The 56574-nt window shown below is 65.5% G+C and carries 52 protein-coding genes and 1 tRNA gene (1 of these 53 only partly in view); 23 read left to right on the top strand and 30 right to left on the bottom strand.

The genetic code is table 11. From position 1 onward, the window contains the following. A protein-coding gene (locus FDW84_RS17855) for a Gfo/Idh/MocA family protein (protein WP_138610832.1) crosses the window boundary here: on the bottom strand, positions 1 to 191 show its start. It extends 1264 nt beyond the left edge of the window; only the first 191 of its 1455 coding nucleotides appear in the window; the start codon lies at positions 189 to 191; its stop codon lies beyond the left edge, outside the window. Positions 192 to 590: 399 nt separating this feature from the next. Between FDW84_RS17855 and FDW84_RS17850 the strand changes: the two genes are divergently transcribed. Then, the gene (locus FDW84_RS17850; protein WP_138610831.1) at positions 591 to 1628 is read left to right on the top strand and encodes a LacI family DNA-binding transcriptional regulator; all 1038 of its coding nucleotides are present in this window, start codon (positions 591 to 593) and stop codon (positions 1626 to 1628) included. A gap of 12 nt (positions 1629 to 1640) precedes the next feature. On the opposite strand, the gene FDW84_RS17845 is transcribed toward FDW84_RS17850, so the two are convergent. Then, positions 1641 to 2351 carry a FadR/GntR family transcriptional regulator gene (locus FDW84_RS17845; protein WP_138610830.1) on the bottom strand — a complete coding sequence of 237 codons (711 nt, stop codon included), beginning with the start codon at positions 2349 to 2351 and terminating at the stop codon, positions 1641 to 1643. A 108-nt stretch (positions 2352 to 2459) separates the two neighbouring features. On the opposite strand from FDW84_RS17845, the gene FDW84_RS17840 reads away from it, so the two are divergent. Further along, complete coding sequence (locus FDW84_RS17840) at positions 2460 to 3800, top strand: alpha-hydroxy acid oxidase (RefSeq protein ID WP_138610829.1); 1341 nt, start codon at positions 2460 to 2462, stop codon at positions 3798 to 3800. 11 nt (positions 3801 to 3811) lie between these two features. Here FDW84_RS17840 and FDW84_RS17835 read toward each other — a convergent pair whose 3' ends face one another. Next, complete coding sequence (locus tag FDW84_RS17835; RefSeq protein ID WP_138610828.1) at positions 3812 to 4411, bottom strand: ArsR/SmtB family transcription factor; 600 nt, start codon at positions 4409 to 4411, stop codon at positions 3812 to 3814. An 87-nt stretch (positions 4412 to 4498) separates the two neighbouring features. Continuing rightward, a complete protein-coding gene (locus FDW84_RS17830; RefSeq protein WP_138610827.1) occupies positions 4499 to 5710 on the bottom strand; it encodes an acetoin utilization protein AcuC in 1212 nt (403 codons plus the stop codon). Between the two features lie 104 nt (positions 5711 to 5814). Here FDW84_RS17830 and FDW84_RS17825 point away from each other — a divergent pair, with 104 nt between their 5' ends. Together FDW84_RS17825 and FDW84_RS17820 are read left to right on the top strand one after the other, a co-directional pair. Then, entirely contained in the window at positions 5815 to 7248 is a 1434-nt protein-coding gene (locus FDW84_RS17825; protein WP_138610826.1) for a TrkH family potassium uptake protein, read from the top strand. Continuing rightward, positions 7241 to 7927: a potassium channel family protein gene (locus tag FDW84_RS17820; protein WP_138610825.1), complete on the top strand. Its 687-nt coding sequence runs from the start codon at positions 7241 to 7243 to the stop codon at positions 7925 to 7927. Before FDW84_RS17825 ends, FDW84_RS17820 begins: the two co-directional genes overlap by 8 nt. Here FDW84_RS17820 and proC read toward each other — a convergent pair. The 5 genes from proC to FDW84_RS17795 form a co-directional block, all read right to left on the bottom strand. Beyond that, entirely contained in the window at positions 7924 to 8760 is an 837-nt protein-coding gene (gene proC / locus FDW84_RS17815) for a pyrroline-5-carboxylate reductase (protein ID WP_138610824.1), read from the bottom strand. The genes FDW84_RS17820 and proC overlap by 4 nt on opposite strands. Before the next feature lie 279 nt (positions 8761 to 9039). Continuing rightward, the gene (locus FDW84_RS17810; protein WP_138610823.1) at positions 9040 to 10038 is read right to left on the bottom strand and encodes a Ppx/GppA phosphatase family protein; all 999 of its coding nucleotides are present in this window, start codon (positions 10036 to 10038) and stop codon (positions 9040 to 9042) included. A gap of 63 nt (positions 10039 to 10101) precedes the next feature. Then, complete coding sequence (locus FDW84_RS17805; RefSeq protein ID WP_138610822.1) at positions 10102 to 10554, bottom strand: SseB family protein; 453 nt, start codon at positions 10552 to 10554, stop codon at positions 10102 to 10104. Between the two features lie 66 nt (positions 10555 to 10620). Then, a complete protein-coding gene (gene topA / locus FDW84_RS17800; RefSeq protein WP_138610821.1) occupies positions 10621 to 13347 on the bottom strand; it encodes a type I DNA topoisomerase in 2727 nt (908 codons plus the stop codon). Between the two features lie 124 nt (positions 13348 to 13471). Next, positions 13472 to 15121, bottom strand: a complete 1650-nt coding sequence (locus tag FDW84_RS17795) for a DUF7059 domain-containing protein (RefSeq protein ID WP_138610820.1) — start codon at positions 15119 to 15121, stop codon at positions 13472 to 13474. 224 nt (positions 15122 to 15345) lie between these two features. Here FDW84_RS17795 and FDW84_RS17790 point away from each other — a divergent pair, with 224 nt between their 5' ends. Next, a complete protein-coding gene (locus tag FDW84_RS17790) occupies positions 15346 to 15867 on the top strand; it encodes a hypothetical protein (RefSeq protein WP_240721583.1) in 522 nt (173 codons plus the stop codon). Between the two features lie 12 nt (positions 15868 to 15879). Here the strand turns inward: FDW84_RS17790 and FDW84_RS17785 are convergent, their stop codons facing one another. Continuing rightward, positions 15880 to 16773 (bottom strand): oxygen-dependent tRNA uridine(34) hydroxylase TrhO, encoded by an 894-nt coding sequence (locus FDW84_RS17785; protein WP_138610818.1) that lies wholly within the window; start codon positions 16771 to 16773, stop codon positions 15880 to 15882. 116 nt (positions 16774 to 16889) lie between these two features. Here FDW84_RS17785 and FDW84_RS17780 point away from each other — a divergent pair, with 116 nt between their 5' ends. After that, positions 16890 to 17582, top strand: a complete 693-nt coding sequence (locus tag FDW84_RS17780; RefSeq protein ID WP_138610817.1) for a GNAT family N-acetyltransferase — start codon at positions 16890 to 16892, stop codon at positions 17580 to 17582. A gap of 78 nt (positions 17583 to 17660) precedes the next feature. Next, positions 17661 to 20042, top strand: coding sequence for a DEAD/DEAH box helicase (locus tag FDW84_RS17775; RefSeq protein ID WP_138610816.1), 2382 nt, complete (start codon positions 17661 to 17663; stop codon positions 20040 to 20042). A 26-nt stretch (positions 20043 to 20068) separates the two neighbouring features. On the opposite strand, the gene FDW84_RS19925 is transcribed toward FDW84_RS17775, so the two are convergent. The 7 genes from FDW84_RS19925 to ssd form a co-directional block, all read right to left on the bottom strand. After that, a complete protein-coding gene (locus FDW84_RS19925) occupies positions 20069 to 20509 on the bottom strand; it encodes an Rv3654c family TadE-like protein (RefSeq protein ID WP_138610815.1) in 441 nt (146 codons plus the stop codon). Beyond that, positions 20506 to 20880, bottom strand: coding sequence for a TadE family type IV pilus minor pilin (locus FDW84_RS17765; protein ID WP_240721581.1), 375 nt, complete (start codon positions 20878 to 20880; stop codon positions 20506 to 20508). Before FDW84_RS17765 ends, FDW84_RS19925 begins: the two co-directional genes overlap by 4 nt. A gap of 38 nt (positions 20881 to 20918) precedes the next feature. Beyond that, positions 20919 to 21263 (bottom strand): DUF4244 domain-containing protein, encoded by a 345-nt coding sequence (locus FDW84_RS17760; RefSeq protein WP_138610813.1) that lies wholly within the window; start codon positions 21261 to 21263, stop codon positions 20919 to 20921. Positions 21264 to 21420: 157 nt separating this feature from the next. Next, positions 21421 to 22041: a type II secretion system F family protein gene (locus FDW84_RS17755; RefSeq protein WP_138610812.1), complete on the bottom strand. Its 621-nt coding sequence runs from the start codon at positions 22039 to 22041 to the stop codon at positions 21421 to 21423. Next, the gene (locus tag FDW84_RS17750) at positions 22038 to 22883 is read right to left on the bottom strand and encodes a type II secretion system F family protein (RefSeq protein WP_138610811.1); all 846 of its coding nucleotides are present in this window, start codon (positions 22881 to 22883) and stop codon (positions 22038 to 22040) included. The genes FDW84_RS17755 and FDW84_RS17750 overlap by 4 nt, the downstream gene beginning before the upstream one ends. Then, on the bottom strand, positions 22880 to 24181 hold the full coding sequence (locus FDW84_RS17745; protein WP_138610810.1) for a TadA family conjugal transfer-associated ATPase: 1302 nt from the start codon (positions 24179 to 24181) through the stop codon (positions 22880 to 22882). Before FDW84_RS17745 ends, FDW84_RS17750 begins: the two co-directional genes overlap by 4 nt. After that, positions 24178 to 25242: a septum site-determining protein Ssd gene (gene ssd / locus FDW84_RS17740; protein ID WP_240721585.1), complete on the bottom strand. Its 1065-nt coding sequence runs from the start codon at positions 25240 to 25242 to the stop codon at positions 24178 to 24180. The genes FDW84_RS17745 and ssd overlap by 4 nt, the downstream gene beginning before the upstream one ends. Before the next feature lie 284 nt (positions 25243 to 25526). Here ssd and FDW84_RS17735 point away from each other — a divergent pair, with 284 nt between their 5' ends. Both FDW84_RS17735 and FDW84_RS17730 read left to right on the top strand, forming a co-directional pair. After that, positions 25527 to 27245 carry a bifunctional 3'-5' exonuclease/DNA polymerase gene (locus FDW84_RS17735; RefSeq protein WP_138610808.1) on the top strand — a complete coding sequence of 573 codons (1719 nt, stop codon included), beginning with the start codon at positions 25527 to 25529 and terminating at the stop codon, positions 27243 to 27245. A gap of 176 nt (positions 27246 to 27421) precedes the next feature. Beyond that, positions 27422 to 27613 (top strand): YegP family protein, encoded by a 192-nt coding sequence (locus FDW84_RS17730; protein WP_138610807.1) that lies wholly within the window; start codon positions 27422 to 27424, stop codon positions 27611 to 27613. A 2-nt stretch (positions 27614 to 27615) separates the two neighbouring features. On the opposite strand, the gene FDW84_RS17725 is transcribed toward FDW84_RS17730, so the two are convergent. The 3 genes from FDW84_RS17725 to FDW84_RS17715 all read right to left on the bottom strand — a co-directional run bounded on the left by FDW84_RS17725 (position 27616) and on the right by FDW84_RS17715 (position 30561). Continuing rightward, on the bottom strand, positions 27616 to 28293 hold the full coding sequence (locus tag FDW84_RS17725; RefSeq protein WP_138610806.1) for an NUDIX hydrolase: 678 nt from the start codon (positions 28291 to 28293) through the stop codon (positions 27616 to 27618). Then, a complete protein-coding gene (gene nth / locus FDW84_RS17720; protein WP_138610838.1) occupies positions 28290 to 29084 on the bottom strand; it encodes an endonuclease III in 795 nt (264 codons plus the stop codon). The genes FDW84_RS17725 and nth overlap by 4 nt, the downstream gene beginning before the upstream one ends. A 67-nt stretch (positions 29085 to 29151) precedes the next feature. Continuing rightward, entirely contained in the window at positions 29152 to 30561 is a 1410-nt protein-coding gene (locus FDW84_RS17715) for a hypothetical protein (protein ID WP_138610805.1), read from the bottom strand. 409 nt (positions 30562 to 30970) lie between these two features. On the opposite strand from FDW84_RS17715, the gene acs reads away from it, so the two are divergent. The 3 genes from acs to aroQ all read left to right on the top strand — a co-directional run bounded on the left by acs (position 30971) and on the right by aroQ (position 34506). Then, positions 30971 to 32983 carry an acetate--CoA ligase gene (acs, locus tag FDW84_RS17710; protein WP_138610804.1) on the top strand — a complete coding sequence of 671 codons (2013 nt, stop codon included), beginning with the start codon at positions 30971 to 30973 and terminating at the stop codon, positions 32981 to 32983. 92 nt (positions 32984 to 33075) lie between these two features. Next, positions 33076 to 33861 carry a DeoR/GlpR family DNA-binding transcription regulator gene (locus tag FDW84_RS17705; protein ID WP_138610803.1) on the top strand — a complete coding sequence of 262 codons (786 nt, stop codon included), beginning with the start codon at positions 33076 to 33078 and terminating at the stop codon, positions 33859 to 33861. A gap of 183 nt (positions 33862 to 34044) precedes the next feature. Next, on the top strand, positions 34045 to 34506 hold the full coding sequence (gene aroQ, locus FDW84_RS17700) for a type II 3-dehydroquinate dehydratase (protein WP_138610802.1): 462 nt from the start codon (positions 34045 to 34047) through the stop codon (positions 34504 to 34506). A 12-nt stretch (positions 34507 to 34518) separates the two neighbouring features. On the opposite strand, the gene FDW84_RS17695 is transcribed toward aroQ, so the two are convergent. Then, on the bottom strand, positions 34519 to 35703 hold the full coding sequence (locus tag FDW84_RS17695; RefSeq protein WP_138610801.1) for a MarP family serine protease: 1185 nt from the start codon (positions 35701 to 35703) through the stop codon (positions 34519 to 34521). 185 nt (positions 35704 to 35888) lie between these two features. Between FDW84_RS17695 and FDW84_RS17690 the strand changes: the two genes are divergently transcribed. Then, positions 35889 to 36566, top strand: coding sequence for a Crp/Fnr family transcriptional regulator (locus FDW84_RS17690; protein WP_138134702.1), 678 nt, complete (start codon positions 35889 to 35891; stop codon positions 36564 to 36566). A gap of 279 nt (positions 36567 to 36845) precedes the next feature. Then, positions 36846 to 37022: a hypothetical protein gene (locus FDW84_RS17685; protein ID WP_240721580.1), complete on the top strand. Its 177-nt coding sequence runs from the start codon at positions 36846 to 36848 to the stop codon at positions 37020 to 37022. Here FDW84_RS17685 and FDW84_RS17680 read toward each other — a convergent pair. From FDW84_RS17680 to FDW84_RS17670, 3 genes are read right to left on the bottom strand one after another with little or no spacing between them, the layout of a single operon-like run. Continuing rightward, positions 37019 to 37930, bottom strand: a complete 912-nt coding sequence (locus FDW84_RS17680) for an NUDIX hydrolase (protein ID WP_138610799.1) — start codon at positions 37928 to 37930, stop codon at positions 37019 to 37021. The two genes, FDW84_RS17685 and FDW84_RS17680, sit on opposite strands and share 4 nt — an antisense overlap. 15 nt (positions 37931 to 37945) lie before the next feature. Continuing rightward, complete coding sequence (locus FDW84_RS17675; RefSeq protein WP_138134699.1) at positions 37946 to 38470, bottom strand: RidA family protein; 525 nt, start codon at positions 38468 to 38470, stop codon at positions 37946 to 37948. Position 38471: 1 nt separating this feature from the next. Further along, a complete protein-coding gene (locus FDW84_RS17670) occupies positions 38472 to 38627 on the bottom strand; it encodes a Sp36 family protein (protein ID WP_003797879.1) in 156 nt (51 codons plus the stop codon). 37 nt (positions 38628 to 38664) lie between these two features. Here FDW84_RS17670 and FDW84_RS17665 point away from each other — a divergent pair, with 37 nt between their 5' ends. The 5 genes from FDW84_RS17665 to FDW84_RS17645 all read left to right on the top strand — a co-directional run bounded on the left by FDW84_RS17665 (position 38665) and on the right by FDW84_RS17645 (position 45928). Next, positions 38665 to 41001 (top strand): transglycosylase domain-containing protein, encoded by a 2337-nt coding sequence (locus FDW84_RS17665; protein ID WP_138610798.1) that lies wholly within the window; start codon positions 38665 to 38667, stop codon positions 40999 to 41001. 5 nt (positions 41002 to 41006) lie between these two features. Continuing rightward, positions 41007 to 41951: a metallophosphoesterase gene (locus FDW84_RS17660; RefSeq protein ID WP_171046829.1), complete on the top strand. Its 945-nt coding sequence runs from the start codon at positions 41007 to 41009 to the stop codon at positions 41949 to 41951. Between the two features lie 135 nt (positions 41952 to 42086). Beyond that, on the top strand, positions 42087 to 43913 hold the full coding sequence (locus tag FDW84_RS17655) for an ABC transporter ATP-binding protein (protein ID WP_138610796.1): 1827 nt from the start codon (positions 42087 to 42089) through the stop codon (positions 43911 to 43913). Continuing rightward, on the top strand, positions 43910 to 45736 hold the full coding sequence (locus FDW84_RS17650) for an ABC transporter ATP-binding protein (RefSeq protein ID WP_138610795.1): 1827 nt from the start codon (positions 43910 to 43912) through the stop codon (positions 45734 to 45736). Before FDW84_RS17655 ends, FDW84_RS17650 begins: the two co-directional genes overlap by 4 nt. A 115-nt stretch (positions 45737 to 45851) precedes the next feature. After that, positions 45852 to 45928, top strand: a tRNA-Pro gene (locus tag FDW84_RS17645). Positions 45929 to 46046: 118 nt separating this feature from the next. On the opposite strand, the gene FDW84_RS17640 is transcribed toward FDW84_RS17645, so the two are convergent. Continuing rightward, positions 46047 to 46262 (bottom strand): hypothetical protein, encoded by a 216-nt coding sequence (locus FDW84_RS17640; protein ID WP_138610794.1) that lies wholly within the window; start codon positions 46260 to 46262, stop codon positions 46047 to 46049. Positions 46263 to 46393: 131 nt separating this feature from the next. Here FDW84_RS17640 and FDW84_RS17635 point away from each other — a divergent pair, with 131 nt between their 5' ends. Continuing rightward, positions 46394 to 47656: a helix-turn-helix domain-containing protein gene (locus FDW84_RS17635; protein ID WP_138610793.1), complete on the top strand. Its 1263-nt coding sequence runs from the start codon at positions 46394 to 46396 to the stop codon at positions 47654 to 47656. A gap of 37 nt (positions 47657 to 47693) precedes the next feature. Here FDW84_RS17635 and FDW84_RS17630 read toward each other — a convergent pair whose 3' ends face one another. Continuing rightward, positions 47694 to 48632 (bottom strand): phosphoribosylaminoimidazolesuccinocarboxamide synthase, encoded by a 939-nt coding sequence (locus tag FDW84_RS17630; protein ID WP_138610792.1) that lies wholly within the window; start codon positions 48630 to 48632, stop codon positions 47694 to 47696. 1 nt (position 48633) lies between these two features. Further along, positions 48634 to 49944, bottom strand: coding sequence for a phosphoribosylamine--glycine ligase (purD, locus tag FDW84_RS17625; protein WP_138610837.1), 1311 nt, complete (start codon positions 49942 to 49944; stop codon positions 48634 to 48636). A 98-nt stretch (positions 49945 to 50042) separates the two neighbouring features. Here purD and FDW84_RS17620 point away from each other — a divergent pair, with 98 nt between their 5' ends. From FDW84_RS17620 to FDW84_RS17610, 3 genes are all read left to right on the top strand, one after another. After that, complete coding sequence (locus tag FDW84_RS17620; protein ID WP_138610791.1) at positions 50043 to 51635, top strand: molybdopterin-dependent oxidoreductase; 1593 nt, start codon at positions 50043 to 50045, stop codon at positions 51633 to 51635. Positions 51636 to 51671: 36 nt separating this feature from the next. After that, positions 51672 to 52688, top strand: coding sequence for an asparaginase (locus FDW84_RS17615; protein WP_138610790.1), 1017 nt, complete (start codon positions 51672 to 51674; stop codon positions 52686 to 52688). A gap of 68 nt (positions 52689 to 52756) precedes the next feature. Beyond that, positions 52757 to 53134: a sterol carrier family protein gene (locus tag FDW84_RS17610; protein WP_138610789.1), complete on the top strand. Its 378-nt coding sequence runs from the start codon at positions 52757 to 52759 to the stop codon at positions 53132 to 53134. A 7-nt stretch (positions 53135 to 53141) separates the two neighbouring features. On the opposite strand, the gene FDW84_RS17605 is transcribed toward FDW84_RS17610, so the two are convergent. From FDW84_RS17605 to FDW84_RS17595, 3 genes are read right to left on the bottom strand one after another with little or no spacing between them, the layout of a single operon-like run. After that, a complete protein-coding gene (locus tag FDW84_RS17605; protein ID WP_138610788.1) occupies positions 53142 to 53903 on the bottom strand; it encodes an SDR family oxidoreductase in 762 nt (253 codons plus the stop codon). Between the two features lie 41 nt (positions 53904 to 53944). Next, positions 53945 to 54688: an aspartate/glutamate racemase family protein gene (locus FDW84_RS17600; protein ID WP_138610787.1), complete on the bottom strand. Its 744-nt coding sequence runs from the start codon at positions 54686 to 54688 to the stop codon at positions 53945 to 53947. A gap of 10 nt (positions 54689 to 54698) precedes the next feature. Further along, the gene (locus FDW84_RS17595) at positions 54699 to 56267 is read right to left on the bottom strand and encodes an NCS1 family nucleobase:cation symporter-1 (protein WP_138610786.1); all 1569 of its coding nucleotides are present in this window, start codon (positions 56265 to 56267) and stop codon (positions 54699 to 54701) included. Positions 56268 to 56574: the final 307 nt, after the last annotated feature.

Genomic DNA, 56574 nt, shown 5'->3' with positions numbered 1-56574 from the left:
TCGGCGGTATCAGCATGCTTGCCGAAGATTGCGCGGATGTACATCTCGGAACGTCCGCCGGTTCCGATCAGGGCGATGCGGGCCTTGGCGCCGTTGCTGGCGGCGAGGGCAGCGCCCGGGGCAGCGTGGGTGGTGGCTGCGGTGTCGGACCGGGCCTCTGAAGCAGAAGTCGACTCGGCTGTGTTGACCATGAGGGTCCCTTTCGAAGACTCAAAACCCGGCCCGGGGGCTGCGGGTGTGCGAAGCGGTTGCGGTTGTGCAGTACGGCAGCCTGCGCCGTCTGAGAAAGCGTTTTCTTGAAGTTCTATATGAGTTGTATCAACCATCCCGCCCATCCGTCAACCGTTGGGCAGGGCCTAAGAAAGCGTTTTCCGCGGTGCCGAGTGCATCTCGTCCTGCGGCAGGCAACAGAAAGGGCAGAACCTGGCGGGAAAAATCGGGAAAAGAAGAGAAATCGCTTTCCGGTCCCGTTATATGCTTTTGGCTCAGTACATGATTCAGTACGCCGTCAAACAGTCGGCCGGAACCTGCCACCCGGCAGCGGTACAGCACTGGTGCCGCGGGCAACGGCGTCAAGGAAGGGACCACGCATGGTCAGGAAATCGGCATCAGGCAGGATCGGCATCGCGGACGTTGCCGTGAAGGCAGGGGTCTCCCACGCCACGGTCTCGCGGGTCATGAACGGCAACTTCACGGTGGACCCGGACATTGCCGCCCGCGTCCGGGCGGCAGCTGCTGAGCTGAAGTACCAGCCAAATCCTGTAGGCCGAAGCCTCGCCCTGGGCAAGACCGACACCATTGGCATTGTGGTCCCGGACCTGGCCAACCCCACCTTCCAGGCCATCCTCCGCGGCCTCAGCCGCGCAGCTGCACAGGACGGCTACCGCGTGCTCATTGCCGACTCCTTCGAGGTCTCCAGCGAAGAATCCATCCTTGCCGGTGAGGCGCGCCGGAGGTGCGACGGCCTGGTGCTGTGCGCGCCCCGCATGAGCGACGCCGAGCTGGAGGAGATTGCACCGTCGCTGCGGCCGCTGGTCCTGATCAACCGCACCACGGCAGCAGCCGAAGTTCCCAGCTTGGTGGTGGACTACGGGCAGGGCGTGCAGGACATAGCCGAACACCTGGTGGAACTGGGCCACACCCGCCTTGCCTTCCTTGCAGGCCCTCCCCGCAGCGCCTCGAACGGCATGCGGCTCCAGGGCCTGGAAACATTCAAGGCGGCCCACCCGCAGGTGGAGGTCACCATGCTGGAGGGCGGCTCAGATTTCGATACGGGGCATGAGGCAGTGGACGCGGTCCTGGAAAGCGGAGCTACGGGAATCCTGGCGTTCAACGACCTGGTGGCCATGGGCCTCATGAGCGGGCTGCACGAACGCGGCCTTGATGTCCCCGGCGATATTTCAGTCACCGGCTTCGATGACATTCCCTTTGCGAAGTACACAACCCCGGCCCTCACGACGGCGGCCGTCCCCATCACCGAGCTGGGGGAACAGGCCTGGCACCAGCTGCGTGCCCTGATCCGCAACGAAGAGAGCGCCGCTCCGGGCAGCAGCAGGTACCAGCCCCGGCTGGAAGTACGGGCCAGCACCGGCCCGGCAAAGGCCCCGCGCTCAAAAGTGCACGGCTAGACCACAGGATGGTTAGGGGCGGAGTGGTACCGTGCCTGCGGAAGCCAGCCCCGCCTCCCTGTAGTAGCCCTCGATATGATCGGCTACCAGCCTGGCCGCCCGTTCGCCGTCGTTGTTCTGCACTGCTGCCAGGATCCCGTGGTGCTCGGCCCGCAGCCTCCCCGCCGTGGCGTCCCAGTCCGGCAGGTTGGCGGTGAACCGTGACGCGTAGCCGGTGATGGACTCGCGCAGGGATCCCATCATGGCGCTGACCACCGCGTTGCCGGCGGCGTCCGCCAGCGCAAGGTGGAAACGGACATCCAGCGCCAGGAACGCGTCCACGCCAACGTCGTCGGAATCCATCTCAGCCAGCAGCCGCGAGGCATCAGCCAGCTCCGGGGAACCGGGCTTGGCGTGGGACACCGCCCAGGACTCCAAAAGCACGCGTGTCTCCACGATGTCGGCCACCGGAAGATGCTGGGTGGCAACGTGCAGCCGAAGCGCTGAGCCGAGTGCCGCCGTCGGATCCGAAATCACCACGGTCCCCGCATCCGGACCGGAGCCCACCCCTGCCCGCACCACTCCCATGGCCTCCAGGATGCGGATGGCCTCCCGGACGGAGGTCCGGGACACCTTGAGCTGCTCAGCCAGGGACCGCTCGGCGGGGAGCCGCCCGCCCACAGCCAGCCGTCCCTCGGAAAGCTCATTCTCTATCCATGCCAGGACAAGCTGATGGGTCTTCATGGGGCAATAGTAGTTGATGTGGTTGGACCACATGGCCTACAGTGTGGTTAGACCACAGGAGGGGTCCGTGCGAGCGCCGGACCTGTCGCCGGCCCAATGGAGGACGCCATGACCCACACCATCCAGCCCAACAACCCGGAAACTACGCCCGCACCGGATGCCACGGACATCCCCGTTACCGCTCCCCCCGCGGCCGCTCCCGCGGGCACCGCATCCGCTGCGCCCGCCGCACTGAAGCGCCGCATCCCCAAGTACTCCGACCTCGCTCCCCTGATGCAGTTCAAGAAGCCGGAGTTCAGCAAGGAAGCACGCCTGAAGCGTGCAAGCACCATCTGGGAACTGCGCGACATCGCTAAACGCCGCACGCCGCAGGCACCCTTCGACTACACGGACGGCGCAGCGGAGGAGGAAATCACCCTCCGCCGGGCGCGCCAGGCATTCCTGGACATCGAGTTCCGCCCGGGCATCCTCCGGAATGTTTCCGCGATTGACCTCAGCACCGAAATCCTCGGCAGGCCCTCGCGCCTCCCGGTGGGCATCGCCCCTACCGGCTTCACCCGCATGATGCAGTCCGAGGGCGAGTACGCGGGCTCACAGGCAGCCGAAGCGGCCGGTATCCCCTACACGCTCTCCACCATGGGCACCGCGTCCATTGAGGACGTCGCCGCTGCTGCCCCGAACGGGCGCAACTGGTTCCAGCTGTACCTGTGGACGGACCGCGACCGGTCCCTGGAACTGATTGAGCGTGCTGCAAAGGCAGGCAATGACACCCTGATGGTCACCGTGGACACGGCAGTTGCCGGTGCCCGGCTCCGCGACGTCCGCAACGGCATGACCATTCCGCCGGCATTGACCATCAAGACCGTGCTTGACGCGTCCTACCGGCCCGCCTGGTGGTTCAACTTCCTCACCCACGAGCCGCTTACCTTCGCCTCGCTCTCCCGGTACACCGGCACGGTGGCGGACCTGATCAACTCCATGTTCGATCCCACCCTCACCTTCGAGGACCTGGACTGGCTGCGCGAAACCTGGAAGGGCAAGCTGGTGGTCAAGGGCATTCAGACCGTGGAGGACGCCCGCCGCGTGGTGGACCACGGCGCGGACGCTGTTGTGCTGTCCAACCATGGCGGCCGCCAGCTGGACCGGGCACCCATCCCGTTCCACCTGCTCCCCGAGGTGAAGCAGGCCTTTACCGCGGACAACACGGACGCAGCGATCATGCTGGACACCGGCATCATGAGCGGCGCGGACATTGTGGCGGCCCTGGCCCTGGGCGCCGACTTCACGCTGATCGGGCGGGCCTACCTTTATGGCCTCATGGCCGGCGGCCGGGCAGGCGTGGACCGTACGCTCCAGATCCTCGAGAAGGACATGGCCCGCACAATGGCCCTGCTCGGCGTCAGCAGGATCTCCGAGCTGACCCCGGAGCACGTGCGGCTGCTGAACTAGTAGGAAGGTTCTTACTTCTTGCGGCCAAACTTGGGCAGGTTGGGGAGGTTCGCGAGCAGGTCGGCGGCTTTGGTTGCGGCACGGCCAACAGTCCTGCCGATCTGCTGGGGCACGCTGTCGTCGCTGAGGGGCGCGCTGGCCCCGCCGGGGATGACGACGGCGGGACTGAGCTCTGCGCCGCCCGGCGCGAGGACACCGTCTGACACAGCTTCGGCTGCCACGGCGCCGGCGGCTGCAGTTTCCTTTTGGGCTGCTCCCGCCTTGCGCTCCGCTGCGGAAGCAGGTTCCGGCGGGCCGCTTTCGCTGGCAGCAGACGGGGCTGGCGCCGCCGCGGGCACGGGAGCTGCAGAACCGACGTCAAGGGTTTCGAGCCAGCTGGCGATCCCCTCGAGCGGCTTGCGGTTCAGCGCGTAGTAGCGCTTCTGGCCCTGCGCCCGCATGCTCACCAGCTGGGCTTCGCGCAGGACTTTGAGGTGCTTGGAAATGGTGGGCTGACTGGCTGACAGTTCCTCCACCAGTTCGCCGACGGCTTTGTCCCCGGAGCGGAGGGAAACAAGGATCTCCCGCCGGGTTGATTCCGCTATGACGGCAAATACGTCGTCTGTCACCATGCCTCCCACCCTAACGACATATACGCCGAAAGGCATCAACTATTTCGGCCAGCCGCTCACTATTGCCCAGCCCTGGCCCCTCGGACGCTAATCGAACCAGGGGTCGAGGCCGTGGAGCGGAAAGACGGCTTTCCTGGTGGCCATGACGGCGCGGTCCACAGCATCGTTGGGGTCGAAGCCCACTTCCCACGACCGCCACCACAGCTCCACATCATCGCTCATCAGCTCCGGCACCGAACCTCCGAATTTCTCCTGCACGTAGTCACGCCAGTCCTGTGGGACCGGTGTGCGCAGCGGCACGGGCTTACCGGCGGCGATGGCGATCAGGTGGCTCCAGGACCGGGGCACCACCTGGAGGACGTTGTAGCCGCCGCCGCCTGTGGAGATCCAGCGGTTTTCGCAGTGGCGGGCAGCAAGGGCTGCGACGGCGGATGCAGCCTCCCGCTGCCCGTCGACGCTGAGGTTGAGGTGCGTCAGGGGGTCAGTGCGGTGGGAATCGCAACCGTGCTGGCTGACGATAACCTCCGGCTGGAATGCGCCAACCAGCTGCGGCACCACGGCGTGGAAGGCGCGAAGCCAGCCGGCATCGCCAGTACCCGACGGCAGCGCGACGTTTACCGCCGTCCCCTCAGCCTTTGTACCACCGATCTCGTTGGCAAAACCCGTACCCGGAAAGAGTGTGAGCCCACTCTCGTGCAGGGAGACGGTGAGCACGCGGGGATCGTTCCAGAAGATACTCTCCGTTCCGTCCCCGTGGTGGGCGTCGACGTCGATATACGCCACCCTGCGGATGCCGCCGTCGAGCAGTTTCTGGACGGCGAGTGCGGCGTCGTTATAGATGCAGAATCCGCTGGCCCGTTCGCGGGCCGCGTGATGCATGCCGCCGCCGAAGTTGATGGCGCGTAATGCTGAACCGTCGAGAATTCGGGCGGCAGCCATCAGGGACCCGCCTGCCAGCCTGGCCGCGGCCTCATGCATCCCGGCAAAGGCGGGATCGTCCTCGGTTCCCAGTCCGCGTGCCTCATCGGGTTCACCCGGGTTCCCGCTGACCCTTCGGACCGCCGCAACAAAGTCTGCCGAATGCACCGACTCAAGATCGGCGTCCGCCGCTACACCGGGCGCTTCCACGGCAACGTGTTCCAGTTCGAACAAACCCAAGCTCCGCGCCAGGCGGGCAGTCAGGTCCATTCGTTCCGGAGCCATGGGGTGGCCCGGACCGAAGTTGTAGGCGGTCATGTCAGAACTCCACGCCACCACCGTTGGAAGCGCGGGCTGGCTGAGACCCGGGAGGTATGTCATCAATCACAGGCTACCCGAGGCCGCAGCCCTTCCTGCCCCATCATGACGCGGGCATTAGTGGTTTACTACTGAAGGAAGCAGTTTCTACCAAGGAAAAGCCACACATGACGCAAAGCCAGTCGAGGGCCCGCAAACCGGCCCCCTGGCATCCCGCGGTGCAGGAGCGGGAAGGCCTCTGGATCTTGACGCGGCTGCGGGACTTCATCGACGACATAGCGAACACCTCGCCGGCAAGGCTTGCCCTGACGGTGTTCGCCGCCGTGTGCCTGCTGTTTGCCTTCGTGCTGTCGCTGCCCGTCTCCTCTGCCGCGGGCACCGCCACACCCGTTCACCAGGCACTGTTCACCGCCGTCTCCGCAGTCTGCGTCACCGGGCTGACCGTGGTGTCCACTGCGGTCCACTGGTCCTTCTTCGGCCAGCTCGTGATCCTCATCGGCGTGTTTATCGGAGGTTTGGGGACACTGACGCTGGCGTCACTGCTGGCACTGATGGTAAGCAAGCGGCTCGGGGTCCGCGGCAAGATCATCGCGGCGGAATCCATGAACAATGCCGGACGCCTGGGTGAAGTGGGCACCTTGCTCCGGATCGTCATCACCACGTCCGTGGTCATCGAAGGAATCCTGGCGCTGGCCCTGATCCCAAGGTTCCTGACGCTTGGAGAGCCGTTCTGGCAAGCCGTGTGGCACGGCATCTTCTACGCCATCTCCTCCTTCAACAACGCAGGGTTCACACCGCACTCAGACGGGATCGTGCCCTACGAGACGGATCTGTGGATCCTGGTCCCACTGATGCTGGGCGTGTTCCTGGGCAGCCTTGGCTTCCCCGTAGTGATGGTCCTGCAGCAGAACGGCCTGAACTGGAAGAAGTGGAACCTGCACACCAAGCTCACCATCCAGGTGTCCTTCATCCTCCTGGCAGCGGGCATGTTTCTTTGGGGGCTCATGGAATGGGACAACGCCCGGACCATCGGTGGCATGGACCTCGGCGACAAGATCACCCATTCACTCTTCGCCTCCGTGATGACCCGCTCCGGCGGCTTCAACCTGGTGGACCAGAACCAGATGGAATCCACCACCATGCTCCTGACGGACGCGCTGATGTTCGCCGGCGGCGGCTCGGCGTCCACGGCAGGCGGCATCAAAGTCACCACCATCGCCGTGATGTTCCTGGCCATCGTGGCCGAAGCCCGGGGCGATGCAGACGTAAAGGTCTATGGTCGGACCATCCCCGAGGGAACCATGCGGGTGGCCATCTCGGTCATCGTGGCCGGCGCCACCCTGGTCTCCGTGTCCGCATTCTTCCTGCTGCACATCAGCGGCGCTTCCCTTGACCGCGTGTTGTTCGAGACCATTTCGGCGTTTGCCACCGTGGGTCTGAGCACCAACCTCAGCGCCGAAGTGGCGGAAGAAGGCGTCTACGTGCTCACCGCCCTGATGTTCGCCGGCCGCGTGGGTACCGTGACCCTCGCCGCGGCGCTCGCTCTGCGCCAGCGCAGCCAGTTGTACCACTATCCCGAAGAGAGGCCCATCATTGGCTAGTTCCTCAGACGACGCTCGGCGCCCGGCCCACAATGCTCCGGTATTGGTGATCGGGCTGGGCCGTTTCGGTTCCTCCACCGCCGAACAGCTGGTCAAGCAGGGCCGGGAAGTGCTCGCCATCGAACGCGACCGGGCCCTGGTGCAGAAGTTTGCGCCGCTCCTGACCCACGTGGTGGAGGCCGACGCCACAAACATTGATGCGCTCCGCCAGTTGGGTGCACAGGAGTTCAGCTCCGCCGTCGTAGGCGTGGGCACATCCATCGAGTCCTCGGTGCTGATCACTGTCAACCTGGTGGACCTCGGGATCGAACATCTGTGGGTGAAGGCTATTACCCCCTCACACGGCAAGATCCTGACCCGGATCGGCGCCAACCACGTGATCTACCCCGAGGCAGACGCGGGCGTGCGTGCCGCGCACCTGGTGTCCGGCCGGATGCTTGACTTCATCGAGTTCGACGACGACTTCGCCATCGTAAAGATGTATCCGCCGCGCGAAACAGTGGGCTTCACCTTGGACGAATCCAAGGTGCGCTCCAAGTACGGCGTGACGATCGTCGGAGTGAAGTCACCCGGTGAGGACTTCACCTACGCCCGGCCGGAGACCAAGGTATCCTCCCGGGACATGCTGATCGTGTCCGGCCACGTGGACCTGCTGGAACGGTTCGCCGCCCGCCCCTAGCCCCCAAGCTGCTTGGTGATCTCGGCGGCGCGGTCCGCAGCCGCGCGGGCTCCGGCAGCAATGATCGAGGGAAGGCCCCGCTCGTCGAACGTGGCAATCGCCCTTTCGGTGGTCCCGTTGGGGCTGGTCACTGCTTTGCGCAGTGCGGTGGGATCAGCGCCGGGCTCGGCCAGCATGAAGCCGGCACCTGCCACCGTTTCCCTGGCCAGGAGCAGGGACAACTCGCGGTCCAGGCCCAGCTCCGCCCCTGCTGCCGCCATCGCTTCAGCCAGGTAAAAGGCGTAGGCCGGTCCTGAACCACTGATGGCGGACAGGGCGTCCACCTGCTCCTCGGGCACTTCGACGACGGTCCCCGCACCCTGCAGGACGTCCTTGACCCGCTGCAGCTGCTCCCGGGTGCAGTTGGTGCCCGCCGACACCGAGACAACTCCGCGTCCAAGCTTGGCCGGCGTGTTGGGCATGGACCGGATCACGGGCTGCCCTGCCGGAAGTGCGGCCTCCAGCTGGGCAATGGACACCGCAGCGGCCACGCTGACCACCACTGTGGAGGGCGAAAGGGCCCCGCTGATCTCCCGGGCCAGGTCGGAAATGCCCACCGGCTTGACTCCCAGGATGACGACGCCGGAACCCTTCGTTGCCTGCTTGTTGTTGTCAGGTTCCTCCTCGCCGGCAATTGCGGTCACCCCGTGGTACCGCTCCGCCAGCTCCGCGGCGCGCCCGGCACGCCTGACCGTGGCCACGACGTCCGCCGGATCAGTTCCGGCTTCCAGCAAGCCACTCAGAATTGCTTCGTTCATGGATCCACAGCCAAGGAAGGCGATTCGGTTGCTCATGGTCTCCATCATTACAGTTCCGCCCCGACGACGCAGAAATGCATGACTTCGATTGGACGGCGAAACATGGGAACTTCCAGAAATCCATTCACAGGTTGCTCCCATGAAAGGCGCAGGTGCCTTTCACTTTTGGCCCCTAACGTAGTAACTACCTCATTGAGGGTGCGAGTGATGCGGCAGGGATGGGGATTCCTGCCAGGGCACCGGCGGCGGCACCAGGTTTTCCCCCATTTTCCTGGCGCCGACGCCGGTGCTTCCGCATTTAGCGGTGACAGGGTTTCAGACTGTCGCGTCGACCACGTCGATGACCTCTGCCGGCGCTACATGGGGCGCAGGCTCCAGCGGGCCGGAGAACACCAGCTGGTCGATCCGCCGGAGGATCAGGCCCTCCCGCAGTGCCCAAGGGCAGATGCGGAGCTTCTTGAACTTGAAAAGCTCCAGTGCCGCCTCGGCCACGAGCGCCCCGGCCAGCAGTTGGTGGGCGCGGGCCTCGGAAACGCCGGGGAGGTGCAGCCGGTCTTCGGCCTTCATCGCCGAAATGCGCTGGGCCCATACTCCCAGGTCCAGGGCGTTCAGCTCTCGTTTGACGTAGGGGCCCGCTGCGCTGGGGGCAGCGCCTGCGATCCGGGCAAGGGAACGGAAGGTCTTTGAAGTTCCAGCAACCAGGTTTGCGCGGCCCAGTCCGTCGAATTCGCGGACGGCCGGCTTGAGGGTGGCCCTGATGTAGCGGCGCAGCTCCTTGACGCTCCTGGCGGAGGGTGGGTCCTCTGCGAGCCAGTCCCGGGTGAGGCGGCTGGCGCCCAGCGGCACGGACGTTGCCATCTCCGGAAGCTCGTCCTGGCCGAACGCCATTTCAAAGGAGCCGCCTCCAATGTCCAGGTTCAGGATGGGCCCGGCACCCCAGCCGTACCAGCGCCTGACGGCGAAGAAGGTCATGGATGCTTCTTCGCTGCCGGTGAGCTCCTGCAGCGTGACCGTGGTCTCGTGCTTCACCCGAGCCAGTACCTCGGGGCCGTTGGTGGCCTCGCGGATGGCGGACGTACAGAAAGCCAGCAGGTCCTCCGCCTTGTGCCTGGCCGCAAACTCCCACGCTTCCAGCACGAACTCGGTCAGCTCGTGCTGCCCCGCATCACTGATGCTGCCGTCCGGCTCCAGGTACTGGACCAGGGACAGCGGCCGTTTGTGCGAGGCAAACGGTACCGGCCGCGCGCCGGGGTGGGCATCCACCAGGAGGAGATGGACAGTGTTGGACCCGATATCGAGGACGCCTAGCCGCATGCTGCCATTATTGCCCGGCAGCGCCCTGCGGTTCCAACTGCTACCCGGCGGCGCGGGGTTGTGTCAGTTGCCGGGCTGATCCGGGGAGCCGGCGTCCGGAAGCTCATCCGCCCGCTTGAAATCGCGCTTGATGTTCGCCACGCCCTCGGGATTGATCTCGAAGCCGTAGGCGGCACCGGGGTTGATCACCATGCCCAGCTCCTCGCCGATGTTGGCAATGATGGCGGCGCCCTGGGTGCCCAGGATGTTGGGGGCGGCGTCGAGATACTGCTGGTCGACACGGCTGGGGTGCGAGAAAACGGCAAGGACGGGGTCGCCGTCGGCATTGCCCAGGACCAGGGGCTCCACCTGCGAGTCCTCGCCCTCGATGCTGTCCGAACTGACGATGTAGACCTCACTGTTCAGGAAGGACAGGATGACGTCCACCGGGCTCGCATCAGGCTGGCCACCCTTGGCGAGCTTCTCCTCGAGGTCGTTGAGCGGAGTGGGATCGGCGATGCCGGGCTGTTCAGTCATTCCCCTAGCCGATCACGTTCGGGTGCCCCATGCAAACGGATTCTCCCAAACACGGGGCACCCTCCCCTACTTCTTGGCGGTTGCCTTCTTCTTGGCCGGAGCCTTGCGGGTGGCGGTGCGCTTGACGGGGCCCTTGGCTCGCTTCTCGGCGAGGAGTTCAACGGCCTGTTCCCGCGTCAGCTCCTCCAGGGAGGTGGCACGGGGGACGGTGATGTTGGTGATCCCGTCGGTGATGTAGGGGCCGAAGCGGCCCTCCTTCACCACAATGTTCTTTTCCGATACCGGATCCGGGCCGAACTCGGCCAGCGGCGGGACGGCTGCGCGGGCGCCGCGCTGCTTGGGCTGGGAGTAGACCTCCAGGGCCTGCTCCAGCGTAATGGTGAAGATTTCCTCCTCCGAGCCGATGGACCGGGAGTCGGTTCCCTTCTTGAGGTAGGGGCCGAACCGGCCGTTCTGCACGGTGATGAGGTTGCCCTCGGCGTCCTGGCCCAGTACCCGCGGCAGGCTCATAAGCTGCAGCGCCTCGTCCAGGGTGACGGACTCGACCGTCATCGACTTGAACAGCGAGCCGGTGCGCGGCTTGGCCTTGACCGGCTTCTTGGGCGGCTTGGGCTTGCCGTTCTTGTAGTATTCCACGGGCTGGGCGGCGATCTGTTCCTCGGTCATCTCGGGGATGATCTCGGTGACATAGGCGCCGTAGCGGCCGTTCTTGGCAACGATGGTGTGCCCCGTGTGGGGATCGGTTCCCAGCACGCGCTCCTCGGGAGCGGCGGTCTCCATAAGTTCAACGGCCTTCTCGGCAGTCAGCTCATCAGGAGCGAGGTCTTCCGGCACATTGGCCCGCGCCGACTCCACAATCTCGCCCGTTTTGGGATCAACGGTGGCAGCGGAACTCTCCAGGTACGGTCCGAACTTGCCCACGCGCAGTGTGATTTCGTCCGTGATGGGGATGGAATTGATTTCCCGTGCGTCGATTTCACCGAGGTTGTTGACGATGCTCAGCAGCCCCGGATCTGAGTCCTCGCCGAAGTAGAAGTGCCGGAGCCAGGACGCCCCCACGGCCTGGCCGTTGGCGATCTTGTCCAGGTCACCTTCCATGTCCGCGGTGAACTCGTAGTCCACGTAATCGCTGAAGTGCTGCTCCAGCAGCCGGATCACGGAGAAGGCGATCCAGCTGGGAACCAGCGCCGATCCCTGCTTCCGGACGTAGCCGCGGTCCTGGATGGTGGAAATGGTGGAGGCGTAGGTGGACGGGCGCCCGATGCCCCGTTTTTCCAGCTCCGCTGTCAGCGAGGCTTCTGTGTAGCGCGGCGGCGGCGAAGTCTCGTGACCTACAGCCGCGATGTCGGTAGCCCTGAGCGCGTCGCCCTTGGCCACGTTGGGCAGCCGGCGGCCCTCGTCGGAATCATCATCGCCGCGGGTCTCGTCCTTGCCTTCCTCATAGGCGGCCAGGAAGCCGGGGAAGGTGATCACGGTGCCGGAGGCGGAGAACTCTGCATCCCGCCCATCCGCCGCTACGGCACCCAGGCGGATGGTCGCCGTCGAGCCCTTGGCGTCGGCCATCTGTGAGGCGACGGTGCGCTTCCAGATAAGTTCATACAGGCGGAATTCGTCGCCGGATAGCTGGGAGGCCACCTGGGCGGGCGTCCGGAAGGAGTCACCGGCGGGACGGATGGCCTCGTGCGCTTCCTGGGCGTTCGCGGCCTTGTTCGAGTAGACCCGTGGGGACCCTGGGATGTACTCGGGCCCGTAGAGCTCCGAAGCCTGGCGGCGGGCGGCCGTGATGGCTTCGTCGCTCAAGGCGGACGAGTCGGTTCGCATATAGGTGATGTAGCCGTTTTCGTACAGCCGCTGGGCGATCTGCATGGTGCTCTTGGAGGAGAAGCGGAGCTTGCGGCCCGCCTCCTGCTGCAGGGTGGACGTGGTGAAGGGGGCAGCGGGGCGGCGGGTGTACGGCTTGGTGTCGACGGACCGGACGCGGAACTCGGCGTCCTGGAGCCCGGCGGCCAGGGAGGTTGCCAGTTCCTCGTTCAGGTGGGCGACGTTCCTGGCGGTCAGGACGCCGTCGTCGTTGAAGTCCCGGCCGCTGGCAACCTTGGCGCCGTCCACTGCGGCGAGCTTCGCTTTAAAGGAGCCGGCGTCTGCGCCAAACTGGCCGGTGAGGTCCCAGTAGGAGGCGGCCTTAAACGCCATTCGCTCGCGTTCGCGGTCCACCACCATGCGGGTGACCACTGACTGCACACGGCCGGCGGACAGTCCGCGCGCCACCTTGCGCCACAGCACCGGCGAAATCTCGTAGCCGTACAGGCGGTCCAGGATGCGGCGGGTTTCCTGCGCATCCACCAGGGCGGAGTCCACATCGCGCAGGTTTCCCATGGCGCGCTGGATGGCTTCCTTGGTGATTTCGCCAAAGGTCATCCGGTACACGGGAACCTTGGGCTTGAGCACTTCCAGCAGGTGCCACGCGATGGCTTCGCCCTCGCGGTCCCCATCGGTTGCGAGATAGAGTTCGTCGGCGTCCTTGAGCGCAGCCTTGAGCTCGGTGACCTTTTTCTTCTTGTCCGGCGAGACGACATAGTAGGGCTTGAAGTCGTGCTCGATGTCGACGGCGAACTTGCCCACCGAGGTTTTCTTCAGCTCTGCGGGTAGCTCGGAGGGCTGGGGAAGGTCGCGGATGTGACCGATGGAGGCCTCAACGATGAAGCCCTCGCCCAGGTACTTGGCGATGGTCTTGCTCTTGGCCGGAGACTCCACAATCACGAGTTTCTTGCCGGTTTTGGCCTTGCTTGGCACGGTGCTCCTACAGAAAAAGGTTGCTCGGGCAGATGAGCCCATACTGGCCTAGTTCACCATATTTTGCTGAATTGTGCGCATCCATGTGGAAAAGAAGGGGGTTGTTCCGCAGGCCCAGCGCGCGTCATTTCGCGGCGGGGACCAGGAAACCGTCACGCACCAGATTGGCCACGTCAGCGAGCAGTCCGGTCCGGAACGGGCCGGCGTCGAACCCGTCCTCCCCCGCCATCCCGCCCCCGAGCAGCGCCTCCAGGGCCCCGGCAATCTGCCCGGCCGTCAGGTCGCCGTCGCAGGCTGAGACGAACCCCGCCAGCTCGGTGCTGAGCAGGTTGGTCCGGCGCAATCCGGCGCCCTGGCGCAGCAGGATTACGCCCGGGTGCTCGGCGCCCGGCCGCTGGTGGCGCTCCTCGGTGACGTCGTCCGCCACCAGCAGGTACGCATCTTCGAGGCCGTGCGCGGCCAGCCAGTCCGTGCGTTCGACCGCGGCACCCAGGTGCGGACCGATCGGATGCTCGATGGGGTGGGTGATCTCCTCGAACCGGCTGGTGATGGGCAGCTCCGGAGCCGGCGGGCGCCGCAGCCAGACCATCCCGAAGCCGATGCCGTTCACGTTCCTGGATTCGAAGTCCGCCAGGTAGGCGGCGTAGGCGTCCCGGTAGTGCTGCCGGTCCCGGCCCTCAGAGGCGTCCTGCAGCCAGGTTTCCGCGTACTGTTCCGGCCCCACCTGCTCACGCTGGATGAACCAGGCATCAATGCCCGGGCGGACCCACGCCTGCGGCCGCTCCTGCCATTCGCTGCCGGCAGTTACCTCCCAGTTGCCCAGCATCTGCGCGGTGCCGCCGGGGGCCAGGACATCAGGCAGGGCCGCAACCAGGGAAGCGACGATGTCATCGCCCGGAAGCCCGCCGTCGCGGTAGGTAAAGTGCTCCGACACGTCCTCGCCGGCAGTGCGCGGCGTGATCACAAACGGCGGATTGGACACCACCAGGCCAAACTCTTCGCCCGCCACGGGGTCCAGGAGCGATCCGAGGCGCAGGCTTACCCGGTCCTCGAGGCGCGCAGGATCGACGGACAGCGCCTCGGCATTGAGCAGGATGTTGAAGCGGGTGAAGGCCAGGGCGCGTTCGGAGATGTCGGTGGCCGTGACGTGCTGGCAGTGGTGCAGCAGGTGGAAGGTCTGAATTCCGCATCCGGTGCCCAGGTCCAGCGCGCGTTCGGTATGGCGGCGGATGGTGGTTTGGACCAGGGTGGTGGACGCCTGCCCGATGCCCAGCACATGGTCGTGCCGGAGGACCCCTTCCTGCTGGTGCGCTGCGAGGTCGCTGGCAACCCACAGTTCCGCCCCGCCGCTGCCGTCCTCGTTGGCATCCCAGCCGTAGGGCCGCAGGTCCGCCTTCGCGCGCAGCAGGCCGGAGCCGGGGACGGGCTGCACCAGCCCCAGCGTCAGCAGGCCCTCGGCGCGGATACCCGGCAGGGCGGCGTCGAGTGTTTCCCCCGCCTGGGGTTCGGCGAGAAGCCACAGGCGTACGACGGCGGCGAGCGCCGCGTTCCCTTCGTCCCGCCGCACCGCCCGCTCAGTTTCCAGCAGGGCAGGGATGATTTGGTCCCGGTTGAGGGCAGCGGAGGCCGAGGGGCCGAGGAGCCGGGCGACGCCGTCGAGGGTGTAATCCAGTTGGCGCAGGTCCGCGGCCAATGCCGTCAGCAGATGGGGAAGATCGCTGCGGGGTGCATCCGGGGTGTTGCCGGCGGTGAACTCAGAGGGGGATTTAAGCACCGCTCAAGTTTAGTCCGCTGAAAGGCCCGGCCGGCCTTCAGTTCCTAAATCAGCACGTCCAGCGTTGGCGCTCCCCTGCTCTACGCCTACGGGCCGGCACCCGAAGATGGGGTACTTTCGCTCTGGCCCGTCAGCTGCGGCAGGCATAAAGTCTGACTATGCCGAGTGGGCGGAAAGCCTCCGCGCCCCCTACTGTGCGGGCAGCTCCCGCGCACATACCGCCGGTGCGGACTTTCCCGGCGGCGCGGAAGCCGGGGCCCGCCGTCGTCATTGCTGCCCTGGCCCTGCTGCTGGGCGGCTGCGAATATACGTACGACGACGGCCGGAACCAGCCGGGGCCTGTCGAGGCTGAGGCAACGCGGGTGCCCGGGCCGGTGTTCACCCGCGACCCGCTGCAGAACGATCCCGTCAGCGAGGCTGACGTTGCCGCCTGGGTTGCCCGGACGCTGCCGGACACGGGCGAGCAGGCGCTCCATGCCGGTGCAGGCCTGGTGGCCGCAGGGGAAGTACGGACCGAAACCACCCCTGAGCTGGGGACGGGCACCTATGCCCTTGCCTTGGCCTGCCGCAGCCAGCGGCGGGTCACGTTCACCGTCCGCAGTGAGTCGCTCACGCTGGTGGACCTGGGCCTCCGCTGCGGGGTCAACCGCGAAAACGTCATCTATCTTTCGGCAAAGACTGCCCTCAGCATCAGAGTGGAGGCCAGGACCGGCGCAAACTACGCCTACCGGCTGCGGCGTCTCTAGGCGGCCGTACTATCAGGCCGCGCAGCCCTCGGGGCAGCGCAGGGTTTCCGGGTTGGATGCGCATCCGGCGCAGTACAGGGTGAGGTTTCGGCAGCTGGGGTTGGAGCAGTTCTCGAACTTGCTGGTGGGGGCGGAGCAGCGGGCGCACTGGCCGATGGTCTTGGCCTCGTCGCTGAATTCGAGGTGCATCCGCTTGTCGAACACGTACAGCGACCCCTCCCACAGTCCCTGGTCCCTGAAGGCTTCGCCGTAGCGGACGATGCCGCCGTCCAGCTGGTACACCTCTTTGAAGCCCCGGTTCACCATGAGGCTGGACAGCACCTCACAGCGGATTCCGCCGGTGCAGTAGGTGACCACCGGCTTGTCCTTTAGGTCGTCATACTTGCCGGAGTCCAGCTCCTTGATGAAGTCATGGGTGGTGGCGACGTCCGGGACGATCGCGTCCTTGAACCTGCCGATCTGAGCTTCGAAGGCGTTGCGGCCGTCAAAGAACACCACTTCCTCTCCGGACTCCTTTTTAGCGTCCACGAGGTCGTGCAGTTCCTCGGGCTTTACATGCATGCCGCCGCCCACCACGCCGTTGGCGTCCACCTTGAGCTCACCGGGCGCGCCGAAGGAAACGATCTCGTCCCGGACCTTGACGCTGAGGCGCGGGAAATCCTCCGCGCCGCCGTCGGACCACTTAACGTCAATGCCGCGAAAGCCCTTGTACTCGCGGGTGGTCTTCACATACTGCTTGACATCGCCGATTTCACCACCCACGGTGGCGTTGATGCCGTCCTTGGAGATCAGGATGCGCCCCCGCAGCCCGAGCTTCTCGCACAGCGCTCGCTGCCACAGCCGAACAGCCTCCGGGTCCGTAATGGGCGTAAAGCCGTAAAAAAGCACAATCTTGTTCAAAGCCACGTATTTAAGGGTACCGGCCCGGTTCTCCCTGGCAGCCTGGCCCAGGGTGCATCACAATTGCATAAGCTCTCCGCCGCCCCCTGTTGCTGGCGATCGGGCTGGAATAGTGTTCATCCATGAGTCCGGAAACCATGGTTGAAGACATCACTGGCCTGCTTGAAGTGTGGGTGGCAGGCTGGGCCGGTTGTCGTGGCTACAGCACGGCGAAGGAGGGACGCTTCCCTGCCGCACTCCGGGCCGACACCAGCGGCGAATGGGAATACTTCGCTTCGGAACCCACGGACGACGAGTTCGCCGCCCTGGCGGCGAAAACGGCGGAAGTTCCCCCAAGGGTCCTAACCATCCTGACCAATGACATCGCCCGCTACTCCGCCATGGCTGGCAGGTATGGCCTCAATGTCACGTCTGATTCGCAGACGATGATGATCGTGGACATGGAGACCCAGGATGCCGAGGATCCCTGGCTTTCCGACGACGACCTGAGCGTGTCAACGTGGGAAGAGAACGGCGTCCATTATGCCGAGGTCCGTTCCGGCGACTCTGTTGCTGCCAGCGGGCGGGTGTTCGTGGTGGGTGACACTGCGGTGTTCGACAAGATTATTACCGAACCGGGTTTCCAGCGGCGCGGCCTGGGCAGCTTCATCATGCGGGCACTGGCAGCGAAGGCCTTCGAGCACGACGTGCAGGAGGGGCTCCTGCTGGCCTCTTCGGATGGCCAGAAGCTGTATTCGCACCTGGGCTGGACCACGGTTTCCCGCGTGCTGATGCTCTCCGCTTCGCAGGACGGTTCCGACCTTTCCCTGAGCTGAACCCTGCTGATGTCTGTGGCTGTTACCCCTAGGGCGAACCGGGGCTGACCCGGGCCCGCCGGGTGAAACAATGTTGGGGTGAACCCCCATGACTCCCTGATTCCCCTGCTGGGCCGCGGCCCGGAACCGGAGCAGCTCCGTCATGTCCGCACTATCCCGGCCCGGCAGGCCGAGCATGAGCCGTGGCCGGAATGGGTGCATCCGGACCTGGTTGAGGCGTATGGGTCACTCGGCATCCGGGAGCCCTACCGGCACCAGGTGGAGGCCGCCGGGATCGCGCACGGCGGCGAACACGTGGTGGTGGCGACAGGAACCGCCTCCGGAAAGTCGCTCGCGTACCAATTGCCGGCCCTCGATGCCGTGCACCGCTCGGAACTGCGCGTCCTCGCGGATCCGGGAAAGATCCACGACGACGGGGCGGTAATGCTGTACCTGTCACCCACCAAGGCGCTCGCTGCTGACCAGCTCAATGCCGTCCGCGCACTCCGGCTGCCCACGGTCCGGGCCGAAACCTACGACGGCGACACCGACCCGGCATCCCGCCGCTGGATCAGGGACCACGCCAACTTCATCCTGGCCAACCCGGACATGCTGCACTTCGGGATCCTTCCCAACCATGCCTGGTGGGCCGGGTTCTTCCGCCGCCTGCGCTACGTGATCGTTGACGAGGCGCACAGCTACCGGGGCGTGTTTGGCTCACATGTGGCGAACCTGATGCGCCGGCTGCGCCGGATCTGCGCCTATTACGGCGCCGGCACCGCCTATCCCGAGCCGGTCTTCATTGCAGCCTCTGCCACCGCCTCAGAACCTGAGGTCTCTTTCTCGCGGCTCATCGGCGCACCAGTGAAGGCAGTATCCCGCGACGGTTCCCCGCACGGTGCCACCACCGTGGCTTTCTGGGAACCTGCCCTGACTGAAATCCGGGGTGAGAACGGTGCAAAAGAACGGCGTACAGCCGTGGCTGAAACAGCCGACCTGCTGGCAAACCTCGTTTCAGCCCAAACCCGGACCATTGCCTTCATCAAGTCCCGGCGCGGCGCGGAAACCATCTCCGCAATCACCAAACGGCTTCTTGACGAGGTGGACCCCAGCCTGCCGCAGCGGGTGGCCGCCTACCGTTCGGGGTACCTGCCGGAAGAACGCAGGGCCGTGGAAAGAGCCCTGCGCTCCGGTGAGCTCCTGGGCGTCTCGAGTACCTCCGCCCTGGAGCTCGGCATCGACATCTCCGGCCTGGACGCTGTCCTGGTGGCGGGCTGGCCTGGCACCCGCGCCTCCCTTTTCCAACAGATCGGCCGGGCGGGACGGGCAGGGCAGGATGCCATCGCCGCGTTCGTTGCCAGCGATGATCCCCTGGACACCTTCCTGGTGAACCATCCGGAAGCAATCTTCGACGTGTCAGTGGAAGCAACCGTCTTCGACCCCTCCAACCCCTACGTCCTCGGACCGCACCTGTGTGCCGCAGCCGCAGAGCTCCCGCTCGGTCCCGCCGAACTCGGCCTGTTCGGAAGCACGGCGGAGTCCCTGCTGGACCGGCTGGTGGCCCAGGGCTACCTTCGCCGGAGGCCTGCTGGCTGGTTCTGGACGCACTCCGAAAGCGCCGCGGGCATGGTCAACCTGCGGGGCGACGGCGGCGGACCCGTCAGCATTGTCGATGCCGAGACAGGATCGCTGCTGGGAACCATGGATTCCCCCCAAACCCACTACCAGGCCCATACCGGTGCCGTGTACGTCCATCAGGGTGACAGCTACGTGGTGGAGGACCTGAACGAAGAGGACCACTGCGTAATGGTCCGCCGCGCCAATCCGGACTACTACACCACCGCCCGGGACGTCACGCAGATTGAGGTTTTGGAAACCCAGCGGACAGTCGAGTGGGGTGAGGTCACGGTGCACTTCGGCGAGGTCAAAGTCACCACCCAGGTGGTCTCCTTCCAGCGCAAGGCCCTGGTCTCCAATGAGATCCTCGGGGAGGAACCCTTGGACCTTGGTGCCCGCGAACTGTTCACCAGGGCAGTCTGGTTCGTGGTTGACAACCGCTCCCTCACAGCCGCAGGCCTTATTGAAGCCCAGTTCCCCGGCGCCCTGCACGCGGCAGAACATGCAGCCATCGGTCTCCTGCCCCTGGTAGCATCCAGTGACCGCTGGGACATCGGCGGGGTGTCCACCGCGCTGCACGCGGACACCGGGCTGCCCACCATCTTCGTATATGACGGGCACCCCGGCGGCGCCGGCTTTGCCGAACGCGCCTTCGACAAGGCCAAGGTGTGGCTCACTGCCACCCGTGACGCCATCAAGGCCTGCGAATGCGATTCCGGCTGCCCCTCCTGCGTTCAGTCACCCAAATGCGGGAACAAGAACAACCCACTGGACAAAGCCGCTGCGGTTTCCCTTCTTGATGTCCTCCTCAAGGACGCCACCGAGGCGGGCAGCCTGACTATCGAAGCGCAGCCCAGGGTGTAAACCTGCGTCGGGATAGACGAGTTGCGTCAGGGTGGAGGACCGGCACGGGCACGTCCCGTGGCCGACGCCAGCACGCTCCGCTCCAGCAGCTTGGTCCTTACCTCGATGGTCTGGCCCGGCCCCTCGGCGCAGCCCAGGATGGCGGCCCCCTGCCGGGCGGCAACCTCCGAAGCAACGGTGCAGGGATCCCCATCGGTGACGCCGCGGAGTGCATCGGCTGCTGCGAGCGCTGCAAGGTCGGCAGCCGCCGCAGCCCTGCTGGCCAGGACGGCCGACTGTGCCAGCAGCAGCATGAGCGCCATGGCCGTCATCACTACCAAGGCGAGGCCGGCCGCCAGGACTGTCCCGGACCCGCGCTCCCGGCCACCTGAGCCATCCCTGCATCGCTGCCCCGGCTCCGGGAACCGCCGCGTCCCATATTGTTGAAATCCGGCCGAACATCCGGGTGTTCTGAGCCCTCCTTTCATCTTCCTGCCTCGCTCCTGGTGGAGGCCCTGGCCGTGAGCTGCCAGGGAATCGAGGACCCGAGGGGACCACCCACCCGGTCAGTCACGGTAACGCTCAGCCATTGGCCCTCGGCCGAGACCGCTGCCGACGCCGACGATCCCGACAGCGTCCGCACGATCCTTTCAACAGTGGCGGGGTCGTCACCGCGGGCAAGGGCGCGGGCGCCGGCCCGTGCTCCCTCCTCCAGCCGCAACTGGGTAACGCCAGCCGAGGCGCCTGCCAGCAGCATGGCCAGCAGCAACAGGACCGCAGGCAGCGTGACGGCGAACTCGGCCGTCACGGCCCCGCGCGAACGGCTTGGCCCGGGACCTTGGGAGCGAACAGGTGCCACGGTCGGTTTTTGAACGGGGAGCATGGCCGGCGCGCCTGTCACGGGAGGGCCAACGCGGTCCTGATCAGGTTCAGCAGGAAGCCGCGGACCTCCTCGCTCCGGAGGATGAAGACCAGCAACCCGGCAAAACCCACGGCGGCGAGTGTGGCGATAGCGTATTCGGCTGTTGCCATTCCTGCTTCCGATCCGAGGAGGCGGCCAGCCCGCCTGGCGTCCTTGCGAAGACTGGCACCGGGATGGAGTTCCACCACGGTCTGCTGGTCCGCAATCCCTTGGACGTTGCCGTGGCGGTGCTTGATGCCGCGGTGTCCCCTCGAGGCTGGGCGTGCGGCGGTGATAGCTGCAGACCCGTCCGTGTAGTGGCGGCGGTAATGAGTGGACATATGGTGTTTTCCTTTCGTTCGGCCGACGGAATTGCCGGCTGTCTTCACTCTTCCGGGCCCTTGCAGCAGCAGTAAGGCTCGCATGCTGGTAAGTGGAAAAGCCCAGCGATTGCCCGGTGTGGAGGAGAAGTTCCGGTGTAGAGGAGAAGACGAGTGCCTAGGACCCGGAAGGCACCAGGGCAAGGAGCACCGGCACCACGCCCAGGCAGATGAAGGCCGGAAGGGAACACAGGCCCAGCGGAACAACCAGTTTCACGCCCAGTGAGGCGGCACGCTTTTCTGCTGCCCGGAACCTCTGCCGGCGCAGCCGGGCGGCCTGGGCGTACAGAATTGCTGACGACGGGGCACCGGTCAGCGCCGCGAACCCCAGCGCATCCCGCAGTTCCAGCACCTCCGGCAGGCGGACCGCGCTGCTGCGCCAAGCCGTTTCCCAGTCAGCGCCTATGGCCAGTGCTGCGACCACCGGCCGGAGGGCATTTCTGTACCTGGCAGAAGCGGAGGCCGACACCAGCTCGAGGGAACGTCCTATGCCCGACCCTGCGTCCAGCATGGCGGCGACAAGTTCCAGCATCATAGCAGTGTCCCGCAGGCCCCCGGACATGCTACTGGAAGGGAAATCTCCGGGGCTGGCGGCGGAGGCATCTGCGGAGGAGGAAGTGGCCCGTAAGCGGACGGCGGCCAGCCTCTTCCCCGCACTCCCCCGGCCCGTACACATAACACCCGCCGCCGCGCCGAGTACCAGGAAGAGCACGAAAGCTGACGCAAAGGGCAAGGTCATGGCATGTCAGCTCCGGCTGCCGCCGCCACAAGCCTCGCCGACCACACTCTTCCAGCCACCGTCAGGCCGATTCCGGCAGCGAACGCTGCCAGTCCCCAAGGTGTTCCCAGCAGCATGGCCAGCGGATCCACCCCCAGTGCGATCCCAAGCCCCAACCCCATCAGAGGAAGCCAGGTGAGGAGGCTTACGGTTGCTTTCGGGCCAGCCAGGGCAGTCTGGCGTGCAGCCTCGGCGTCGTCCTCCACCTCAAGCTGTGCGGCGAATCTGGCAAGTACATCAGCCAAAGGACAGCCGCTTGCTTCTGCAATGTCGAAGCAAGCAGTCAGGTCCGACCAGATCCGGGATTCCCTGCCCCGTCTGGGAAACGAGGTAGGAAGGGCCCGGCGTATTGCGCCCGAGACCGGAGTGCCGCTGGCAGCAGCGGCACGGGCTGAAACCAACAAGGCGACCGTCCCCTGCGACAGGCCATGGGAGCGGGAAGTCGGGGAGCCATATACCGTCCAAATTTCGTCCCAAAGCCGGGCCGGTGCACGGCCGCCCTTGAGCAGGGCGGCCAGTTGCTGAACCACCAGGGTCAAGGAAGCGGCAGGCTGTCCGGACGATTTCCCGGCGCCATGGCGGGTCCCCCAAAGAGCCTGAAGCGTCGGGAAGCCTCCGGTCCCCGAAAAGCGCCGGCTCCCGGGAAAGATACCCGCCCGGCCTGCGCCGGAATCCGGCGGGACGCTGGAACCTGAAGGAGTGCCGCGGGCCCAGGCACGGCGCAACCTGGCACGAGCGCCGAGCGGGGGCTTGACCAGCAGTACCGCGGCCAGTGCCAGGGCCACAACAAGAAGAGCAATCATTCCGGCTCCTCAAGCCCCGGTTGCGGCCCCAGGCCTGAACCCGGGCCAAGTCCTAACCGTGCCGCAAGCACCTGCCAACCCGGACCCGGAGCCAGTGCACCCGCGCCAGCCTCCAGGGCCGGCAGCACGGCAAGGCCGTCCGGCCCGTCCCCCACCAGGCCCACACAGGTAACCTCCCGGCCCCTTCGCGTACGGTCCACATGAATCACCACATCCAGGGCGCTCGCCGCCTGGAGCCGCATCGCCTGGGTATCCAACCCCGCGAGCGCGCCCAGCGCGGTGAGTCTGGCAGGAACGGCAGTGGCCGCATTCGCGTGAATGGTTCCGCCCCCGCCGCTGTGGCCGGTGTTCATGGCAGTGAGCAGCTCCCGCACCTCGGCGCCGCGGCATTCACCCACCACCAGCCTGTCCGGCCGCATGCGCAATGCCTCCCGGACGAGGTCTCCCAGGTCCACCTGGCCGCCGCCTTCAAGGTTTCCATGCCGGGATTCCAGCGACACGATATGGGGATGAACAGGATTGAGCTCCGACGCATCCTCGATGAGAACTAGCCGTTCAGAGGGAACGCAGAGGCCCAGCAGCGTGGACAGCAGGGTGGTCTTCCCGGATCCGGTGGCGCCGCTGATCAGGAAGCTCAGCCGGCGCTCCACCACCTTCTCCAGGACCTGCCGGAGCGCGGCGCCGAACATGCCGCCCAGCTGCAGCTCATCCATTGTGAAAACACGTTCACGTCGTATCCGGATGCTCAACAGCGTTCCTGCCGTGGAGACCGGGGGCAATACGGCATGGACGCGGTAGCCGCCGGCCAGTCGGACGTCCACGCACGGGGAACCGTCGTCAAGCCGCCGGCCGCCTGCCGCCACCAGCCGGCACGCCAGGGCGCGCAACTGGGCTTCGCTGTCAAAGGCCACCGGCATGCGTTCGATACCGCTCCCTTTGTCAACCCATACGGAGCCCGGGGCATTCACAAAGATATCCGTGACAGCGGGATCGCGGGTTAGCCCCTGTAAGGGCCCCAGACCGTTCAGTTCGGCGCTGATCCGTTCAACGGCTGCGAGCGAGCCTGCCGTTCCCAGCAGCTTGCCCGTTGCCTGGACCGCAGCTGCCACCCGGGACGGTGTCACCGCCTCCGCTTCGGCCATCATGGACTCTCGCACCGATTCGAGCAGCCCGGCGTCCACGGCCTGCCCTAACCCGGGGCGGCGTTCGCGCCGGCGCCAGTCGCCCTGGCCTGGCTCGAGGATCCGTGCCCGCCGCCGGAGTCCTTCCTCCTGCGCCTCCATACGGTGCTGCTTCATCCAAGTTCCCCGGAAGGGACGTTGTCGCCGAGAAGATCCAGCACTGAAGCAGCGAAGTGCCGGACGCTCCGGCGCTTGCCCAGTTCCAGGAGGCGACCGCTTTCCATTGCGGCAGGGACTCCGCGCAGCTCAGGCACGCGGCCCTGGACAGGAAGTCCGATCGCTTCGGCAATCATGGGGCCGTCCAGCGCCCCGTCGGGCTTGCTGCGGACCAGGAGTGCAGCCTCCACCGGAGGAAATTCCTGCAGCAGCCGCACCGCCGCGACGGCAGCCTTCAGCTGGGCCGGAACCACCACAGCGATCCGGTCGCAGTCCCAGGCGAAGGAATGGATGGGCTCCGTCCCCCGGCCGATGTCCACCACCACCAGCTCATACCCCCGCCGTGCGGCATCAAGGACGCCAGCGATGGCGGCAGCGGCAACCGGCACGGGCTGCTCACGGCTGGCGGGCCAGGACAGGAACGAGAAGCCGTCCGCCACCGGAAGGGAGTCTGCAAGCTGCACCGGATCGATGCTGCCCCTGGCCCCGGAAAGGTCAGGCCAGCGCAGGCCCGGGTTCTCTTCGGCAGCAAGGGCGAGCTCCAGCCCGCCGCCCCAGGGATCACCGTCCACCAGCAGCACACGGATGCCGAGGCCGGCAGCGGCCTGGGCTATCCAAATCGCCGCCGTCGTGGCCCCGGCGCCGCCGCAGCCACCGGTCACACCCAAGATCAAACCGCCCGGGCCGGGCGATCGGGACCGGCTCAAATGGTCGGCAAGCCAGGCTGCAGCATCCGGCAGAACAGCCACCCGCTCGGCTCCTAGAACAGCGGCAAGGTGCCACAAGCTGTCACCCTCACCGTCCAGTCCCACCAGGACAGCGGGTGACTGCCGGCGCGGCGGCAGTTCCCGGATGTCGCTTCCCACCAGGACGGCGGCAGCGCTGTCCCAATGCCTGCCTGCCGCAACCGCATCGGCCACCACACGCACCTGCGCCCCCGCGGCTGCGACGATCCGCTCCACCTCCGCCCGAAGCAGGGCGGACGACGTAACCAGCAGGACCTCGTCTCCACCCTCGGGCAGCCAGACGTCCGCATTCCGTCCCGCGGCACTTCCGGAGGCAGCTGCGCGGGAAGGTTCCGGGGCGCCCGGCTCTGCTGCAGTGAAAGCCCCGGTCTGGCCCGGTCCGGGATGCGAAGGAATTAGCTGATGCCTGCTCATGGAGCCACTCTCCACCCCGGCAGGAGGAAGCGGCAGGGGCCCATCGCCATATGTGGAAAAGACCAGAGCTTGGGTATCGGCGGTACCACTTCCAGGGCAGCCCGATGGGCGCTGGCACATCAGGGAAACAAGGCAGAATAGGACCCATGTACCTGCTGCTCGCCGCCCACCCTTCCGGTGCGGCACTGCAGGAAATCACCCAAGGCGGGCAGCCTCTGTCCGCCGCCCCGGATCCCAGGGTTATCGGCGCGCGCGAGCTGCCCGCCGTCGTCCGCGGTTTGGAACGGCGCCGGCGCGACGGCCTGCCGCCCCGGTGGATCTGGCACCGCACCCAGGACTGGTACCCCGGCCTGCTCGCTGCCGGCGTCGAGCTGGAGAGGTGTTACGACCTGAGCCTGTGCGGCAGCATCCTTGCATTCTCGCGGTTTGCCGAACACACCGACTACGCCAGGAACGCGGACCGGAGCACCATTGAGGACCCGATGCTGCCACCCAAGGCGCTTCAGCCACCGCCACCCCCGGCGGACCAGGCCGCCCTCTTCGAGGCTCCCTCAACCGGTCCCGGTGTACGGCACACCCTGGAACAACTTCGGGCCGAATACGCGGCCCAGCAGACGGCGCTGGCCGCGGTGAGCCAGGAGGAGAACCAGCGGAGCCGGCTGCAGCTCCTCCTCGCAGCTGAATCGGCCGCCGCGATAATTGCGGCGGAAATGCAGTACGCAGGCGTCCCGTGGCGGGAGGACCTGCACGAGCAGATCCTCGCGGACCACCTTGGCCCCCGCCCGCCCCTTGGCCACCGCCCGGCCAAACTTGAAGCGCTGAACCAGGAACTGCGCGGGCTCCTGAAGTCGCCAACATTGAATCCGGATTCGCCCCAGGACCTGATGCGGGCCCTGCACCGCAACGGGATCGAGGTCAAAAGCACGCGCAAGTGGGAGCTGCGGGAATCCAGTCACCCTGCCATCGAGCCGCTGCTGGCCTACAAGCAGCTTTCCCGCCTGCATACGGCCAATGGGTGGTCCTGGCTCGACGCCTGGGTGGCCGACGGCAGGTTCCGGCCGGAATACGTAGTGGGCGGGGTGGTCTCCGGCCGCTGGGCCTCGCGCGGGGGCGGGGCCCTGCAGATACCGCGCCAGGTTCGTGGTGCAGTCCACGCTGACCCCGGCTGCAAGCTGATCGTCGCCGATGCCTCCCAGCTGGAACCGCGTGTCCTGGTGGCCCTCGCCCGGGACTCTTCCATGGCCGAGGCGGCCAGGGACCAGGACCTCTACGCTGGCATCGCCGCCAAGGGATTCGGCGGAGACCGGGCGAAAGCGAAGACGGCCCTGCTCGGGGCTATGTACGGCGCTACCTCAGGCGAGGCCGGCCGCCTCATGCCGCAGCTCGCCCGGACCTATCCCCGCGCAGTGGACTTTGTAGAACAGGCGGCGCGTACCGGTGAGGCCGGCGGGACCGTGACCACGAGGCTGGGCAGGAGCAGCCCGCCGCCGTCGGAACGATGGTTCCAGAGCCAGCGTTCCTCCACCGCGGAGGAGCAGCGCAGGGCGGAATCCATTGCCCGGGCGCGGGGACGCTTTACGCGCAATTTCGTCGTCCAGGGTTCCGCCGCGGACTGGGCGGCGTGCTGGCTCGCGGAATTACGACGGCGGCTGCGCACCCTCCGCGCGGACAGTGGCGTGCCCGCAGAGCTCGTTTTCTTCCTGCATGACGAAGTGATGGTGCACGCGCAGGCGGAAGCGGTTGATGCCTGTATCAAAGCGATCCAAGACGCGGCCAGCGCTGCCAAGGAACTCCTGTTCGGACCCATCCCCGTCGAATTTCCCGTAAGCGTCGCCGTCGTCGATTCCTATGACCACGCCAAGTAGCCGGTTCAGCGCCTGAAGAGCCCGTGATGTCCGGAACCGGAAAGGTTTGTGACCGGTGAAGTAACCTACCCGGCGGTAGCTCGACCATGGGCGTGACGGGCGTTACAGTCGTAGCGACTGAGGCAGAGCGGTCGGCAGGCTGATGCAAAGACGCACACCAGGGGAGGTCCCGGCATATGGCGGGCAGGTTTGAAATACATCGGGTAGGAGACGAGTCGTACCGGCTCCGGCTCACCGATGCAGAAGGAAACACGGTGGCCGTGTCACCAAAGTTCAAGTCACTGAATACACTGCTTGAAGGAGTGAAGGCGATGCGGGAAAACGCCGCCACCGGCATCGTTGTGGATCTCCGACACCAGCAGGCCTAAGGCTAAACACCCATTGCGTGGCGCCGGCTCCGGTCCCATGGAACGGCCCAGCCCAGCTGTTCAAACAGCCCGTTCAGGACGATTCCTGTGAACCCCCACACCACCACGCCGTTAACGGTGAAGGCAGGGCTGTCGAAGCTGCGGCCGGCGCGATGGACAGTGGCCATCACGCGGTTGTCCGGGTCCAGCAGGTCCCTGACGGGAACCCGGAAAACCTGGGCGGACTCGGCATAATCCACTACCCGGATGGGCGAAGGCGAGCGCCACCACGCAAGCACGGGCGTGACCAGGAAGTTGCTGTGCGCAAGGCCCAGCTCCTGGAGGTTGCCCAGGACTTCCACGCCGTCGGCGTCGAGCCCGGTCTCCTCTTCGGCCTCGCGCAGGGCCGCCTGAACGGGCGTTTCCCGGGCGTCAATGGCGCCGCCCGGAAACGCCACCTGGCCCGGGTGCGAGCCCAGGGTATGCGCACGTTCCAGAAGCAGGACATCAAGGTCGGCGGGGGCCAATGGCTTGCCGGAGGCTGCGGGGACGTCATCAAGGGCCCCGAAAAGCATCAAGACAGCCGCTTTCCGGGCCACCGCTTCGTCCACCGTCAGCGCGGCCCACAGGGGGTCCGGGGCGGCGGCCGCTCCGGACTCTGCCCGGCGGACCAGCCCGAGCAGGTCTTCGCGGGCGCTCACGAGGTCCTCTTCTGTGATTCCATCCGAATCTCGGCCGCACGGTGGCTTTCCGCGAGCAACTGGTCCAGCAGCGCCTCGCTTCCAGGTGCGAGCTCGTACTTCAGCAGCTTCACTGCTTTCCCGGGGTCGGTCTCCCCCAGCCCGTAACTGGGGCACCAGGTGGCAACAGGGCAGGCGCCGCACGCCGGCTTCCGCGCATGGCACACACGCCGCCCATGGAAGATCACCCTGTGGGACAGCATGGTCCAGTCCTTGCGTTCGAACAGCGCGGCAACGTCCTGTTCGATCTGCACAGGGTCCTCAGACTGGGTCCAGCCAAACCGCTTCGCGAGCCGGGCGAAGTGGGTGTCCACGGAGATCCCGGGGATGCCAAAGGCGTTGGCCAGCACCACGTTGGCCGTCTTGCGCCCCACACCCGGCAGCGTGACCAGGTCCTCCAGCCGACCCGGGACCACACCGTTGAAGTCGTCCACCAGGCGGGTGCAGAGCGCAATGACATTCCTTGATTTGGCCCGGAAGAACCCGGTGGGCTTGAGGATCGTTTCAAGCTCTACAGGGTCCGCCTCTGCCAGGGACCGGGCGTCCGGATACCGGGAAAACAGCACTTTGGTCACCTGGTTTACGGTGACGTCGGTCGTCTGGGCGGACAGGACCGTGGCCACGAGCAGTTCGAACGGGTTGCGGAAATCAAGTTCGGCGTGTGCATAGGGGTACTTCTCGGCCAGGGTCCGGTGGATCCGCCGGGCCCGCCGCTTGAGGGCCAGCACCGATTCGGAGGACACCACGGGCATTCCCGCGGACTGGCCGGCGGAGGCCCTGACTCCGCCGGCCTTCGGGACCCGGGGCAAGGCCATGGGGTCAGCCGCGCTCGATGTTGCTGAGGTCCCGCAGGACACCCAAGCGCCCGTCGGTGTGCTGCACCAGGAACTCGTGGCCGCGGTCCTCAAGGGCCAGGACCCAGCCCCCCGGTTCGATCACGAACGCAGGTGCCCCGGTGCGGGGGTCATACGCGGTGCGGTGCTGTGCGACCGCAAACCAGAAAGCCTCGTGAATGGGCTGGTCTTCCGGCTCCTCCGGGCGGCTGGATGGATCCACGGTCGCCCCAATCGGCTCCTGGGTGCGGATCTGCGGCTGCACAGCGGTGGCAGCCTGCGGCTCCCAACTGCCCTGCCCGCTCTGCCGGGAACCGGCAGACTGGCCGGAGGGGGCAGCCTGCCGCGCGCCGCCGTCGTGGTTGCGGCCAGAGGCAAGGGAGCTCCCAGTGCCTGCGGCCGGAATGTCGCCCAGCTGGGTTTCTTCGGCAGCGGGTGTTGCGGAAGGGCTTACGACGTCGGCGGCCTGGATTGCCGGTCCGGGGTCACCGGAGAAAGTCCGGTCGGACACCTCGGGAGCGGTGGAGACGGGCGGGGCCGTGCTGGGAATTGCTGCCGTGGCGGGCGCAGCCACTGCCCCGGCCCGCCCGGCGGACCCTGCCTGTCCGGCCGAACCTGCATGTACTGCCGGACCTGCATGCACTGCCGGACCGGGCTCGGATCCGGAACGGGCAGAACCGGGTTCAACTGCCGAGGACCCTGCCCCTGCTCCCCCGAACAGCCCGCCACCGGACAGTACTTTGGAGCCGAATCCTGATGCTTTTGAAGCGGACTCCGCCTTCGGCTTCTTGGGAGCCCGGGGCTTCTGGACGGGGACGGCGGCTTCACGGGCGACCACATGTGCCGGGACCTCGGCGCGGTCCTTAAAGTCTGCGGAGATGTAGGGCAGGAAGCGGCCCAGCACCGTTGCGGCAAACAAGATCAGCGAGCCCACCAGGCCCACCATGAAGCTTGGGACGTAGGCTGCGGCCACGGAGAGGAAGAAGAAAGCCACGGCGAAGGAGGCCACCACTGACGCGAACTGGTCGATGGAAAGGGAGCCGATCCGGATCTTCGTGGCGGGAGCCAGCCTGCGGGCGGCAAAGAGTGCGCTGACGATCAGGGGCAGGATGATGCCCAGCCCCAGGAAGAAGAGGTTGTTAAGGTTCCACAGGTTGTAACGGGCACCAAAGATCGGCAGCAGCGAGGCCACGAAGAGAATCAGGGTGGCGCCGAACACCGCAAGGTCCCGGATGGTGAACGGGCCGAGCACTGCCTCGTTGGCGTTCCCAGCCTTGCCTCCCTTGGGGGCGGCGCCCGCGGCGGCCTGGGGGCCTGACCCCTCAGCCGTTCCGGTGCCCTGACCGGAACCTGCTGTGTCGGGGCCGCTCTTCTGGCCGTAGCTCTGCTGGTTCATTCTGCTCTCCTTAGCGTGGCGGCACCGGGGCCGGAATGGCTCCTGAATGGTGCCGTCTTGACGGCGGTTCCGGCGTGGCCAGGCCCTTGTGATGCCTGGCAACAGCGGTCCGCAGTGAAGTCACAATTCCATCTCAGCCTAGTCAACAGCCAGGCGGTTCACTAGCTGGGCGCTACCTGCAAGGGCTTGTCCAGGCCGCCTCGAGGACCATTCACCGCTTAATGAGTGCCGTTCACGGGCCGCTCTGTGACACCGCGCACATCAGCGGCTGCCAAGCATTAGTCTTGATTCCGGAACAGCTCTTTGCGGAATGTCCGTGACCAGCCGGTGCCCGACGTCGCGCAGGCGGCGAAGCCCGGCCGGCGGCGAATGTCCCGCCCAGCAAAGATCGATGAATGATGAGGTTCACATGTCCCAGGACACTACAGGCGTCGTAGCAAACGCGTCGGCAGGTGCCGCCCAGCAGGGCGAGGCACACGGCGACGCGTTCGAAAACCTGCTGCATGAGACCCGCGCCTTCCCGCCCACGCCCGAGTTCGCCGCGAATGCCGTTGTTACCGCTGCAGAGTATGAGGAGGCCGACGCCGACCGGCCGGCATTCTGGGCAAAGAAGGCCCGCGAGCTGCTGACTTGGAGCAAGGATTTCGACGAGCCGCTTGACTGGTCCAACCCGCCGTTCGCCAAGTGGTTCGTGGGCGGGGAGGTTAACGCCGCCTACAACGCGCTGGACCGCCACGTGGAGAACGGGCTGGGTGAGCGGGTGGCCATCTACTTCGAGGGCGAGCCCGGGGACACCCGTACCTACACCTACGCGCAGCTGACCGAAGAAGTAAAAAAGGCCGCCAACGCCTTCGAGTCCCTGGGTGTGGCGAAGGGCGACCGGGTGGCGGTATACCTGCCCATGATTCCGGAGGCCGTCATCACGCTGCTGGCCTGCGCCCGGATCGGTGCCGTGCACTCGGTGGTGTTCGGCGGGTTCTCCGCCGACGCGCTTCGCTCCCGCATCGATGACGCCGAGGCCAAGCTGGTGGTCACCGCTGACGGCACCTATCGCCGCGGCAAGCCCAGCGCCCTGAAGCCCGCCGTCGACGAAGCCCTTGCGAAAGAGGGCCACACAGTCCAGAACGTGGTGGTGGTCAAGCGCAACGGCCAGGACGTGGACTGGCACGAGGGCCGGGACCACTGGTGGGCTGACACAGTCGAGGCGGCCTCCGCCGAGCACACCGCCGTCGGACATGACTCCGAACACCCGCTCTTCATCCTTTACACCTCCGGCACCACTGGCAAGCCCAAGGGCATCCTGCACACCACCGGCGGGTACCTCACCCAGACCGCCTACACGCATAAGGCGGTGTTCGACCTGCACCCCGAGACGGACGTCTACTGGTGCACGGCCGATGTCGGCTGGGTCACCGGGCACTCCTACGTCACCTACGCGCCGCTCATCAACGGAGCCACCCAGGTCATGTACGAAGGCACTCCCGATTCCCCGCACCAGGGCCGCTGGTGGGAGATCGCGGAGAAGTACAAGGTGTCCATCCTGTACACCGCCCCCACCGCCATCCGAACCTTCATGAAATGGGGCCGGGAGATCCCGGACAAGTACGACCTCTCCGCACTGCGCGTGCTCGGTTCCGTGGGCGAACCCATCAACCCCGAAGCCTGGATGTGGTACCGGAAGGTTATCGGCGGGGACAAAACCCCCATCGTTGACACCTGGTGGCAGACCGAAACCGGCGCCCAGATGATCGCGCCCCTCCCCGGGGTCACGGCAACCAAGCCAGGTTCCGCCCAGGTGCCGCTGCCCGGCATTGCCGTGGATGTTGTGGACGAAATGGGCGAGTCCGTGCCGAACGGGCACGGGGGATTCCTGGTGATCCGGGAGCCGTGGCCGGCCATGCTCCGCGGCATCTGGGGTGACCCGGAGCGGTTCAAAGCCACCTACTGGTCCCGCTTCGAGAGCATGTACTTCGCCGGCGATGGCGCCAAGAAGGACGAAGACGGAGACATCTGGCTCCTGGGCCGCGTGGATGACGTCATGAACGTCTCCGGGCACCGGCTCTCCACCACGGAGATCGAGTCCGCCCTGGTGTCCCACCCTGCCGTGGCCGAAGCCGCCGTCGTCGGTGCCGCCGACGAAACCACCGGCCAGGCCGTCGTCGCGTTCGTCATCCTCCGCGGTGACGCCGTCGATTCCGGTGATGACATCGTCCAGGAACTCCGCAACCACGTCGGCAAGGAAATCGGCCCCATTGCCAAGCCGAAGAACATCCTGGTGGTTCCGGAACTGCCCAAGACCCGTTCCGGCAAGATCATGCGCCGCCTCCTGAAAGACGTCGCAGAAGGCCGGGACCCGGGCGACGCCACCACCCTCTCCGACCCCACGATCATGCAACAGATCGCAGCTTCCCTCAGGAAGTAGCAAATTCCTGGACGACGGCGGTGCCCGCCTTGGGTGCCGCCGTCGCCGTATGCTGGGTGCAGACCTGTCCCCTGCCCGAAGGACCAGCCCGGATGCTCGCCGTCGCACGCCATGAGGCCATTTTGGACGCACTTCAGCGCGAGCGGGTTGTGCGCGTCTCGGATCTTGCGCAGCAGCTCGGCGTTTCACTGATGACTGTCCGCCGTGACATCGAGGTGCTGGAGGAGGGCGGCCGGCTGGAGCGGATCCACGGCGGCGCGAAGCTGCCCGGTGATGCCAGCGCCCATGAGCCCGGGTTCGAGCTGAAGTCAACCCAGCTGACCGCAGAGAAGCGGGCCATTGCAGTGGAAGCGGCCGGGCTGGTGACGGAGGGCATGGCCGTGGGCCTGAGCGCGGGAACCACCACGTGGGCGCTGGCGAAGGAGCTGGCCGGCGGCCCGAGGATCACCGTGGTGACCAACTCTGTGCGGATCGCGGACCTGTTCCACCATGCGGCCTCGTCCGGTTCGGCCCGCTACGCATCAACGGTGATCCTGATCGGCGGCGAGCGGACACCGTCGGACGCCCTGGTAGGACCCATCGCCACCGGCGCCCTGAAGCAGCTGCACCTGGATATCCTCTTCCTGGGCGTCCACGGGATGGATGCCGAGGCGGGTTTCACCACCCCCAACCTCCTGGAGGCGGAAACGGACCGCGCCTTTGTGGCGGCGGCCCGCAAGACCGTGGTGCTTGCAGACCACACCAAGTGGGGCCTTTTGGGCATTAGTTCCATTGCCTCACTCGACGATGTGGACGAGGTCATCACTGATGCCGGCCTGGGCGCCGATGCCCGCCGGATCCTTGGTGCAACGACCAAGCTCCGGGTCGTAGCTGCCTAGCTGGCAGCTGTCTGCCAACGGCCGTTTCCTTGCCGAAGTCGGCCTTCCCATGCCCCTCCTGAGTCCCGAGCACGCCCTGCTGCTGCAGGTGACCGAAGTCCAGGCGCATTCCCGCCTTGGTTTGCCGCGCATTCCGCCCGTAAAAATGCGCGGCAAACCGGGCCAGCCGCTAGATTGGCATCCATGACTGAAGCCTCCACAGAAACCGCCGGCAGCCGCACCATCCTGGTGGTCAACGGACCCAATCTGAACCTGCTGGGAACGCGTGAGCCGGAGAAGTACGGCACGTCAACGCTGGCGGACGTGGAGCAGCTGGCGGCGGAAGCGGCCAAAGCCCATGGCTTCACCGTGGAGTGCGTCCAGTCCAACCACGAGGGCGTCCTGCTCGACGTCATCCACGCAGCCAGGAACAAAGCAGCAGGCATCGTCATCAACGCCGGCGCCTTAACGCACACCTCAGTGGCACTCCGTGACGCCCTCGCGGCGGTGCAGCTTCCCGCCGTCGAGGTTCACATCACCAATGTGCACCAGCGGGAGGAATTCCGTCACCACTCCTACCTGTCGCCCGTCTGCGCCGCGGTCATCGTGGGCGCAGGTGTGCTCGGCTACAAGCTGGCCATCGACTATCTGGCAGAGGTCCTCTAGCGGCGCATGGACTTATTTTTGGATGCACTGCCCCGAGGACACGGGCGAGGACAGGGACGCCGCCTGCGAAGCGACGGGATTCAGGTCGTCCATGGTGATGGCGAATCCCATGTCCGTATCCGCCGTGGCCTTAGCGAAGATCACACCGGCAACCTGCCCCTCCATCGTCAGCAGCGGCCCGCCTGAATTCCCCGGTTCCACGTCGCCGGCAAGCCGGTAAATCTCCTCCGGCGAAGCGTTGTTGCCGTAAATGTCCGGCACCAGCACCGTGGTGACGTCCTGGACAGTGGCAGGCCTTGACTGGAAGGGGCCGCCGTGCGGGTATCCGGCAAAGGCGGCAGGACTGCCACCGGGCAGGTCAGGACTCAAGGCGAGCGGTCCGACCGGAAGATCCTCCACTGCCAGCACCGCAAGATCGTGCTTGGTGTCGAAATAGACCACCCGCCCGGGCATTGCTCCGCCGTCGGGCATTTCCACCACTGGCTCAGACACGCCCGCCACCACATGAGCGTTGGTGACCACGCGGTCCTCCGACACCACGAATCCGGTGCCTGTCTGGTTCTGGCCGCACTGGTAGGCGGTTCCCGCGATCCTCAACACTGACTCCGCGGCCCGGTTCAACGCGGGCGTGTCGGTGCTGGCGTTCGGCACAGGTACCGCAGGCCCCTGCTCCAGGCCCTCCAGCAGGGTGGGGATGCCGTTGCCGATCACCGTGGAACGAAGCTGCGCCATGGTGGCTTTGACGGGGTCGGGAGTCAGCCCGTCTATGAAGCGGATCACCCGGGACTCCGCCAGCTGCTGGGACACAACCGGCACACCCAGCGAACTGATGCTGAAGGCCAGCATTGACATCACCAGTGCGGAAACCACCAGGTTCACGGCCCCGCCGACCAGCCGGTCGACCGCCCGCAAAGGCCGGATCCGCATTACCCCGCGAATGCTTCGCCCCACCATGGTTCCAAGGCCATGCCCCAGGACCACCAGTACGACGGCGGCCGCGACGATGGCGGTCAGCCGCCACCCGGAGTCCTGCACAAATCCGCTGACCAGGGGAACTGCAAAAAAGGCGGCAACGGCCCCGGCTGCGAACCCTGCGATGCCCCCGGCTGTGACAAGGAAACCATTGCGCAGCCCGTGAACCAGGTAGGACAGCAGCGCCAGGATCAGGATCAGGTCCAGGACAGTCAAGCCGACCACGAGGGCTCCTTATTAAGCAGTTGAGCCTTCATTCTAGAGGCCGACTCTGACAATAAACCGTGGGTTCGTGCCGCCCCCAATGCCTCCCCCCGCGGCGTCTTGCCTGCCAAGTTCGTCACAGAACATTGAAAATTCTGAAACAATGGCACAAGCGCCACAGCCGATACTTTTACTCAGGAGATTTTATGGACATCGAGGTACTGCGCCGAGCACCCCTTTTCGCCACGCTCGACGACGACGCATTCCGTCTGCTGACGGACGAGCTCACCGAGGTGGACCTGTCCCGCGGAGCATCGGTATTCCGCGAGGGCGACCAGGGTGACCAGCTGTACTTCATCGTGTCCGGCAAGGTGAAGCTGGGACGCACCTCCCCTGATGGCCGCGAATCGCTCCTGGCCATCCTGGGCCCGGGTGAACTGTTCGGTGAGATGGCTCTCTTCGATCCGAGCCCCCGCACCGCAACGGCGACGGCTGTATCCGAGACCCGCCTGGCCGGCCTCAAGAACGAGAGCCTGAACAACCTCCTGCGCAGCCGTCCTGAGGTCTCAGCCCAGCTGCTGCAGGCCCTGGCCCGCCGCCTGCGCCGCACCAACGATTCACTGTCCGACCTCGTGTTCTCCGATGTTCCCGGCCGAGTGGCCAAAGCGCTGCTGGACCTCGCCGACCGCTTCGGCCGTCCTGCCACGGACGGAGTCCTGGTGGCCCACGAACTCACCCAGGAAGAGCTGGCCCAGCTGGTTGGCGCGTCCCGCGAGACCGTCAATAAGGCCCTCGCCGAGTTCGTCCAGCGCGGCTGGCTGCGCCTGGAGGCCCGGGCCGTCGTCATCCTCGACATGCAGCGGCTCCGCCAGCGCTCCCGCTAATTCCTTCAGCAAAGGCCGCCCCTCGGGGCGGCCTTTTTGCATGTGATGCCCCGACGCTCTGTCAGATCCTCTGCTTTTCCTTTCCCTCCCGCACTGCGTCACTCCCGCACTGCGTCGGAGGCACGGGCAGCCAGGTGCGAGAGGGTTTCAGGAAAACACACGGGAAGTGATCGAGCGTCGCCGGGAAAGCCGCGTTCAGTGGGAGAGCGTCGTGGGGCCGGCCACGCCAGTAAAGGACGCCTGGCGGTAAAATTGGACCAGAGGTGCATGGCGATGTCTATGGCTCTGGCTGTCTTGTTGATCCTGCTGGGCCTTGCGTCTTTGGCTGCCATAGCCGGGACGGTGGTCCTGGTAATCCGGGACGGCCGCGGTGAGATCCCGCCGGAGCCCTCCATCCGGCCCTGGAGCGCAGGAACACTGCCCAGCCGACCCTATTCCACCCTGCGCAGGATTTAGCGCTCGCGCTGCGGGTCGTCAGGGGTGGTCTTGGCGGCTTCGACCTCGAGCATCAGCTTGCCGTCTTCTTCCACTAGAACCGGCTGGTAGACGTGGGCCTTGCGCTTGTAACTCAGGTACGCGATGCAACCGTTGGCCATTGCCATCTTTTCGAGCATGATCTCAGAGCCGGGAACCAGGAGTTCCCCCAGGGTGCGGCCCACCGTGTTGTCCTGGCCCACTTCATCCCCGAGCGCGGTGGTGTCGCGTCCCGCAATGACCTCGGCAGCGTTCACCCACCGGCCCCAGATGCCTTTGCCCTCAAGCAGGGTGGGCTGCTGGTTCAGCGGCACGGTCGCGGCAAAATAGCGGGTGTCGAACCGGCGGTGGGCGAAGTCCGGGGTGCGCCAGTTGACCAGGGATTTCAACAGGTCGGTGCGTACTGACAGGCCGCGCTTCGCCAGCACTTCGGAAAACGTCTTTTCCTGCTCGGCAACAGCCAGGCGGGCGCGCATCCAGTCAGGCGTTGAGGTCGCTTCGACCGTGCTGGCCATATCGGAGCCGGCAAGCAGGACGCCGGTCTCCTCGAAGAGTTCGCGGATGGCGCCCAGCACGTGCCGGCGCGCCAGCCCGACGTCGTCCGTTCCCATTTGCTCAGCCCAATGCTGCGGTGACGGACCCAGCCAGCCGACAGGGTCGTCGTCGGCAGCATCAAGCGAACCGCCGGGAAACGCGAGAACCCCCAGCGGGGAGGAACCTGGCCGGTAAGCCAGCCAGGTCTCCAAACCCGTGGGTGAATCGCGCAGCAGCACCACCGAGGACGCCAGGCGCGCCGCCCGGGGCGTCCGCTCACCGTGTTCGAGCCAGCTCTGGGCCGCCCCTTCAAGGTCCTGGGGAAGTGCAAAGAGCCGTCGGGCGAGGTGAGGCAAGGGAAACGACCGGCCCTAGCTGAATTCCGCTATCAGTTCGACCTCTACCGGAGAATCGAGCGGCAGGACAGAGACGCCGACGGCGGACCGGGCGTGCTGGCCCGCGTCACCGAGGACGCGTCCCAGCAGTTCGGAGGCTCCGTTGATGACGCCGGGCTGCCCCGTGAAGGACGGGTCGGAAGAGACGAATCCCACAACCTTGACGACGCGGGTGATGCGGTCAAGGTCGCCGATGACGCTCTTGACGGCGGCCAGCGCGTTGACGGCGCAAATGGCTGCGTACCGCTGGGCGTCCTCGGGGGAAACGGTGGGTTCGTCAGCAAAACCTTCGGTTCCTGCCGACACCTTCCCGGTTGCCGGAAGTTTTCCGTTGACGAAGGGCAACTGTCCGGAGGTGTAGACGTGGCTGCCGGAGATTACGGCGGGGACGTAGGCGGCTACTGGGGCGGCGACTTCCGGAAGGGCGAGACCGAGGTCCGCAAGCCGCTGCTCAACAGCGGAAACAGGTGCTGCAGACTGGGCTTCTGCGGAGGTGCTCATGCTACTGCTTCTCCCTCTTGAGGTAGGCGACCAAGCCGTTGCCGTCGGGGCCGGGGACCACCTGGACCAGCTCCCAGCCGTCGTCTCCCCACTGGTCGAGAATCTGCTTTGTGGCGTGAATAATGAGCGGAATCGTCGCGTACTCCCATTTGGTCATGAGAGAAAGACTAGTCCTTGCCGGTAAAGTGGAAAACATGGCGACTCGTACGAACCCATTATTCGACACTGCCACCACCCTCGGTAAGATCCTTGTTTTCCTTGGCGTGAGTGCAATTTGCGGTGTCCTGGTAGCAGGCCTGCTGGTTCCGGCGGCGGCAGTTTCCGGCAGTGCGGCCAGTGGTTCGATCGAGTTTTTCGACACCCTCCCTGCTGAGCTGAAGGTGGATCCGCCCAACCAGACCACCAGGATCCTGGCGGCGGACGGCAGCGAGATCGCCAACGTCTACACGGAAAACCGCACCAAGGTTGCCCTGGACCAGATCTCGCCGTTCATGAAGGAAGCTGTCATCGCCGTCGAGGACAGCCGTTTTTATGAGCATGGCGGGGTGGACACCACCGGTATCCTCCGTGCGCTGGTCAGCACAGCCCGCGGCAACAGGCAGGGTGCCTCCACCATCACCCAGCAGTATGTGAACAACGTCCTCAACGCCAACCTCGCCGCTGAGGGCAACGAGGACCAGATCAAGCTCAACGGTGTCAACAAAGGCGTGGGCGACAAGCTCCGCGAGATGAAGCTCGCCATCGCGCTGGAAAAGGAGTTCTCCAAGGAACAGATCCTTGAGGGCTACCTGAACATCGTCTTCTTTAACCGCGACGCCTACGGGGTGGAGGCTGCCTCCAAGTTCTTCTTCAGCACCACTGCCAAGGACCTCACCCTGCCCCAGGCGGCGCTGCTGGCCGGGTTGGTGAACAGCCCGTCCGCCTTCGACCCCATCAACAATCCGGAAAGCTCCAAGCAGCGCCGCGACCTGGTTCTGACCCTGATGCGGGACCAGGGCAAAATCACCCAGGCTGATTACGAAGCCGCCGTCGCTACACCCGTGGAAACCAAGGTCACCCCGGCACGCCAGGGCTGCGCCTACGCGTCCACAGCACCCTACTTCTGCGACTACGTCCTGCATCTGCTGGAGAACAACCCCGCCTACGGCGCGGACCTTGATGAGCGGAAGCGCCTCATCTACGGCGGTGGCCTGACCATCACCACCACCCTCGACCCGAACGCCCAGGCTGCCGCCCAGGAGCAGGTCAACGCCTCCGCCGGCGCCAACCCGGACAAGTGGGGCGCTGCCCTGGTGTCCGTGCAGCCGAACTCCGGCAAGATCATTTCGATGGCGCAGAACACCACCTTCCTGCCTGCCGAGGGCTCCTTTGACTCCCAGGTGAACTTCAACGTGGACAAGCTGGACAAGGACGGCAACGACCTCAACGGCCTGGGCGGCGCCCAGCCCGGCTCCACCATGAAGCCGTTCACGTTCGCCGAGTGGCTCAACGAGGGCAAGCCCATGAACACGGTGGTGAACTCGGCCCAGCGCGTCTACCCGCTAAGCTTCCCCTGGCGCCACACCTGCGGCAAGGTGACCGGCGGCTACAGCACCGCGCAGAAGAACCAGGGCCTCGGAACAGCTGACGACCTCCAGAACGCGGAACCGCAGTGGTACCGCCCGCTGTCAGTCCTGGAGGGCCTCTACAACTCCATCAACACCGTGACCTTCGCGTCAGCAGCGCAGTTAGACTTCTGCGGCATCCAAAAGGTGGTTGACTCGGTCGGCCTCCACAGCGGCCTTCCCTCGGCAGACGGTTCCGAGCCCAATCCGAAGATCGACATGTCCCTGCTGGGCAACCTGCTTGGTTCCACGCAAACGTCCCCGCTGACCATGGCCAGCGCCTTCGCAACGTTCGCGAATGACGGGAAGTTCTGTGAAGCCATCGCTATCACGTCAGTGACGGACCAGACCGGCGCCACGCTGCCGGCCCAGTCCACAAACTGCCGCGACGCCCTCAAGCCCGAGGTTGCCCGCGGCGTGAACTACGCCCTGCAGGAAGTGCTGAACCGCGGCTCAGGGTCGCTGATCCAGCCCCGGATCTCCACCCGGACGAACTTCCCCATCGGAGCAAAGACCGGTACGTCCAATAACAACGGCTCCACCTGGGTTGTTGGCCACACCACCGGCCTTGCAACAGCCGCCTGGTTCGGCGACCCGCTGGGTGCCCAGGATCGCGCCGGCCAGAACATCACCGTGAACGGAAAGTACTACCAAGGCATTGACGGCTACATGATCGCCGGGCCCATGTTCTCGAACTTTATGTCCCGCATTGCCCCAGCCTTCGGCACGGATCCCTTCCCGGCACCGCCGGGCAACCTGCTGAACGGCGGCGCCACGCGGAACACGTCCCCCGCCACGACGGCACCTCAGGCACCGCGGGCTACACAGGCCCCGGCTCCTGCACCCTCTGCGCCGGCAGCACCCGCCCCCGCACCCCAGCCGAGCGGCAATGGCAACGGGAACGGCAACGGAAACAACGACGACTAGTGCCAATGACAGACAGCACCCTCGCCAGCCGCGCCCGAAGCATCGGGCGCGGCTTCGCCGTCACCGCCGGAACGGGAGCGGCCGCCGGAGCGGCAGCCTTCGGGTATGGCCTGTGGGAGAGAAACCAGTTTGTCCTCCGCGAGGAAATGCTCCCCATCCTGCCGTCGGGACGGAGCCCATTCCGCATCCTTCACCTGAGTGACATCCACTTCGTCCCGGGCCAGAAGCGGAAGGCGGCCTGGCTGCAGTCCCTGGCCGACCTGGAGCCGGACCTGGTGGTAAACACCGGCGATAACCTGAGCCACACGAGAGCCGTGGATCCCCTCCTGGCCGCCCTACGGCCACTGCTCGACTTTCCGGGCGTCTTCGTTCCGGGTTCCAACGACTACTTCGCGCCCAGCCTGAAAAATCCGGCCCTGTATCTGTTCGGCCCGTCGAAGGTGAAGCCGAAACCGAACCTGCTCGACTGGCCGCGGCTGCGGTCGGGTTTCGGAATGGCCGGCTGGGTGGATCTGACCAACCGCCACCAGTCCCTGGCCCTCAACGGCATGCGGTTTGATTTCTCGGGAGTGGACGATCCCCACCTGAAACGGGAAAAGTACGCCGGCTGGCCCCGCGGAACCGTAAACCAGGATGCCAGCGACCACCTCAAGGTGGCAGTCCTCCACGCGCCCTACCAGCGGGTGCTCGACCACTTCACGGAAGAAGGCGCCGACCTCCTGCTCGCGGGACATACCCACGGCGGCCAGCTGTGCATTCCCGGCTACGGCGCCGTCGTGTCCAACTGCGACCTGCCCACGTGGCGGGCAAAGGGCCTGCATGACTGGACCAGCAATGGACGTACGACGCCGGTCAACGTCTCAGGCGGCATCGGCACCTCCCGCTTCGCCCCGGTAAGGATCGCCTGCAAACCCGAAGCCGTCCTGCTGACCCTCACCTCGCCGTCCTGACGGCCCTTCTATTACGGCACGCAATAACTAGGCAAGCGTATAAAACGGCCAATTTTTCCTGTGAACCGGCTCACCTCATGGCATAGGGTAGTTGCTACGGGAAACTACATTCGTTTTAGAGCTTGAGAAGCGGGCATGGCCAGGCAAACGCAAACTTCATTTTTTCGGTCGATCAGTCGTCTCTACCCCCATGTCAGGCCCATCATTCCCCGGCTCCTGCTGGGACTGCTCTGCGCGCTCCTCGCGAGCGTGGTTGCCCTTGCCATCCCCCAGGTCCTGCGTGTCCTGATCAACGAGTCGTTGCAGCCCGGCGGCAGCACCGAAGCCATCTGGGTATCCGCCGGGATCATCCTTGTCCTGGGCATCGCAGAAGCAGGCCTGGTTGCGCTCCGCCGCCAGTTCGTCATCAACCCGGCCACCACGGTGGAAACCCGGATGCGCGTTTCCCTCTATGACCACCTCCAGGAACTGACCGTCTCCTTCCACGACAGGTGGGGTTCCGGGCAGCTCCTGTCGCGCGCCATGACAGACCTGAACTTCCTGCGCCGCTGGATGGCGTTCGGCGCCATCATGCTGGTGGTGACCACCCTCACCGTGGTCATCGGCATCGCGGTCATGTTCGCCATGAGCTGGCAGCTCGCGCTGATTTTCCTGGCCGCGGCCGTGCCCATCATGGCCTACAGCTTCCGGTTCCGGACCCGCTTCAGCAAGGTGGCCCGCCGCAGCCAGGACCAGGCGGGAGACCTGGCCACCACGGTGGAGGAATCTGTCCACGGGATCCGTGTCCTTAAGGCTTTTGGCCGCAGCCGGGAAGCATTGGACAACTTCGAAGAGCAGGCCGAAGAGCTGCGCCAAACGGAGATTGACAAGGCGCGGCACCAGGCAATGTTCACCATGGTAGTCACGTTGCTTCCGGAGCTCGCACTGGGTGCCGGCCTGGTGGTTGGCATCATGCTCTGCGCCACCGGACAGCTGAGCATCGGGGCGCTGGTGGCGTTCTTTGCAACCGCTGCCGTGATAGCTTCGCCGGTGGAATTTTCCGGGATGCTGCTGGCCATGGCACTCACTGCCAAGACCGCCGTCGATCGTCATTACGAGGTGATGGACTCAAAGAACACCATTACCAGCCCACCCAAACCCCGCCGCCCGCGCCAGCTGGCCGGAGCGCTAAAATTCCGAAACGCCACTTTCGCCTTCGAGGACGCCCCGGACAGGCCCATCCTGAAGGACATCAACCTGGAAGTCCGTCCGGGCGAAACCATGGCCCTGGTGGGAATCACGGGAAGCGGCAAGAGCGCGCTCATCCAACTGGTGCCCCGGCTCTATGACGTCACGGCGGGCTCCATCAGCATCGATGGCGTGGACCTGCGTGACTTCGATGTGGCGGAGCTCCGCCGCGTCGTAGCCGTTGCCTTCGAGGACACCACCCTGTTCTCCAGCTCGGTCCGGGACAACGTCCTGCTAGGCGCCCCGGAACGCTCTGGTGCTGTCCTGGAAGAAGCCCTGGACGTTGCGCAGGCGCACTTCGCCTATTCCCTGCCCGAGGGCCTGGACACCCTGATCGGTGAGGAAGGCCTGAGCCTGTCCGGTGGCCAGCGCCAGCGGATTGCCCTTGCGCGCGCCATCGCTGCACGCCCGCGCGTGCTCGTACTGGACGACCCGCTGTCCGCGCTGGATGTCCACACTGAGGAACTGGTGGAAGCACGGCTCCGGCAGGTACTGAAGGACACCACCACGCTGATCGTCGCCCACCGCCCGTCCACCGTGGCCCTCGCGGACCGGGTGGCGCTGCTTGAGGAAGGCAGGATTGCCGCCGTCGGAACCCACACGGAACTGCTGACCAGCAACGAGCATTACCGTTACGTCATCGCGAGCCTGGACCAGGAACCCCGGGACCTGGATTCGGAACTCTCGGATCTCAAGGAAGAGGACGATATCCGGGCAGAGGAGGCCACCCGATGAGCACCGCAGCCTTCGGCACCGCCAACGAGGACAATGCCCACCTCAGCAAGAGTGACAGCAGGGCGGTACGACGGCGGTCGCTCGCCTTGCTGCGCTCACTCATCCGGCCGGTGCGGTTGCGGTTCTGGCTGACCATCGCCACCGTCGTCCTTTCCCAGGCGGCACGCGTGGCAGGTCCGGCGCTGATCGCCTTCGGCATCGACCACGCCCTGCCTGCGCTGCAGGCGGGAAACAACGCTCCCCTGGTGTTCACGGGCGTCGCCTACCTGCTGGCGGCCATTGCGACGGCGGGGCTCACAGCCCTGTACGTCACCTCCACGGCGAAGCTGAGCCAGGCGATGCTGCTGGACCTGCGCCTGCGCGTTTTCCGCCACACCCAGCGGCTCAGCCTTGAGTTCCACGAGAAGTACACTTCCGGCAGGATCATCGCCCGGCAGACCTCCGACCTGGAGGCCCTCCGCGAACTCCTGGATTCCGGTGTGAGCTCGCTGGCCTCCGGATTGCTGTTCATGATTTTCACGGCCGTGACGGTTTTTGCCCTGGACTGGCGGAGCGGCCTGCTGGTGCTGGCCGCCGGACTGCCCATGTTCTTCCTGGCGCGCTGGTACCAGAAACATTCCCAGATTGCCTTCCGCGAGTCGCGCGTCGTGTCTGCGCGCCTGATTGTGCACTTCGTGGAGACCATGACCGGGATCCGTGCGGTCAAGGCCTTCCGCAAAGAGCGGGAAAACTCCGAGCGTTACAGCCAGCTCGCAGAGGATTACCGGCGGGTCACCGTACGGTCCATCAACCTCAACGGCATCTTCCAGCCGGGTTTGGTGCTGATCGGCAACGTCTGTGTGGCAGTGGTCCTGCTCTTCGGCGGCTTCCGCGTCCTGGACGGGGACCTGGAAGTCGGCGTGTTGCTGGCGCTCATCCTCTCCACCAAGCGGTTTTTCCACCCCGTGGACCAAATGGCCATGTTCTACAACTCGTTCCAAAGCGCGCAGGCTGCCCTCGAAAAGGTGTCGGGGCTGCTGGAGGAAGTGCCCACCGTCCGGCCGCCCAAGAACCCCGTTGCCCTTAAGAATGCCAAGGGTGCCATCGACTTCAAGAATGTGGAGTTCCGCTATGGCGACGGCCCGGTCATCGTCCCGACCCTGAAACTGCACATTCCCGCAGGCCAGACGGTTGCCCTGGTGGGCCAGACAGGTGCAGGGAAATCCACCCTGGCCAAGCTGATAGCCCGGTTCTACGACGTCACCTCCGGCTCGCTCACCCTTGACGCGGTGGACCTCCGGGACCTCGGCACCACGGACCTGCGCCATAACATCGTGATGGTCACGCAGGAGGCGTTCCTGTTCAGCGGGTCCGTTGCCGACAACATCGCGCTGGGCCGGCCAGAGGCCTCACGGGCGGAAATTGAGCAAGCGGCGAGGGCAGTAGGTGCCCACGATTTCATCATGGAACTGCCGGAAGGCTACGACACCGACGTCAACAAGCGCGGGGGGCGAGTCTCCTCCGGGCAGCGGCAGCTCATCAGTTTCGCCAGGGCTTTCCTTGCCCGCCCGGCCGTGTTGATCCTTGATGAGGCAACGTCTTCGCTGGACATCCCGTCCGAGAGGCTCGTGCAGCAAGGCCTGGCTAACCTGTTGGCCGGCACTGAAGCAGACCGCAGGACCGCACTGATCATTGCCCACCGCCTGTCCACGGTGGAAACCGCAGATAGGGTACTGGTGGTGCACGATGGCCGCATTGTGGAGGACGGCAGCCCTGCCGAACTGATTGGCGGCGGCGGACGCTTCGCCGACCTTCATGGTGCCTGGAAGGACTCACTGGTCTAACTCCAGCGGGAACGACGTTCCCGCTGGTTGGAACGCTAAGGCAGTATTGCCGCGCCAGGATTTCGCATCGGGACCCCGGATCGGCTATCCTTGTAAAGTTGCTTTTGCAGCGGATCGGGATGTAGCGCAGCTTGGTAGCGCGCTTCGTTCGGGACGAAGAGGTCGCAGGTTCAAATCCTGTCATCCCGACCATGACAAAGAGGGTCTCCTACCGGAGGCCCTCTTTTCGTTACCTCGGTGTTATTAAAAACGGATGGCCCCGGAGCTTTCGCTCCGGGGCCATCCTCGCCTCCATTGTGTGAGGAAGCTGTTACATCGGATCAGGCCAGTTGCCGGTGTAGGTAGTGTAGGTTGTGCTTCCCTTGTCCTTTGTGGGCTTGGACATGGGATCAGGCCAGTTGCCTGTCCTCGCTACAGAGACACCTTCGGTATCGGCAATGGAACCTGCGGACAGGACGGCCGGAGCCGCTGCAGAGAAAGCCAGAGCACCGGCCAGCGCCGCTGCGGTTACGATCTTCTTCAACATAATTCGGTTCCTCAATACGAGTCGGATTCGTTACAAAGCCAGCACTGCCCTTGTTGACATACATTGTAAAATGTTTTCCACAGAGGATGTCAAGCCTCTGTGCAAATACTGTCCGGGAAAGGAGGATGTTCGTGGGCAACGGATTCGGGGAGAAGCTCCGGGCGGAGCGGCTGGAACGCGGGTTGACGCAGGCTGAGCTCGGCAAGGACCTCTACTCCCCCAGCTACATCTCATTGCTTGAGACGGGCCGTAGGGAGCCGACCGCGGAGGTGATCGACGAACTCGCTAAAAGGCTGGAGCTGGCGCCAAAGGCATTGGAAGCCTGGAGCCAGCCGATTACCGTCAGCGACGCCGAATATGTTCTTGCGGGGCTTTATGCCCGCCAAGCATGGGACCTCAGGGATTATCCTCTTGCGGCAAGCCATGCAGCAACAGCTGCAAGAATTGCCCTCGAAGGCAAGAACACCAGTGCGTGGTGGAACATGTCCTACATGCAGGCGGAATGTCTCATGAAGCATGGCGATCTGCAGGAGTGCCGGGAAATCATCCAGCGCCTGCTGGAGCATCCTATGGCCACAGAATCAGTAGGGCTCGGTGTTCGTGCCCGCCAAATGCTGGCCACCGTATGCCAGCGCCAGGGGCAATTGTCGGCGGCCGTGAACCACGCACAGGAAGCGATGCAACTGTCCCGGCAGCTGCCAAAAAGTTCCACGATTATCATTGGCGCACTCCGGGTACTCATTGGCGCCTTAGCTGAAAGCGGCCGACTGGATGAAGCGTGGGCTTCCTGCCAGGATCTGCTCGCGCAGGTGGATGAAAGCTCAATGTCCCAGCTCGCCGGCGAGGTTGCGTGGGTGGTCGGCAATGTCGCCTTCATGCGGCATGACTACACAGAGGGAGTCAGGCACCACGAACGCGCCGCCCGGCTGCTCTCCCCAGCGAACGACATCGAACTGTGGGCCCGGTTCAACAAGGCCTCGGCAGCCGTGCGGTTGTCGTCGGGAATTGTTGAACCAGAAACCCTTTCGTCCATCGAGCGGGCAGAGCTGGCCTTCTCCATCGTCGGCGGGACAAAGAGTGATGAGCTGGAGGTTGCCTTCATCCGGGCACGGTGGCTGTACCTCACCGGGGACATCGTTGCCGCCGTCGAAAAACTCCGCGAGATCCATGCGGAGCGGGCGTCACTGGCCAAGCACACGGCAGGCGAGGTCTCGCTGCTGCTGGGCAAATCCCTCAAAGCCGCGGGTGAACCCGAGGAAGCCCTGGTGCACCTGGAGGAAGCGCAGAAAGCCTTCAGTGCGGCAGGAGCAGCTGACCGCGTCCAACAGGCACTGGACGCGGTCCTGGAGATAAAACTGGCCCAAAAGCGCGCCGCCGCTACCAAAGCCAGCTAAGCAAGACGCCGTCCGCCGGGAGCAGCTGGGGCTCCCGTCAGGCGAAAGTTTTCCCGGTGAGCTTCTCGTAGGCCTCGACGTAGCGGCTGCGGGTGAGGGCAACCACCTCGGCAGGCAACGCCGGCGGAGGAGTATCCAAAGACTTATCCCAGCCCGACTCGGCCGATGTGAGCCAGTCCCGTACGTACTGCTTGTCATAGGAAGGCTGTGCCCGGCCCGGCTGGTAGGTGGCAGCATCCCAGAACCGTGAGGAATCCGGCGTCAGCACTTCATCCCCCAGCGTGATGGATCCGGAGACCGGGTCATAACCGAACTCCACCTTCGTATCCGCAAGGATGATCCCGCGCTCGCGCGCAATCTTTTCGGCAGTGGTGTAGATCTCCAGCGTGAGCTCGCTCAGCCGTGCGGCAATGTCGTCACCCACCATCGCCACCACAGCGTCATAGGTAATGTTCTCGTCATGCTCGCCCACCTCAGCCTTGGCAGACGGAGTGAAGATGGGGTGCTCCAGCCGCGAACCGTCCACCAGGCCTTCCGGCAGGGGGATGCTGCACACTGTCCCCGAGGACCGGTACTCCTGCAGGCCTGAGCCGGTGAGATAGCCGCGGGCGATGCATTCCACCGGGAACATATCAAGCTTCTTGCAGATCATGGCGCGGCCCTCAACCTCGGCCGGCACGCCGTCCTCCACGGTGGAACCCAGCACATGGTGTTCCACGTCCAGCTGGTCAAACCACCACAGGCTCAGCTGGGTCAGGATGCGTCCCTTGTCCGGGATCTCGCTGGAGAGGACGTGGTCGAACGCACTGATCCGGTCGCTGGCAACCACCAGTACGCAGTCCTGGCCGACCCGCCGCACTATGGCCTCATCAGCCGGCTCATAGAGGTCCCTGACTTTCCCGGAGTAGACGTGTGTCCATCCCGGCAGGTCAAGGGTCCTGGTGCTGAAGCCGCGGGGTGCTGGAGTTTCGCTCATGCTAGGCCTTCGTCTTGTTCTGGGAGAGGGCGGCGCCGGAGGGAACCTTGATCTCTCCGCGAGCGGCCTTGCCGCCGATGTCACTGCGGAACTGCGAGCCCTCAAGCTGCACCAGTTCCACGCCGTCGTACGCTTTTTCGCGCGCCTCAACCAGGTCGCTGCCCAGCGCGACGACGGCAAGCACCCGGCCGCCGGCGGACACCACTTTGCCGTCCTCGTCGAAGGCGGTACCGGCGTGGATGACGTGCACGCCCTCCAGCTCCTCCACCTTCTTGAGTCCCCGGATGCGGTCCCCGGTACGCGGGGTGTCAGGGTAATTTTCGGCGGCTACGACGACGGCGACAGCAGTTTCCTTCGTCCAGCGCAGCTCTTCTGCCTTGTCCAGTTCGCTCTTGGCGGCCGCGAGCAGCAGGGCCCCGAGCGGAGTCTTAAGCCGCGCCAGGACGGCCTGGGTTTCGGGATCGCCGAAGCGGACGTTGAATTCGATCACGCGGGTGCCGCGCGAGGTAAGTGCCAGCCCCACAAACAGGACGCCGACGAACGGGGTGCCGCGGCGGGCCATTTCGTTGACGGTGGGCTGCGCCACCCGGTCAAGGACTTCCTGGACCAGGCCTTCCGGCGCCCACTCCAGCGGGGTGTACGCGCCCATGCCGCCGGTATTGGGCCCCTCGTCATTGTCGAAGATCCGCTTGAAGTCCTGGGCAGGTGAGAGCGCAACGGTGTTGTGGCCGTCGCAGAGGACGAAGAGGGAGACCTCGGGTCCGTCCAGGAACTCCTCGATCACCACGGAGCCGCCTGCATCAAAGCAGGACTGGGCGTGGGCCAGGGCTTCCTCCCGGTCTTTCGTAACCACCACGCCCTTGCCGGCGGCAAGTCCATCATCCTTTACCACGTAGGGTGCGCCGAAGGTGTCCAGCGCAGACTCGGCTTCCTCGGCGTTGCCGGCAACCATTGCCATGGCCGTGGGAACGCCGGCCTCCGCCATGATTTCTTTGGCGAACGCCTTGGAGGCCTCAAGCTGGGCGGCGGCTTTGCTGGGGCCGAACACCGGGATACCCGCTTCACGGACGGCGTCGGACACGCCTGCCGCCAGCGGCGCCTCGGGGCCTACCACCACCAGGTCAACGGTCAGCTTGGTGGCCAGCGCGGCTACGGCCTGGGGATCATTGGCATTGATCTTATGGGTGGGAACCAGCTTGCTGATGCCGGCGTTTCCAGGAGCTGCGTGGACCTCGGACACGTTGGGGTCTGCGAGCAGGGAGCGGACAATGGCGTGTTCGCGGCCTCCGGGGCCAATGACGAGTACCTTCACAGTCTCCAAGGGTACTTTGTGCACCCTGCCCGCTCCTAAGCTGTGTCTTTCCCAGTCAGCGCATCAATCCGGGAGCCCGCCCGTTCCGAATCCTCTTTATGAAGAAGATGACGGACTGGCTCAAAGGACCCGCGGCGATGGCTGCATTGGCAGGCGTGGTGGCGGCCGCCGTCGTCCTTGCCGTGGCCGAACTGCTCGGAGCGTTCTTCACTGCCCGCGCCACTCCATTGATCGCTCTGGGGTCCACCTTCATCGACTTCACGCCGTCCTGGCTGAAGGACTTCGCCATCGCCACGTTCGGCACCAATGACAAGGCGGCGCTCTTCGTGGGCATGGGCCTGACGATTGCCGTGCTGGCCTGCGTACTGGGGGTCGTGGCGTACCGGCGGTGGACGTGGGGCGTGCTGGGGGTCCTGTTCATGGGCGCCGTCATTGTGGCCAGCGTGGTCACGCGGGCGGGGGTCGGAGCCATGGACGCCATCCCATCGGTGGTGGGAACCTTCGCCGGGCTGCTGGTGCTTCGCCTGCTGGTGGCCAGGATCCGGGGCGTGCAGGCGTGGCCGGAAGCGCCGGCCAGCGCCGCCGTTGACGCCGACCCCATGGAAGACAATCCCCGTAAGGGGGCAAGCCGCCGCCGCTTTTTCGCGGCTGCAGGAATCACCGCCGCCGCGGCTGGCCTGGCCGCTACAGGCGGAAGGCTGCTGGGTGCAGCCCGCAGCAACATTCTCCAGGCCCGCGATGCGCTGCAGCTCCCCGTCCCGGCCAGGTGGGCTCCGGCTGTTCCGGCGGGGGTCCAGTCACCCGTGCCGGGAGTTACGCCGTGGCTGACGCCGAACGGTGAGTTCTACCGCATCGATACCGCGCTCAGCGTGCCGGAGATCGACGTGGACAATTGGGAGCTCCGCCTGCACGGCATGGTTGAGGAGGAGGTACGCCTCACCTTCCAGGACCTGCTCGACGCCGAGCTGATCGAGTCCCATGTCACGCTTACCTGTGTGTCCAATCCCGTGGGCGGAAACCTGGCGGGCAACGCGAAATGGCTGGGCCTGCCCCTCCGCGAAGTATTGAAGCGGGCCAGGCCGAAGGATGGGGCGGACATGGTGCTCTCCACCTCGATAGACGGCTTCAGCGCCTCCACTCCCCTGGAGGTTTTGCAGGACGACCGGGACGCCATGCTGGCTATCGGCATGAACGGCGAGCCGCTGCCGCTGGAGCACGGCTATCCCGTGCGGATGGTGGTCCCCGGCCTTTACGGTTTTGTTTCCGCCACCAAATGGGTAGTTGACCTCGAAGTGACCCGATTCGCCGACAGCAAGGCGTACTGGACCGAGCGCGGCTGGTCCGAGCGCGGGCCGATCAAGACCATGGCCCGGGTGGACGTGCCCAAGTCCTTCGCAAAGGTGCCCGCCGGGACAGTTGCCGTGGGTGGGACGGCCTGGGCCCAGACGCGCGGCATCTCCAAAGTGGAGGTCCAGGTGGACGACGGCGAGTGGATGGAGGCGGATCTCTCCGCAGAGGCTTCACTGGTTACCTGGCGGCAATGGTCCTTCCAGTGGGAGGCCGCTCCCGGGCAGCATTACCTCAAGGTCCGGGCTACGGACGGCACGGGCGAGGTGCAGACGGACCAGCGGGCTGACCCGGTTCCCAACGGTGCGTCCGGCTGGCAATCCGTCATGGTGACCGTCCAGTAGCGCGGCATTCCAAAGGGCGGCCCCTAGACTGGCACCATGCCGCACAACCCGCATGCCACCTTTACCGTCGACTCCGCAGTGGAACTGGCCGTGATTGAACGGAGCGGTTTCGTGGAGTCGCGGCACATCGGATCTGCCGTGCTCCTTGCAGCGGACGGATCCGTGGTCACCGAACTTGGTGACGTCACCACCCCCATCTACGCCAGGTCCACCCTCAAGCCGTTCCAGGCCCTGGCCGCCATGCAGTCCGGGGTTCCGCTGCGCGGAGCCCAGGTGGCCGTGGCCTGCGGCAGCCACACCGGATCGCTTGACCACATGGACGTGGTTGCCGGGATGCTCAAAGCGGCAGGGGTGCGCGAGGACCAGCTGCAGTGCCCGGAGGCCTGGCCGCAGGACGAGACGGCCCGCAACTGGCTGGTGCGGTCGGAAAATGGCAAGTCCCGACTGGCCTACAACTGTTCCGGCAAGCACGCTGCTTTCCTCTGGGCCTGCACCGAGAACGGTTGGGATACCCACAGCTACCTGGAACCCAACCATCCGCTGCAGCAGCGTGTCCGCACCGTGATTGAGGAATACACGGGCGAGAAGATCGCCCATTTGGGCGTTGACGGCTGCGGGGCGCCCGTGGCGGCGGTGTCCCTCAAGGGCCTGGCGAGGGGGTATTCACAGCTGGCGAAAGCTCCGGGCGACCAGAGTTTCAGCGCCCGCGCTGCCACCATTGCCACCTCCATGCTGGACTATCCCTGGGCGGTGCAGGGCATCGGCGAAGCGAACACTCTGGTCATGGACGAGCTGGAAATCATTGCCAAGATCGGTGCAGAAGGTGTCCTGGTGATGGCCACGGCGCAGGGTGTTTCAGTGGCAGTGAAGATTCTGGACGGCAACGTGCGTGCAACCTCGCTCGTGGCTTTGACCCTGCTGGCAGCGGCGGGTGCGGCGGACATTCAGGGCGTTGCCAGTGTCCTCGAAAAAGTGGTTGAGCCTGTCATGGGCGGGGGCAGGCCGGTGGGCAGGATCCGGCTTGGCCCGGCTGTTTCGGCGCTGCTGGACTAGCGGATCCTGCACACTGCTAATCTGGTTGCCTTTGCCGCCCGCATCCCTGAGTGAAAGAAGCCGGAACCATGGCTGTTGCCCGTCGCCGCATCGACCCGGAGGAAGGCGCCGCCGCTCTCGCCGTGTGGCGGGAAGCCGCTGCGCCGCCGTCGGACATCCCCGTTCCGCGCGCCGTGCTCGCAACCGCTGTGCGCTACACGCTGGAGGAAGTGACGGCGCGCGCGCCCGGCAACTCCGTGGAGGTACGGGTGCCGCCCTTCGGCGTCACGCAGTGCGTGGAGGGGCCGCGGCACACGCGCGGAACGCCGCCCAACGTCATTGAGTGCGACGCCGCCACATGGCTCGGGATGGTGACCGGCCAGCTGGGCTGGGCGGAGGCTGTCGCTGCCGGCAAGGTGGCGGCCTCGGGGCTGCGGGCAGACCTCTCGTCGCTGCTGCCCCTTTAGTCCCGCTTTAGCCGCGGCCGATAAAGGGCATGCCGGCGGCGGTCACCACCACGGAACCGACGCTGGCGGACGGCGGCATGTTGGCCATCATGAGCACCGCACGGGCGGCGTCCTCCACGGGGAAGGTGGGTTCAACCCGGCGGCTGCCGTCAGCCTGGAGCGCACCCGCACCAACACCGATTTCGTCCATGATTCCCGTTGCCGTGTTGCCGATGTCGATCTGCCCGCAGGTAATGCCAAAGCCCCGGCCATCCAGCTCGATGCTTTTGGTCAGCCCGGTCATGGCGTGCTTGGTCACGGCGTAAGCCACCGTCCGGGGCCGGGGCGAGTGCGCCGAGATGGAGCCGTTGTTGATGATCCGCCCGCCCTGCGGCTGCTGCGCCTTCATGGTCCTGACGGCGGCCGCCGCACACAGCATGGATCCGGTGAGGTTCACCGCCACGGTGGCGTCCCAGTCCGCCAGCGAGATTTCATCCACGCTGGCGGCCGGGCCAAATACACCTGCATTGTTGAACAGCAGGTCCACCCTCCCCCACCTTTGGCGGGCGGACTCGAAAAGGTGCTCGACGTCGTCGGGCCGGGTGACATCGCAGGTGACCGGAAGCGCGCGGGGATGCCCGTCCGCCGTCTCCACCAGCTGCGCCTCACGCCGACCGGCAAGGGCAACGCCGTAGCCGTCGGCCAGAAGCAGGCGGGCCACCGCCCGGCCAATGCCGGAACCCGCTCCGGTAACCACCGCCACGCGCGCCGGCGTTTTGGGACTGTTCACACGGTTCTCCTCGTACTGATGCCGATGCCCTGGCCCAGCAGCTAGAGCGAAGCCTGCACGGCGGGACTGTTCAGCGGCCAGCCTATGACGGTCTTGGGCCGCGGCGCAGCATAGGTCCGGACCTTGGAGGTGGACAGGCGCATGCGCACCAGGGACTCGGCGATCGCGACGGCGGACGCCACACCGTCCACCACGGGTACTCCGGCCCGCTGCCGGATCTGCTCGTCCAGGCCCGCCATGCCTCCGCAACCCAGCACGATCACTTCGGCTTTGTCCTGGTTGACGGCCTGCATCGCCTGGCCGATTATGGCCTCCACCGCACGTTCCGGTTCCTCCTCGAGCTCCAGGACGGCCATGCCGCTGGCCCGGACGGAGGCGCACCTGGCATCCAGCCCTGCCAGCTTGAGGCGGTCCTCAATCAGCGGCACGGTCCGGTCCAGGGTGGTGACTACCGAATACTTGTGGCCCAGGAACATGGCCGTGCTGGCGGCGGCCTCGGTGATGTCCACCACCGGAACGTCCAGCAGTTCCTGCAGTCCCTCCCGTCCGTGCTCGCCGTAGCCCGCCTGGACGACGGCGTCGAACGGGTCAGGGTAGGAGGTCACGGCGTCCATCACGGCGATGGCTGCCAGGTAGCTCTCGAAATTGCCTTCACAGGAGTCGGCGCCGAAGCGCGGTGTGATGCCCACGATTTCCGTCCCGGGCGCCGCAATGCTGCGGGCCTGCGCGGCGATGGACTCCGTCATGGAGGCGGTGGTATTGACGTTCGCAACGAGTATGCGCATTGGGCTTTCCTTAGTGGGTGCTGGCGACGGCGATGGTCTCGCCGTCGCGGTCTTCGAGACGCTGCGAGCGGTCGGCGACGAAGAAGTACACCACGGCCGCGATGCCGGCCGCGAAGAACCAGGCGAAGGGTGCTGCCGGGGCCAGGGCGGGGACAAACGCGATGAGGAGAGCCAGGACGGCTGCCGGCACCATGGCAATGATTGCCCTGGGGTTGACGCCGTTCCTGTAGTGGTAGGCACCTTCCGGGGAGGCGGTGTACAGCTCGGGGACGTTGACCTTGCCGCGGCGGATCAGCCAGTAGTCAGCCATCACGACGCCGAACAGCGGGCCGAGCAGGGCACCGAGGCCGCCGAGGAAGTACACGATGACCAAGGGGTTGTTGTAGAGGTTCCACGGCAGGATGACCAGCCCGATGACGGCGCTGATGATCGCCGCCCTGCGGAAGTTCAGGTGCTTGGGGATCAGGTTGGTCAGGGCGTAGACGGGGGCCACGAAGTTGGCCATGAGGTTCACCGCGATGGTGAGGATCAATAGGGCCAGGCATGCGAGGACCAGGAACAGCGTGTTGGGGATGGTTTGGACTATGTCCGAGGGGCTTTCAATGATGGTGCCGTTGATCTTGAACTGTCCGCCTGCCATGACGACGACGATGGCGCCGAAAACGAGCATGTTGATGGGGATGCCCCAGAAGTTGCCCCGGACCACTGCCTTCTTCGAGACGGCGGAGCGGGTGAAGTCGCAGAAGTTCAGGACAAAGGTGCCGTAGATAGAGACCCAGAGGGCACCGCCGGCGAAGATGGTTAGCCACATTTCGGGACCTTCAAGGGCATTGTTTGAGGACCAGGCGATTGAGCCGCCCGCCTCCATAAAGATCCAGATGGCGATGGCCGCCATGGTGGCCAGGATGACGGGTCCGGCGAAGGCCTCGTACTTGCGGATCATCTCCATTCCGAAGCTGACGATCACCAGCTGTACAACCCAGAGAATAACGAATGCGATCCAGCCGAGGGTGGAGAGTCCGAGGATGGAGTCCTTGTCCAGCCCGGCGAGGGCCGGGAACATTGCCACGAGCATGACCCGGAAGACAACAGACGCCAGGTAAGTCTGGATGCCGAACCAGGCGATGGCGACGGCGCCGCGGAGCAGGCTGGCAATTTGGGCGCCGCGGATTCCGAAGCTGATCCGGCTCATCACCGGAAAGGGAACACCGGTCTTGACGCCCATGAAACCGGAAAGGTTCAGGAGGCCGAACAGCAGCGCAGCCCCAATGCCCAGCGCGAGCAGGATCTGCCAGCCCCCGAGTCCGAGGGCGAACAGTCCGATGGCGAAGGCATAGTTGCCGAGGCTGTGGACGTCGTTGGCCCAGAGGGTGAAGATGCTGTAGCCGGACCAGCTGCGGCCGGCACGTTTGGTGGGGGCAAGGTCCGCGTTGTAAAGCGTGGGACTGATGTCTTGGCCTGATGCTGCGCTGGCTGATGCACAGATATCTTCAACACTGGCGGACTGGTGGCCAGGAACAACCGACTTCACTGTCGGGTCCTGGATCGCGTCAACGCCGACCTGGGGAGGGGTCTGCATAATGCGTCTCAATTCTGGAGGGGATTCCGCGGTGGTGAGACCGGCGAGCCGCCGTTTCTGTTATTCCACATCGCGAAATCAAGATATTGAATAGTGGAACAACTGTATGACCTGGATCACTGAGGGTCAAGGGCCGGGAGGTCTGTCGCCAGTCACAAACGGCATGTTCCAGGCATCGCGAGCATTTGGCAGGCAACGCGCGGCTGCCTGTTTGACCGGCGATCCCGAGGCTAGCTAATCTCGGAGAGCGATAATTTATTCTCGAAACATGAAAACTGCCCAGGATTCAAAGACGAAAAGAGGCTGC

This window comes from Pseudarthrobacter sp. NamE5, assembly GCF_005796225.1.
Lineage (GTDB): Bacteria > Actinomycetota > Actinomycetes > Actinomycetales > Micrococcaceae > Arthrobacter.
Note: the sequence above shows the minus strand (reverse complement) of the source record. Positions and strands in the feature narration are given on the sequence as shown.

What these genes read in the sequence shown, in the direction of transcription:
- FDW84_RS17850 (WP_138610831.1), top strand. Translation starts at nt 591, where the DNA reads ATGGTCAGGAAATCGGCATCAGGCAGGATCGGCATCGCGGACGTTGCC.
- FDW84_RS17845 (WP_138610830.1), bottom strand. Translation starts at nt 2,351, where the DNA reads ATGAAGACCCATCAGCTTGTCCTGGCATGGATAGAGAATGAGCTTTCC.
- FDW84_RS17840 (WP_138610829.1), top strand. Translation starts at nt 2,460, where the DNA reads ATGACCCACACCATCCAGCCCAACAACCCGGAAACTACGCCCGCACCG.
- FDW84_RS17835 (WP_138610828.1), bottom strand. Translation starts at nt 4,411, where the DNA reads ATGGTGACAGACGACGTATTTGCCGTCATAGCGGAATCAACCCGGCGG.
- FDW84_RS17830 (WP_138610827.1), bottom strand. Translation starts at nt 5,710, where the DNA reads ATGACATACCTCCCGGGTCTCAGCCAGCCCGCGCTTCCAACGGTGGTG.
- FDW84_RS17825 (WP_138610826.1), top strand. Translation starts at nt 5,815, where the DNA reads ATGACGCAAAGCCAGTCGAGGGCCCGCAAACCGGCCCCCTGGCATCCC.
- proC (WP_138610824.1), bottom strand. Translation starts at nt 8,760, where the DNA reads ATGAGCAACCGAATCGCCTTCCTTGGCTGTGGATCCATGAACGAAGCA.
- FDW84_RS17810 (WP_138610823.1), bottom strand. Translation starts at nt 10,038, where the DNA reads ATGCGGCTAGGCGTCCTCGATATCGGGTCCAACACTGTCCATCTCCTC.
- FDW84_RS17805 (WP_138610822.1), bottom strand. Translation starts at nt 10,554, where the DNA reads ATGACTGAACAGCCCGGCATCGCCGATCCCACTCCGCTCAACGACCTC.
- FDW84_RS17780 (WP_138610817.1), top strand. Translation starts at nt 16,890, where the DNA reads ATGAGTCCGGAAACCATGGTTGAAGACATCACTGGCCTGCTTGAAGTG.
- FDW84_RS19925 (WP_138610815.1), bottom strand. Translation starts at nt 20,509, where the DNA reads ATGAAAGGAGGGCTCAGAACACCCGGATGTTCGGCCGGATTTCAACAA.
- FDW84_RS17760 (WP_138610813.1), bottom strand. Translation starts at nt 21,263, where the DNA reads ATGTCCACTCATTACCGCCGCCACTACACGGACGGGTCTGCAGCTATC.
- FDW84_RS17755 (WP_138610812.1), bottom strand. Translation starts at nt 22,041, where the DNA reads ATGACCTTGCCCTTTGCGTCAGCTTTCGTGCTCTTCCTGGTACTCGGC.
- FDW84_RS17750 (WP_138610811.1), bottom strand. Translation starts at nt 22,883, where the DNA reads ATGATTGCTCTTCTTGTTGTGGCCCTGGCACTGGCCGCGGTACTGCTG.
- FDW84_RS17745 (WP_138610810.1), bottom strand. Translation starts at nt 24,181, where the DNA reads ATGAAGCAGCACCGTATGGAGGCGCAGGAGGAAGGACTCCGGCGGCGG.
- FDW84_RS17735 (WP_138610808.1), top strand. Translation starts at nt 25,527, where the DNA reads ATGTACCTGCTGCTCGCCGCCCACCCTTCCGGTGCGGCACTGCAGGAA.
- FDW84_RS17730 (WP_138610807.1), top strand. Translation starts at nt 27,422, where the DNA reads ATGGCGGGCAGGTTTGAAATACATCGGGTAGGAGACGAGTCGTACCGG.
- nth (WP_138610838.1), bottom strand. Translation starts at nt 29,084, where the DNA reads ATGCCCGTGGTGTCCTCCGAATCGGTGCTGGCCCTCAAGCGGCGGGCC.
- FDW84_RS17715 (WP_138610805.1), bottom strand. Translation starts at nt 30,561, where the DNA reads ATGAACCAGCAGAGCTACGGCCAGAAGAGCGGCCCCGACACAGCAGGT.
- acs (WP_138610804.1), top strand. Translation starts at nt 30,971, where the DNA reads ATGTCCCAGGACACTACAGGCGTCGTAGCAAACGCGTCGGCAGGTGCC.
- FDW84_RS17705 (WP_138610803.1), top strand. Translation starts at nt 33,076, where the DNA reads ATGCTCGCCGTCGCACGCCATGAGGCCATTTTGGACGCACTTCAGCGC.
- aroQ (WP_138610802.1), top strand. Translation starts at nt 34,045, where the DNA reads ATGACTGAAGCCTCCACAGAAACCGCCGGCAGCCGCACCATCCTGGTG.
- FDW84_RS17690 (WP_138134702.1), top strand. Translation starts at nt 35,889, where the DNA reads ATGGACATCGAGGTACTGCGCCGAGCACCCCTTTTCGCCACGCTCGAC.
- FDW84_RS17685 (WP_240721580.1), top strand. Translation starts at nt 36,846, where the DNA reads ATGGCTCTGGCTGTCTTGTTGATCCTGCTGGGCCTTGCGTCTTTGGCT.
- FDW84_RS17675 (WP_138134699.1), bottom strand. Translation starts at nt 38,470, where the DNA reads ATGAGCACCTCCGCAGAAGCCCAGTCTGCAGCACCTGTTTCCGCTGTT.
- FDW84_RS17670 (WP_003797879.1), bottom strand. Translation starts at nt 38,627, where the DNA reads ATGACCAAATGGGAGTACGCGACGATTCCGCTCATTATTCACGCCACA.
- FDW84_RS17665 (WP_138610798.1), top strand. Translation starts at nt 38,665, where the DNA reads ATGGCGACTCGTACGAACCCATTATTCGACACTGCCACCACCCTCGGT.
- FDW84_RS17660 (WP_171046829.1), top strand. Translation starts at nt 41,007, where the DNA reads ATGACAGACAGCACCCTCGCCAGCCGCGCCCGAAGCATCGGGCGCGGC.
- FDW84_RS17655 (WP_138610796.1), top strand. Translation starts at nt 42,087, where the DNA reads ATGGCCAGGCAAACGCAAACTTCATTTTTTCGGTCGATCAGTCGTCTC.
- FDW84_RS17650 (WP_138610795.1), top strand. Translation starts at nt 43,910, where the DNA reads ATGAGCACCGCAGCCTTCGGCACCGCCAACGAGGACAATGCCCACCTC.
- FDW84_RS17640 (WP_138610794.1), bottom strand. Translation starts at nt 46,262, where the DNA reads ATGTTGAAGAAGATCGTAACCGCAGCGGCGCTGGCCGGTGCTCTGGCT.
- FDW84_RS17630 (WP_138610792.1), bottom strand. Translation starts at nt 48,632, where the DNA reads ATGAGCGAAACTCCAGCACCCCGCGGCTTCAGCACCAGGACCCTTGAC.
- FDW84_RS17620 (WP_138610791.1), top strand. Translation starts at nt 50,043, where the DNA reads ATGAAGAAGATGACGGACTGGCTCAAAGGACCCGCGGCGATGGCTGCA.
- FDW84_RS17615 (WP_138610790.1), top strand. Translation starts at nt 51,672, where the DNA reads ATGCCGCACAACCCGCATGCCACCTTTACCGTCGACTCCGCAGTGGAA.
- FDW84_RS17610 (WP_138610789.1), top strand. Translation starts at nt 52,757, where the DNA reads ATGGCTGTTGCCCGTCGCCGCATCGACCCGGAGGAAGGCGCCGCCGCT.
- FDW84_RS17600 (WP_138610787.1), bottom strand. Translation starts at nt 54,688, where the DNA reads ATGCGCATACTCGTTGCGAACGTCAATACCACCGCCTCCATGACGGAG.
- FDW84_RS17595 (WP_138610786.1), bottom strand. Translation starts at nt 56,267, where the DNA reads ATGCAGACCCCTCCCCAGGTCGGCGTTGACGCGATCCAGGACCCGACA.